The 53,857-nt window shown below is 62.2% G+C and carries 62 protein-coding genes (2 of these 62 running past the window's edge); 31 read left to right on the top strand and 31 right to left on the bottom strand.

Features of this window, described 5'->3' with window-relative positions; all coding sequences use genetic code 11:
• The 3 genes from R1T40_RS18810 to R1T40_RS18800 all read right to left on the bottom strand — a co-directional run.
• Window positions 1–682 carry the 5' portion of a F0F1 ATP synthase subunit A gene (locus R1T40_RS18810; protein ID WP_106164233.1) on the bottom strand. The gene continues 122 nt to the left of window position 1, outside the view, so only the first 682 of its 804 coding nucleotides appear in the window; it begins with the start codon at window positions 680–682; its stop codon lies beyond the left edge, outside the window.
• 38 nt (window positions 683–720) lie between these two features.
• Window positions 721–1,062, bottom strand: coding sequence for an AtpZ/AtpI family protein (locus R1T40_RS18805; protein WP_106164232.1), 342 nt, complete (start codon window positions 1,060–1,062; stop codon window positions 721–723).
• A gap of 208 nt (window positions 1,063–1,270) precedes the next feature.
• Window positions 1,271–2,158, bottom strand: a complete 888-nt coding sequence (locus R1T40_RS18800) for a DMT family transporter (RefSeq protein WP_317385226.1) — start codon at window positions 2,156–2,158, stop codon at window positions 1,271–1,273.
• 87 nt (window positions 2,159–2,245) lie between these two features.
• Between R1T40_RS18800 and R1T40_RS18795 the strand changes: the two genes are divergently transcribed.
• Window positions 2,246–2,587, top strand: a complete 342-nt coding sequence (locus tag R1T40_RS18795) for an ArsR/SmtB family transcription factor (protein WP_106164230.1) — start codon at window positions 2,246–2,248, stop codon at window positions 2,585–2,587.
• 43 nt (window positions 2,588–2,630) lie between these two features.
• Here R1T40_RS18795 and R1T40_RS18790 read toward each other — a convergent pair whose 3' ends face one another.
• Window positions 2,631–3,557 (bottom strand): DMT family transporter, encoded by a 927-nt coding sequence (locus R1T40_RS18790; RefSeq protein ID WP_317385225.1) that lies wholly within the window; start codon window positions 3,555–3,557, stop codon window positions 2,631–2,633.
• The gene (locus R1T40_RS18785) at window positions 3,557–4,435 is read right to left on the bottom strand and encodes a LysR family transcriptional regulator (protein ID WP_317385224.1); all 879 of its coding nucleotides are present in this window, start codon (window positions 4,433–4,435) and stop codon (window positions 3,557–3,559) included. Before R1T40_RS18785 ends, R1T40_RS18790 begins: the two co-directional genes overlap by 1 nt.
• 147 nt (window positions 4,436–4,582) lie before the next feature.
• Here R1T40_RS18785 and R1T40_RS18780 point away from each other — a divergent pair, with 147 nt between their 5' ends.
• Window positions 4,583–5,164, top strand: a complete 582-nt coding sequence (locus R1T40_RS18780) for an FMN-dependent NADH-azoreductase (protein ID WP_317385223.1) — start codon at window positions 4,583–4,585, stop codon at window positions 5,162–5,164.
• Between the two features lie 253 nt (window positions 5,165–5,417).
• On the opposite strand, the gene R1T40_RS18775 is transcribed toward R1T40_RS18780, so the two are convergent.
• On the bottom strand, window positions 5,418–5,945 hold the full coding sequence (locus R1T40_RS18775) for a prolyl-tRNA synthetase associated domain-containing protein (protein ID WP_317385222.1): 528 nt from the start codon (window positions 5,943–5,945) through the stop codon (window positions 5,418–5,420).
• Window positions 5,946–6,421: 476 nt separating this feature from the next.
• On the opposite strand from R1T40_RS18775, the gene ffh reads away from it, so the two are divergent.
• Genes ffh through rimM form a run of 8 tightly spaced genes read left to right on the top strand, consistent with a single transcriptional unit; the run spans window position 6,422 to window position 11,162 of the window.
• Window positions 6,422–7,960 (top strand): signal recognition particle protein, encoded by a 1,539-nt coding sequence (gene ffh, locus R1T40_RS18770; RefSeq protein ID WP_317385221.1) that lies wholly within the window; start codon window positions 6,422–6,424, stop codon window positions 7,958–7,960.
• Between the two features lie 9 nt (window positions 7,961–7,969).
• Window positions 7,970–8,500 (top strand): GNAT family N-acetyltransferase, encoded by a 531-nt coding sequence (locus R1T40_RS18765; RefSeq protein WP_317385220.1) that lies wholly within the window; start codon window positions 7,970–7,972, stop codon window positions 8,498–8,500.
• Entirely contained in the window at window positions 8,497–9,102 is a 606-nt protein-coding gene (locus R1T40_RS18760; RefSeq protein ID WP_317385219.1) for a GNAT family N-acetyltransferase, read from the top strand. The genes R1T40_RS18765 and R1T40_RS18760 overlap by 4 nt, the downstream gene beginning before the upstream one ends.
• Entirely contained in the window at window positions 9,095–9,403 is a 309-nt protein-coding gene (locus R1T40_RS18755) for a chorismate mutase (protein ID WP_106164225.1), read from the top strand. Before R1T40_RS18760 ends, R1T40_RS18755 begins: the two co-directional genes overlap by 8 nt.
• A 59-nt stretch (window positions 9,404–9,462) precedes the next feature.
• Window positions 9,463–9,831 (top strand): 30S ribosomal protein S16, encoded by a 369-nt coding sequence (gene rpsP / locus R1T40_RS18750; RefSeq protein WP_106164224.1) that lies wholly within the window; start codon window positions 9,463–9,465, stop codon window positions 9,829–9,831.
• 4 nt (window positions 9,832–9,835) lie between these two features.
• Window positions 9,836–10,489, top strand: a complete 654-nt coding sequence (bluB, locus tag R1T40_RS18745; protein ID WP_317385218.1) for a 5,6-dimethylbenzimidazole synthase — start codon at window positions 9,836–9,838, stop codon at window positions 10,487–10,489.
• A gap of 21 nt (window positions 10,490–10,510) precedes the next feature.
• Entirely contained in the window at window positions 10,511–10,645 is a 135-nt protein-coding gene (locus R1T40_RS18740; protein WP_279327912.1) for a hypothetical protein, read from the top strand.
• Window position 10,646: 1 nt separating this feature from the next.
• Entirely contained in the window at window positions 10,647–11,162 is a 516-nt protein-coding gene (gene rimM, locus R1T40_RS18735; RefSeq protein WP_317385217.1) for a ribosome maturation factor RimM, read from the top strand.
• Window positions 11,163–11,164: 2 nt separating this feature from the next.
• Here the strand turns inward: rimM and R1T40_RS18730 are convergent, their stop codons facing one another.
• A complete protein-coding gene (locus R1T40_RS18730) occupies window positions 11,165–12,154 on the bottom strand; it encodes a phosphotransferase (protein WP_317385216.1) in 990 nt (329 codons plus the stop codon).
• 85 nt (window positions 12,155–12,239) lie between these two features.
• Here R1T40_RS18730 and trmD point away from each other — a divergent pair, with 85 nt between their 5' ends.
• The gene (trmD, locus tag R1T40_RS18725) at window positions 12,240–13,055 is read left to right on the top strand and encodes a tRNA (guanosine(37)-N1)-methyltransferase TrmD (protein ID WP_317385215.1); all 816 of its coding nucleotides are present in this window, start codon (window positions 12,240–12,242) and stop codon (window positions 13,053–13,055) included.
• An 8-nt stretch (window positions 13,056–13,063) separates the two neighbouring features.
• Here trmD and R1T40_RS18720 read toward each other — a convergent pair whose 3' ends face one another.
• The gene (locus R1T40_RS18720) at window positions 13,064–13,456 is read right to left on the bottom strand and encodes a hypothetical protein (protein WP_106164220.1); all 393 of its coding nucleotides are present in this window, start codon (window positions 13,454–13,456) and stop codon (window positions 13,064–13,066) included.
• A 227-nt stretch (window positions 13,457–13,683) separates the two neighbouring features.
• On the opposite strand from R1T40_RS18720, the gene R1T40_RS18715 reads away from it, so the two are divergent.
• Window positions 13,684–14,016 carry a YegP family protein gene (locus R1T40_RS18715; RefSeq protein WP_317385214.1) on the top strand — a complete coding sequence of 111 codons (333 nt, stop codon included), beginning with the start codon at window positions 13,684–13,686 and terminating at the stop codon, window positions 14,014–14,016.
• Between the two features lie 55 nt (window positions 14,017–14,071).
• Here R1T40_RS18715 and R1T40_RS18710 read toward each other — a convergent pair whose 3' ends face one another.
• Window positions 14,072–14,491, bottom strand: a complete 420-nt coding sequence (locus R1T40_RS18710; RefSeq protein ID WP_106164218.1) for a helix-turn-helix domain-containing protein — start codon at window positions 14,489–14,491, stop codon at window positions 14,072–14,074.
• Between the two features lie 67 nt (window positions 14,492–14,558).
• On the opposite strand from R1T40_RS18710, the gene R1T40_RS18705 reads away from it, so the two are divergent.
• From R1T40_RS18705 to R1T40_RS18690, 4 genes are all read left to right on the top strand, one after another.
• Window positions 14,559–15,770, top strand: a complete 1,212-nt coding sequence (locus R1T40_RS18705) for an MFS transporter (RefSeq protein WP_317385213.1) — start codon at window positions 14,559–14,561, stop codon at window positions 15,768–15,770.
• Between the two features lie 273 nt (window positions 15,771–16,043).
• Window positions 16,044–16,415 (top strand): 50S ribosomal protein L19, encoded by a 372-nt coding sequence (gene rplS / locus R1T40_RS18700; protein ID WP_106164216.1) that lies wholly within the window; start codon window positions 16,044–16,046, stop codon window positions 16,413–16,415.
• 11 nt (window positions 16,416–16,426) lie between these two features.
• The gene (gene rpmE / locus R1T40_RS18695) at window positions 16,427–16,648 is read left to right on the top strand and encodes a 50S ribosomal protein L31 (protein ID WP_106164215.1); all 222 of its coding nucleotides are present in this window, start codon (window positions 16,427–16,429) and stop codon (window positions 16,646–16,648) included.
• Window positions 16,649–16,886: 238 nt separating this feature from the next.
• A complete protein-coding gene (locus tag R1T40_RS18690) occupies window positions 16,887–17,696 on the top strand; it encodes a division plane positioning ATPase MipZ (RefSeq protein WP_106164214.1) in 810 nt (269 codons plus the stop codon).
• Window positions 17,697–17,792: 96 nt separating this feature from the next.
• On the opposite strand, the gene R1T40_RS18685 is transcribed toward R1T40_RS18690, so the two are convergent.
• Together R1T40_RS18685 and R1T40_RS18680 are read right to left on the bottom strand one after the other, a co-directional pair.
• Window positions 17,793–18,989, bottom strand: a complete 1,197-nt coding sequence (locus R1T40_RS18685; RefSeq protein WP_317385212.1) for an adenylate/guanylate cyclase domain-containing protein — start codon at window positions 18,987–18,989, stop codon at window positions 17,793–17,795.
• Between the two features lie 105 nt (window positions 18,990–19,094).
• Window positions 19,095–19,550: a MarR family winged helix-turn-helix transcriptional regulator gene (locus R1T40_RS18680; RefSeq protein WP_317385211.1), complete on the bottom strand. Its 456-nt coding sequence runs from the start codon at window positions 19,548–19,550 to the stop codon at window positions 19,095–19,097.
• A gap of 76 nt (window positions 19,551–19,626) precedes the next feature.
• On the opposite strand from R1T40_RS18680, the gene hmgA reads away from it, so the two are divergent.
• The 6 genes from hmgA (at window position 19,627) to maiA (ending at window position 25,951) form a co-directional block, all read left to right on the top strand.
• Window positions 19,627–20,982 (top strand): homogentisate 1,2-dioxygenase, encoded by a 1,356-nt coding sequence (gene hmgA, locus R1T40_RS18675; protein ID WP_317385210.1) that lies wholly within the window; start codon window positions 19,627–19,629, stop codon window positions 20,980–20,982.
• 106 nt (window positions 20,983–21,088) lie between these two features.
• Entirely contained in the window at window positions 21,089–22,345 is a 1,257-nt protein-coding gene (gene fahA / locus R1T40_RS18670; protein ID WP_317385209.1) for a fumarylacetoacetase, read from the top strand.
• Window positions 22,346–22,427: 82 nt separating this feature from the next.
• Window positions 22,428–23,378 carry an MBL fold metallo-hydrolase gene (locus tag R1T40_RS18665; RefSeq protein WP_106164210.1) on the top strand — a complete coding sequence of 317 codons (951 nt, stop codon included), beginning with the start codon at window positions 22,428–22,430 and terminating at the stop codon, window positions 23,376–23,378.
• Window positions 23,379–23,498: 120 nt separating this feature from the next.
• A complete protein-coding gene (locus tag R1T40_RS18660) occupies window positions 23,499–25,112 on the top strand; it encodes an FAD-dependent oxidoreductase (RefSeq protein ID WP_317385208.1) in 1,614 nt (537 codons plus the stop codon).
• A gap of 4 nt (window positions 25,113–25,116) precedes the next feature.
• Window positions 25,117–25,323: a DUF2783 domain-containing protein gene (locus tag R1T40_RS18655; RefSeq protein ID WP_317385207.1), complete on the top strand. Its 207-nt coding sequence runs from the start codon at window positions 25,117–25,119 to the stop codon at window positions 25,321–25,323.
• The gene (gene maiA, locus R1T40_RS18650; RefSeq protein WP_317385206.1) at window positions 25,316–25,951 is read left to right on the top strand and encodes a maleylacetoacetate isomerase; all 636 of its coding nucleotides are present in this window, start codon (window positions 25,316–25,318) and stop codon (window positions 25,949–25,951) included. Before R1T40_RS18655 ends, maiA begins: the two co-directional genes overlap by 8 nt.
• Before the next feature lie 202 nt (window positions 25,952–26,153).
• Here the strand turns inward: maiA and R1T40_RS18645 are convergent, their stop codons facing one another.
• From R1T40_RS18645 to R1T40_RS18615, 7 genes are read right to left on the bottom strand one after another with little or no spacing between them, the layout of a single operon-like run.
• Window positions 26,154–26,447 carry an amphi-Trp domain-containing protein gene (locus R1T40_RS18645; RefSeq protein ID WP_317385205.1) on the bottom strand — a complete coding sequence of 98 codons (294 nt, stop codon included), beginning with the start codon at window positions 26,445–26,447 and terminating at the stop codon, window positions 26,154–26,156.
• Window positions 26,448–26,484: 37 nt separating this feature from the next.
• Window positions 26,485–27,825, bottom strand: a complete 1,341-nt coding sequence (locus R1T40_RS18640; protein ID WP_317385204.1) for a metallophosphoesterase — start codon at window positions 27,823–27,825, stop codon at window positions 26,485–26,487.
• Window positions 27,826–27,836: 11 nt separating this feature from the next.
• On the bottom strand, window positions 27,837–28,535 hold the full coding sequence (locus tag R1T40_RS18635; protein WP_317385203.1) for a histidine phosphatase family protein: 699 nt from the start codon (window positions 28,533–28,535) through the stop codon (window positions 27,837–27,839).
• Window positions 28,528–29,616, bottom strand: coding sequence for an HprK-related kinase B (locus tag R1T40_RS18630; protein ID WP_317385202.1), 1,089 nt, complete (start codon window positions 29,614–29,616; stop codon window positions 28,528–28,530). The genes R1T40_RS18635 and R1T40_RS18630 overlap by 8 nt, the downstream gene beginning before the upstream one ends.
• Window positions 29,613–30,500 (bottom strand): GAK system ATP-grasp enzyme, encoded by an 888-nt coding sequence (locus R1T40_RS18625; protein ID WP_317385201.1) that lies wholly within the window; start codon window positions 30,498–30,500, stop codon window positions 29,613–29,615. The genes R1T40_RS18630 and R1T40_RS18625 overlap by 4 nt, the downstream gene beginning before the upstream one ends.
• Window positions 30,493–32,127, bottom strand: a complete 1,635-nt coding sequence (locus R1T40_RS18620; RefSeq protein ID WP_317385200.1) for an aminoglycoside phosphotransferase family protein — start codon at window positions 32,125–32,127, stop codon at window positions 30,493–30,495. Before R1T40_RS18620 ends, R1T40_RS18625 begins: the two co-directional genes overlap by 8 nt.
• A complete protein-coding gene (locus tag R1T40_RS18615) occupies window positions 32,114–32,584 on the bottom strand; it encodes an NUDIX domain-containing protein (protein WP_317385199.1) in 471 nt (156 codons plus the stop codon). The genes R1T40_RS18620 and R1T40_RS18615 overlap by 14 nt, the downstream gene beginning before the upstream one ends.
• Here R1T40_RS18615 and R1T40_RS18610 point away from each other — a divergent pair.
• Window positions 32,570–33,835 carry a GAK system CofD-like protein gene (locus tag R1T40_RS18610; protein ID WP_317385198.1) on the top strand — a complete coding sequence of 422 codons (1,266 nt, stop codon included), beginning with the start codon at window positions 32,570–32,572 and terminating at the stop codon, window positions 33,833–33,835. The genes R1T40_RS18615 and R1T40_RS18610 overlap by 15 nt on opposite strands.
• A gap of 718 nt (window positions 33,836–34,553) precedes the next feature.
• Here R1T40_RS18610 and R1T40_RS18605 read toward each other — a convergent pair.
• Window positions 34,554–36,767, bottom strand: coding sequence for a transglycosylase domain-containing protein (locus R1T40_RS18605; RefSeq protein ID WP_317385197.1), 2,214 nt, complete (start codon window positions 36,765–36,767; stop codon window positions 34,554–34,556).
• A gap of 289 nt (window positions 36,768–37,056) precedes the next feature.
• On the opposite strand from R1T40_RS18605, the gene R1T40_RS18600 reads away from it, so the two are divergent.
• Both R1T40_RS18600 and R1T40_RS18595 read left to right on the top strand, forming a co-directional pair.
• The gene (locus tag R1T40_RS18600; protein ID WP_106164198.1) at window positions 37,057–37,395 is read left to right on the top strand and encodes a P-II family nitrogen regulator; all 339 of its coding nucleotides are present in this window, start codon (window positions 37,057–37,059) and stop codon (window positions 37,393–37,395) included.
• 30 nt (window positions 37,396–37,425) lie between these two features.
• Window positions 37,426–38,751, top strand: a complete 1,326-nt coding sequence (locus R1T40_RS18595; RefSeq protein WP_317385196.1) for an ammonium transporter — start codon at window positions 37,426–37,428, stop codon at window positions 38,749–38,751.
• Window positions 38,752–39,198: 447 nt separating this feature from the next.
• On the opposite strand, the gene R1T40_RS18590 is transcribed toward R1T40_RS18595, so the two are convergent.
• The 4 genes from R1T40_RS18590 to R1T40_RS18575 form a co-directional block, all read right to left on the bottom strand.
• Window positions 39,199–40,383 (bottom strand): amino acid aminotransferase, encoded by a 1,185-nt coding sequence (locus R1T40_RS18590; protein ID WP_106164196.1) that lies wholly within the window; start codon window positions 40,381–40,383, stop codon window positions 39,199–39,201.
• Window positions 40,384–40,386: 3 nt separating this feature from the next.
• Window positions 40,387–41,238: a 3-mercaptopyruvate sulfurtransferase gene (gene sseA, locus R1T40_RS18585; protein ID WP_106164195.1), complete on the bottom strand. Its 852-nt coding sequence runs from the start codon at window positions 41,236–41,238 to the stop codon at window positions 40,387–40,389.
• Between the two features lie 136 nt (window positions 41,239–41,374).
• Complete coding sequence (locus tag R1T40_RS18580; RefSeq protein WP_106164194.1) at window positions 41,375–41,875, bottom strand: hypothetical protein; 501 nt, start codon at window positions 41,873–41,875, stop codon at window positions 41,375–41,377.
• A gap of 246 nt (window positions 41,876–42,121) precedes the next feature.
• A complete protein-coding gene (locus tag R1T40_RS18575) occupies window positions 42,122–42,886 on the bottom strand; it encodes a DUF1013 domain-containing protein (protein ID WP_106164193.1) in 765 nt (254 codons plus the stop codon).
• Window positions 42,887–43,048: 162 nt separating this feature from the next.
• Here R1T40_RS18575 and R1T40_RS18570 point away from each other — a divergent pair, with 162 nt between their 5' ends.
• Both R1T40_RS18570 and R1T40_RS18565 read left to right on the top strand, forming a co-directional pair.
• Window positions 43,049–43,693: a ribonuclease T2 gene (locus R1T40_RS18570; RefSeq protein ID WP_317385195.1), complete on the top strand. Its 645-nt coding sequence runs from the start codon at window positions 43,049–43,051 to the stop codon at window positions 43,691–43,693.
• Between the two features lie 222 nt (window positions 43,694–43,915).
• On the top strand, window positions 43,916–44,782 hold the full coding sequence (locus R1T40_RS18565; protein ID WP_317385194.1) for a DUF2189 domain-containing protein: 867 nt from the start codon (window positions 43,916–43,918) through the stop codon (window positions 44,780–44,782).
• Window positions 44,783–44,840: 58 nt separating this feature from the next.
• On the opposite strand, the gene R1T40_RS18560 is transcribed toward R1T40_RS18565, so the two are convergent.
• Window positions 44,841–45,845, bottom strand: a complete 1,005-nt coding sequence (locus R1T40_RS18560) for an NAD(P)H-quinone oxidoreductase (protein WP_317385193.1) — start codon at window positions 45,843–45,845, stop codon at window positions 44,841–44,843.
• A gap of 109 nt (window positions 45,846–45,954) precedes the next feature.
• Window positions 45,955–46,671, bottom strand: a complete 717-nt coding sequence (locus tag R1T40_RS18555; protein ID WP_317385192.1) for a COQ9 family protein — start codon at window positions 46,669–46,671, stop codon at window positions 45,955–45,957.
• A gap of 117 nt (window positions 46,672–46,788) precedes the next feature.
• On the opposite strand from R1T40_RS18555, the gene rpsU reads away from it, so the two are divergent.
• Window positions 46,789–46,995: a 30S ribosomal protein S21 gene (rpsU, locus tag R1T40_RS18550; protein WP_005614280.1), complete on the top strand. Its 207-nt coding sequence runs from the start codon at window positions 46,789–46,791 to the stop codon at window positions 46,993–46,995.
• A gap of 203 nt (window positions 46,996–47,198) precedes the next feature.
• Here the strand turns inward: rpsU and ppk2 are convergent, their stop codons facing one another.
• Both ppk2 and R1T40_RS18540 read right to left on the bottom strand, forming a co-directional pair.
• Window positions 47,199–48,116 (bottom strand): polyphosphate kinase 2, encoded by a 918-nt coding sequence (gene ppk2, locus R1T40_RS18545; protein WP_106164189.1) that lies wholly within the window; start codon window positions 48,114–48,116, stop codon window positions 47,199–47,201.
• A gap of 228 nt (window positions 48,117–48,344) precedes the next feature.
• The gene (locus R1T40_RS18540; protein ID WP_106164188.1) at window positions 48,345–48,806 is read right to left on the bottom strand and encodes an Lrp/AsnC family transcriptional regulator; all 462 of its coding nucleotides are present in this window, start codon (window positions 48,804–48,806) and stop codon (window positions 48,345–48,347) included.
• A gap of 138 nt (window positions 48,807–48,944) precedes the next feature.
• Between R1T40_RS18540 and ald the strand changes: the two genes are divergently transcribed.
• Both ald and R1T40_RS18530 read left to right on the top strand, forming a co-directional pair.
• Window positions 48,945–50,069: an alanine dehydrogenase gene (ald, locus tag R1T40_RS18535; protein WP_317385191.1), complete on the top strand. Its 1,125-nt coding sequence runs from the start codon at window positions 48,945–48,947 to the stop codon at window positions 50,067–50,069.
• A gap of 248 nt (window positions 50,070–50,317) precedes the next feature.
• Window positions 50,318–51,124: a mechanosensitive ion channel family protein gene (locus tag R1T40_RS18530; RefSeq protein ID WP_317385190.1), complete on the top strand. Its 807-nt coding sequence runs from the start codon at window positions 50,318–50,320 to the stop codon at window positions 51,122–51,124.
• A 12-nt stretch (window positions 51,125–51,136) separates the two neighbouring features.
• On the opposite strand, the gene R1T40_RS18525 is transcribed toward R1T40_RS18530, so the two are convergent.
• The 4 genes from R1T40_RS18525 to R1T40_RS18510 form a co-directional block, all read right to left on the bottom strand.
• A complete protein-coding gene (locus R1T40_RS18525) occupies window positions 51,137–51,709 on the bottom strand; it encodes a hypothetical protein (RefSeq protein WP_317385189.1) in 573 nt (190 codons plus the stop codon).
• 165 nt (window positions 51,710–51,874) lie between these two features.
• Window positions 51,875–52,405, bottom strand: coding sequence for a GNAT family N-acetyltransferase (locus R1T40_RS18520; RefSeq protein ID WP_317385188.1), 531 nt, complete (start codon window positions 52,403–52,405; stop codon window positions 51,875–51,877).
• Window positions 52,402–52,851, bottom strand: a complete 450-nt coding sequence (locus tag R1T40_RS18515; protein ID WP_317385187.1) for a YtoQ family protein — start codon at window positions 52,849–52,851, stop codon at window positions 52,402–52,404. Before R1T40_RS18515 ends, R1T40_RS18520 begins: the two co-directional genes overlap by 4 nt.
• A gap of 83 nt (window positions 52,852–52,934) precedes the next feature.
• Complete coding sequence (locus tag R1T40_RS18510) at window positions 52,935–53,570, bottom strand: class I SAM-dependent methyltransferase (protein ID WP_317385186.1); 636 nt, start codon at window positions 53,568–53,570, stop codon at window positions 52,935–52,937.
• 88 nt (window positions 53,571–53,658) lie between these two features.
• Between R1T40_RS18510 and R1T40_RS18505 the strand changes: the two genes are divergently transcribed.
• A protein-coding gene (locus tag R1T40_RS18505) for a LysR family transcriptional regulator (RefSeq protein ID WP_106164182.1) crosses the window boundary here: on the top strand, window positions 53,659–53,857 show its beginning. It continues 692 nt past the right edge of the window; only the first 199 of its 891 coding nucleotides appear in the window; the start codon lies at window positions 53,659–53,661; the stop codon falls past the right edge of the window.

Raw genomic sequence — 53,857 nt, 5'->3', positions numbered from 1 at the left:
GGAAGGAGGCCGCGCCCAACGCGCCGGCAAATCCTGCGAACACCTTCAGAACCGCGTGTCCCGCCATCACGTTGCCTGCAAGACGAATGCAGAGGCTGACGGGGCGCACGAAGTAGGAAATCACTTCGATCAGGGCGAGGACCGGACGCAGCGCCAGCGGAGCGGAGCTGACCCAGAACAGGCCGAGAAACTTGACACCATGCAGCACGAAGCCGGTGATGGTGATCGCTACGAAGACCACAACCGCCAGCAGGCCGGTGACGGCGAAATGCGACGTTGTGGTAAAGGACATCGGGATCAGGCCAAGGAAGTTGGCGGTCACGATGAACATGAACAATGTGATGATGTAGGGGAAGAACTTCACCGCGTCCTTGCCGGCGACATCTTCGACCATCTTGTAGATGAAGCCGTAAGCCAGTTCAGCAACCGATTGAGCGCGCGACGGCACGATGCCACGGTTGGCAGAGCCGAACACCAGCAGTGCGAAGACTGCAACCACGGCGAAGAACATCCACAGGGTCACGTTGGTCGGCGTGTACCACGCGATGTGGTCGCCGCCAAACAGCGGCGTCACGGTGAACTGATCCATCGGGTGGATGGCCAGGCCCGCGGTTTCAGGTGCAAACAACACACCCGATACGAGCACCAGAGCCAAAGCTACGTAAAAGAACAGTTTGCCCATCGTTCCGCTTCTCCTGTCGCCGGACTGGCGCCCGACATTCATACGTCTTTATCAGCGTCGGCGTGTTTCTCCGCCTCGGCCATTTGCTTGTCCTGGATCTCGCGTGCGCTGCGGAGCATTACCTTCACCCCGGCGGCCAGACCCAACATTATAAACAGCACCATGAAGAGGGGCATGGTTCCAAACAGAACGTCCAACCCGTATCCGATGCCGAGGCCGATCACGAGACCGGCCACCAATTCCGTCACCATCCGCCAGGCCTGATTGGCCATGGAATAGTGTTCATCCGCACGGGGCTCTGGCTCTTCATGCGCCTGTTTGGCAGCGGCCAGTTTTGCCTCCAGCTGCGCCATGCGCTGCTTTTGGTCATCGTCAATCAACAGACGGTTCCTCACGCGAAATCTGATGTGTTGCTAAGCGGTCCCCCGCTCAGAGTCAATTGCACAATGCGCGTCACATCCTCCATATATTTCCATTAATAATCAGTATCTTATACAAACCACATCAAGACCCGCATCGCCTCAGAGGCAGCCGATTGGCGTCAAATGGCGCAGAACGCCATATTCAACCAAACGGTTGATCTTGGGATCAGGCGGGCAACGGACGGCGCCGGAACAATCGCCCGTCGATCAAAAGCAGCCCGAAGAGGATCGCCGCCAGCCCCATCAGATGGCTGAGCGCCAGCGGCTCTCCCAACACCAGGACCCCCAGCGTCAACGCGGAGGTCGGAGCGATCAACGTTGGCAGCGTGATGTTGGTTGGCCCCACGCGTGGCAGCACCCAGTACATCGCGATAAAGGCCGCAGAGGTAAGCGCAAATCCGATGATGGCCAGCGCGCCCCATGCCTGAGCGCTGAGGGCACCTGGCAGGCCTTCGCTCCAGATCGCAAGCGGCAGAATGAAGACTGTCGCCCCGGACAGGGCCCAGGCAACCAGCACCACTGCTTCCATGTCGCGAAACTGGCGGGCGACATTGACAGAAAAGGCATAGCACAGCGGTGCACCCAGCGTCACCAGAACCGCCCAGATGGCCGATGGCTCACCGCTTTGCAGGATGGGGAGCGACAGTATCACGATCCCGGCAAGCCCCGCCCCAACGCCAAGGCTCTTGCGCCAGCTGGCGCGCTCGCCGCCCGGCCAGAAATGGGTCACAACGACCGCCAGCGCCGGCGTGCTCGCATTGACAATACCGGCAACGCCGCTGGCGATATGCTGCTGTCCGATGGCATAGAATGAGAACGGGATCGCATAGCTCAGCGCGCCAAACCCCGCGAGCGCCAGCGCCCGCGACATCGGGATGCGCCAGCGACGACCACGCGCCAGAAGGAAGATCCAGCACCCAAGCGCCCCGAGGCCAACCCGCCCGGTCGAGATCCACAGCGGATCCAATTCACGCAGAAGCACGGCGTTGAACATGAAGGACATGCCCCAGCCGATGCCGAGAATGACAATAATCGCCCAATCGCGCAGCGCCATGGTGGTCTCCCTGTGTTTCTGTGCGAGAGTTCTGCGCGCACGCTTCGGGATTGTCGACCCGCATCCTGCACTTTAGGAGGTATCTGCATGAGCGACACCCTTGATACAGTCTTTGCGGCCCTCGCAGATCCGACCCGACGGGCGATCCTGTCGATGCTGCTGGAGGACGACATGGCCGTCACCGATGTAGCGGAACCGTTCGAGATGTCGCTGGCAGCGATTTCCAAGCATCTCACCATCCTCACCCGCGCCGGTCTGATCGCGCAGGAGAAACGCGGGCGGGTGAAATGGTGTAAGCTGCAGCCCGACGCCCTGCGCAACGCCTCCGTATGGATGCAGGGGTTTGGTCAGTTCGAGCCGGTGAACCTTGATGCCTTTGAACGGTTTCTGGAGACCGAACTGGCACCGCCGCAGTCCGACGAGGCCTGACCCCCTGCAGGACATACGAGCAGATACGGCGCCGCAATGACGCCTAGTGACGCCCCTCATCCTTGAGCAACAGCCAGAGCGCCACCATGGTCAGCGCGATGCCCACGAGGATGAACCCCGAGGGCCAGCCCTTGCCCAGCGCCATTTCCCACAGGATCACCCATGTGGGCACCAGATAGGTATAGGCCATGACCTTGGCCGAGGGCAGCCGCAGAGTGGAGAACTGCAGCAGCACAAACGTCAGCGCCGAGGCGCAGAACGACAGGTAGAAGAGACCGATCCAGACGATGGGTTTCAGCCCAGCCCAATCCGTGGCCCGCAGGTCGCGCCAGCCAAAGATGATCAGCACCAGTGCGCCCGCCACCAGCATGCCAAAAGTGAAGACCAGCGCCGGTTCGCCCCGGTTCAGCTTGCGTACCAGCGGCGTGTATAGCGCGTGCGCCATACAGCCCCAGAAATAGACCATCTCTCCCTGGCCGATCTCAAACGCCATGAGGGCCGACAGATCCGCGCGAAAGATCACCCAGAGCGCCCCTGCCCCACCAATGGCCAATGCCAGGGCCATCCGTGGCGTCGTGACCTGCCGCAGCAACAGCCAGCCAAAGACGCCGCTCATCGCGGGTGTGAGCGTGAAAACCGCCGCCGCGCTGACCGGTGCTGCGGTCTTCAGCCCGTAGAACATCAGCACGAAGTAGATCGCGAACACCCCACCCAGCAGCAAATAGCGCCAGGGCGCCTCAAAATGCGCACGTCGCAACCCCGGCCCCAACGCTGCAGCCGCACCGATCAGTGTGCCTGCCAGTACAAACCGAACTGCGTTGATTGCTGCCGGGGTGATTTCATTCGCCACCATTGCCCCCAGCGAGAAGGACCCCGCCACCAGCGCCGAGAAGGCAAGCATCGCCAAATGGCCCTTGTGCCCGTCGCTCAACGCCGGGCGTTCTGGCAGCGAGTTGCTGTTCATGCTCATTACTGCGGCCAGCCCTTGGCGTGTTCCTTCAAGAAGCGCACGAAGCTCTGCACCTTGTTGGTGCGGTGCAGATCCACATGGGTCACCAGCCAGATCTTGCCCGACCAGTCATCGCGCGGATCCATCATCATCACCAGGTCGGGGCTGTTGGCCGCTTCCCACAGCGAGATGAACCCGATGCCTGCCCCAGCGCGGATCGCCTTATGCCCCGCCACAGCGTCGGAGCAGCGGAACACGATGTTCTCGGCCGGAATGGTGGCGCGCAGCCAGCGCTCAAACGGCGCGCGGGTGTTTTCATTGTCACTGGCGACAAAGCGGTGGTTCACCATGTCATCCTGCCCCTGCAACATGCCGTGGCGCTCCACGTAGTCGCGTGAGGCATAGAGCGCGAGGCGCTGACCGACAAAGGGCTGCACCACATTGTCTGGCTGCTCCGGCGCGGCACCGGCGCGCAGGGCCACATGGGCCTCGCCATACTCCAGACGGAACAAGCGGTCGCCGGTCAGGTAGCGGATCACCAGATCCGGATGCATTTGTTGGAATTCCGTCAGCGCCGGGGCCAGCATCGGCGCCATCGACGACAGGGAGGTCACCACCAACTCGCCCGAAACCTCGTCACCCTGCCCTTTCAGGCGTCCGACCAACTGGCTGAACTGGTCATCGGTGGTCTGCGCCACCCGCAACAGATCCAACCCCGCTTCGGTCGGCGTGTAACCACGCGCATGGCGCTGAAACAGTTTCACCCCCAGCCGCGCCTCGATCGCATCGATATGACGGATCACCGTCGCATGATGCACCCCCAGAACCTCGGCCGCGCCACTCACGGTTCCCAGCCGCGCAACCTGATAGGCGGTGCGCACTTCATCCCAATTTTCCAACCTGCTCCCCAGTTCAGAAACATGCCTCTGAAAGCCTGCGCAAATGCGCACAGATCATGTTGAATATCTCAAATTGTGTTCGCATTTGTAAATACCCATTCTCCGGTTCAGTAGATTGACATCGCCCCCTACGAGGACCCAAAGACAATGACCCAGACCGTTCTTCATATCGACAGCTCCGCCCGCCTTTCCGGCTCCGTTTCCCGCGACCTGACAGCTCAGGTCGTCGAGCGTCTCGGCGCAAAAGAGGTGATCCGTCGCGACCTGGCCACGCCGCTGCCCCTGCTGGATGAGGCCTGGATCGGTGCAAACTTCACACCCGCAGACCAGCGATCCGACGATCAGAAGGCGACGCTGGCGCTGTCTGACGCGTTGGTCGCCGAACTGGAGCGCGTTGACACCGTGGTGATTGGCGCGCCGGTCTACAATTTCACCGTGCCCACCACGCTAAAGGCCTGGATTGATCTGGTCGCACGTGTGGGCAAGACCTTCCAATACACCGAGGCCGGCCCCGAAGGACTGCTAAAAGACAAGCGCGCCATCGTCGTGATCGCTTCCGGTGGCACTGAGGCAGGGTCGGACATCGACTACGCGAGCCGCTACCTGCAGCACATGTTGGGGTTCATCGGCATCACCGACATCGAACTCGTGGCGGCCGACCAGCAGGCGCTGGACGCAGAAGGCTCTGTTCAAAAGGCAAAGGACGCCATCGCCCAACTGGCGGCCTGACGTTTGACCTGATTGGTGTCCAGAGACCGCCCCCTTCCATTCAGTACGGGCGGGGGCTCTCCCGCCCGGTCATCGGTCAGCCACAAGCTGCCCAAGACCCGTTGGGCCCGGCAGGCCGCGCCAAAGGCGCGGCCTGCCCCCGGCGATCCGCAAGGCGGAGCGCAATCCCTCGACCTAGTTTCAGCTGTATCGCGCGCCACAAGTTTGGGGTGCCACACCGTCAGACCGGGTCCGGATACCCTTTAGATCCAGTCTAGATCCAGTCCGGAGTGACGTTGATCTTTTCGAAAAAGGTCATCATGTCCGCGCGCGGCATCGCCACGGTGCGATCATTGACCAGTGGATGCATATAGATCACTTCCGCATCCCGCGCCTGTGCATCCATGAAAAAGCGCACCTCCTGCTCCGCCCCATTGATCATCGCCAGCGGGCTGACCGCGCCGGGACGGATGCCGAGAAACTGCATCAGCCGATCAGCCGAGCCAAAAGACAACCCGCCCACACCAAGCTCAGCGCCAAGCGCCTTGAGGTCGATCTCGCGGTCCTGCTGCAACGATATCAGATAGTTCCGCTTCTTGCGATCGCGCAGATAGAGGTTCTTCAGGCGCAGCGCATTCTCCCCCGGCACCATGAGGTCATCCTCAACCGCCTTCGACTCCTCGACGGTGCGCAGCGGCACATGCTCATGCAGGACATAGGAGATCCCCCAGCGGTCCAGTTGCGCCAGCAACATGTCGGAGGAGAGCGGCAAGCTGTCCTGATAAAGGGATGACGCGTCCATGATATAGCCCCACTTGAACTGGAATTGAATCGGCCGCAGTCTGCAGATCGAACCTGCGCCTTTCAACGCAGTTTTGCGCATCCGTCTCGGGCAACTGCGCCATTAATCGACGCACCGCAACGCGCTTGCGTCAAATCCGCAACGTCCGGTCGCTTCTCGCCAACGGCATCCCTGCCTGCATCCGCCACTGTTGTCTGCTTTGCCTTGACTCTCCTGCGCGCCAGCGGTAGGCCCTGCCTCAACCCCGGGAGCACTGTGTCTTCCGGTCCTCGGCGCGTGTCGGGGATCGCCCTCCACCAGCGCGTTGCGCCCGTGGGGGCAAATCTGTTTTGGTTTGCTCGCATTGTGCTGACACGGCGCGGGCAAACTGTTTGAATTGGCCCCGCACCGCAGCCGAAGGTGGGGACGATTGTGTAAAGGTCCACCGCTCCTTACATCAGGGGCACATCTCGTAACCGGCAATGGAGGCCGAAGGCATGTTTGAAAATCTATCCGAACGCCTGTCTGGCGTCTTTGACCGGCTGACCAAACAGGGTGCGCTGTCCGAAGACGACGTCAAGACCGCCCTGCGCGAAGTGCGCGTGGCGCTGCTGGAGGCGGATGTCTCGCTGCCCGTGGCCCGCGATTTCGTCAAGAAGGTACAGGACCAGGCCACCGGTCAGGCAGTCACCAAATCCGTCACCCCCGGCCAGCAGGTGGTCAAGATCGTGCATGACGCGCTGGTCGACACCCTGCGCGGCGAAGACGATCCCGGCGCGCTGAAAATCGACAGCCCGCCTGCACCGATCCTGATGGTCGGTCTGCAAGGCTCCGGTAAGACCACCACCACTGGTAAACTCGCCAAGCGCCTCAAGGAAAAAGAGGGCAAGAAAGTCCTCCTTGCCTCGCTCGACGTCTATCGCCCGGCAGCGATGGATCAGCTGGCCGTGCTCGGCAGCCAGATCGGCGTCGACACCCTGCCGATCGTCAAAGGTCAGACCCCGGTCGACATCGCGCGCCGTGCCAAACAGCAGGCCGCGCTGGGGGGCTATGACGTCTATATGCTCGATACCGCAGGCCGTCTGCAGATCGACGAAGTCCTGATGAAAGAGGTCGAGGACGTCCGCGATGTGGTCAGCCCGCGCGAGACCCTGCTGGTGGTCGATGGCCTGACCGGTCAGGTCGCCGTTGAGGTGGCCGAAGAATTCGACAGCAAGATCGGCATCTCCGGCGTGGTGCTGACCCGCATGGATGGCGACGGTCGCGGCGGTGCGGCGCTCTCGATGCGTGCAGTGACCGGCAAGCCGATCCGCTTCGTCGGCCTTGGCGAGAAGATGGACGCCATCGAGACCTTCGAGCCGGACCGGATCGCGGGCCGTATCCTCGGCATGGGCGACATCGTCGCGCTGGTCGAGAAGGCGCAGGACACCATCGAGGCCGAACAGGCCGAGCGCATGATGAAGCGCATGATGAAAGGTCAGTTCAACATGAACGACCTGCGCATGCAGCTGGAACAGATGCAGCAGATGGGCGGCATGCAGGGCATGATGCAGATGATGCCCGGCATGAACAAGATGGCCAAACAGGTCGAGGATTCGGGCTTTGACGACAAGGCCATCACGCGCCAGATCGCCATGATCCAGTCGATGACCAAGAAAGAGCGCGCCAACCCCGCGCTGCTGCAGGCCAGCCGCAAGAAACGCATCGCGGCGGGCTCCGGCATGGCGGTTTCCGATCTCAACAAGCTTCTGAAAATGCACCGCCAGATGGGCGACATGATGAAGAAGATGGGCAAGATGGGCAAAGGCAAGATGCTGAAAGAGGCCATGAAGGGCATGCTCGGCAAGGGCGGCGGCATGCCGGATATGCAAGGCGGTATGCCCGGTGGCATGGACCCCAGCCAGATGGACCCCAAGGCACTGGAAGCAGCAGCCAAGGCGATGGGTGGCAAGGGCGGATTGCCCGGCGGCCTCGGTGGGCTTGGCGGTGGCATGGGCCTGCCCGGTGGCCTGTCCGGTTTTGGCAAGAAGAAGTAGGCAAGACAGATGACCGCCGCCCCCATCATAGAAACCGACCGCCTGATCCTGCGCCCGCATGAGGCTGGGGATCTGGATAAATTCTGGAACTTTTTCCAGAGTGACCGGTCGAAGTATATGGACGCGCCGGACAGCCGCTCGCAGCTCTGGACAGGACTGATGGCCGAGGTCGGCTCCTGGGAGGTCTACGGCTGGGGTGGCCTTGCGATCGAAACCAAGGACGGCGAGCTGGCCGGTCAGATCTGCATCAGCCAACCACCGCATTTCCCGGAACTGGAACTGGGCTGGATCGCATTCGAAGGGTTCGAGGGCGCGGGCTTTGCCTTTGAGGCCGCCTCCGCCATGCGGGATTTCGCGTTTGAGATCCTCGAAGTACCAACGCTGGTGAGCTACATCGACCAGAAGAACCGCCGGTCCATCGCGCTGGCGGACCGCATGGGCGCGGTGCTGGACCCCGATGCGCAGAGCTATGATCCGGCGGATCTGGTCTATCGCCACACGCCGGACAGCTCCGGCCCCGGACTGGAGGCCTACGCATGAACGCCGCATCCATTCCGGTGATCGAAACCAAACGCCTGGTCCTGCGCGGCCCGGAGGCGGAGGACTATCCGAACTTCAAGGCGACCTTCACGTCCTATCGCGCACGTTTCATGGGCGGGCCGCTCAACACCTACGAGGCCTGGATGCTCTATGCCGCCGAGATCGGTCACTGGCAGATCCGCGGCTTTGGCATGTGGATGATCCACGACAAGGACACGGACGAGACCTATGGCATGGCCGGAGGCTGGCAACCCGCGGGTTGGCCCGAACCCGAGATCGCCTGGATCATCTGGCCGGAAAAGGCTGGCAAGGGCTATGCGCTGGAAGCGACCCATGCAGCGCGGCAGTATCTCTATACCCAAGGCGGCTGGGACGGCGCGGTCAGCTATATCGACCCCAAGAACCTCGATTCGATCCGCCTTGCGGAGCGGCTCGGAGCCCAAAAGGATCACGACGCGCAGACCATCGACGGCAATGATGCAGTCTACCGTCACCCCTCGCCCGCGGCGCTGTGCGACAGCCAGCTGACGCATGGTATCGAGATGGAAATCGGCCATTACGCCGACCCGCTGTTCAAACCAAAAGGATGGGCCATTGACTGACACAACGACCGATCCCGTTGCCCGTGCAGCCGCCCTCCTGAAAGGGCACCGCGAGAGCATCGACCGCCTTGACGCGATCCTTGTCTACACCCTGGGAGAGCGGTTCAAGCACACCCAGGCGGTGGGCCAGCTCAAGGCGACACACGACCTTCCCCCGTCCGATCCCACGCGTGAAGCCACGCAGATCGCTCGGCTCGAAGAATTGGCGAAAGAGGCCGATCTGGACCCCGAATTTGCCAAGGCGTTCTTGAACTTCATCATCGATGAGGTCATCCGCCACCACAAGAAGCACAAGGAATAAGCGGGGGTCGACCTGATCTCAGGACACCTCGTTCAACGCCATCAAAGGAGAATGACACCATGGCTATGAAAATTCGTCTCGCCCGCGGCGGTTCTAAAAAGCGCCCCTTCTATCGCATCGTGGCCTCCGACAGCCGCATGCCGCGCGACGGCCGCTTCATCGAGAAGCTGGGCACCTACAACCCGCTGCTGCCGAAAGACAGCGAAGAGCGCGTGAAAATGGACATCGAAAAAATCCAGGCATGGCTCGACAAGGGCGCACAGCCCACCGACCGTGTGGCCCGCATGCTGGAAGCTGCCGGCGTTCGCGACAAAGCAACCCGCAACAACCCCAACAAGGGCACCCCGGGCAAGAAAGCCCAGGATCGCGCTGAAGAGAAAGCCGCCAAAGCTGCTGAAGCGGCCGAAGCTCCCGCAGACGCGGAATAATCACATGACGGGTTCGGCGCAGGATGCGATGGGATGTTTCCCGCAGGCGTTCCGCGCCGAGCTCGATCTGTTGATGAAGCTGCGCCGCGACGTGCGGCGCTTTCGCACCGATCCGGTGGATGAGGCAGTGCTGACGCGCTGCCTCTCTGCCGTTTCACTGGCGCCCTCTGTCGGCCTTAGTGAACCCTGGCGCATTATCCGCGTCGAGAGCGAGGCCGCCCGCGCGGCAGCTCTGAAGAATTTCGAAGCTGCCAATGCAGAGGCCTTGGCGGACTATAGCGATGATCGTGCCGCCAGCTATGCGCGCCTGAAGCTTTCGGGCATGCGCGAGGCGCCGGTGCAGATCGCCTTTTACTGTGATGACGAGACCGACAAGGGCCACGGGCTTGGTGCCCGCACCATGCCGGAAATGCGCCGCTACTCTGTGGTGACCGCGATCACCCTGTTCTGGCTTGCCCTGCGCGCCGAAGGGCTGGGTCTGGGCTGGGTGTCGGTGCTCGATCCCGAGCAGATGGCCCGCGATCTGAATGTGACTGCAGGATGGCGCCTGATCGGCTATTTCTGCATCGGCCATCCGGAACATCTGTCGGACACGCCGGAACTGGAGCAGGAAGGCTGGGAACAGCGTTTTGCCGCGCTGCCGGTCGAGACGCGGTAGCCATCCATGGGGCTGATCCGCATGCTGATCTTCACCCTTGTCGCCTTTGGCGCCGGGGTCCTTTATGAACGCAGCGGCGCCCGCGAGCGCTGCGCCGCCACGGGCGGCGACTGGACACGAACTGAAACGGGGACCGGCATGATCTGCCGGATGTGACATGACAGACGCAAATGACGATCTGATCTGTGTGGGCGCGCTTTCCGGCTCCTTCGGGGTGCGCGGCGAAGTGAGACTGAAGAGCTTTTGCGCCGACCCCGCAGAAATCGAGGACTACTCCCCCCTGCTCAGCGCGGATGGCAAGACAAGCTATGCGCTGGCCATCGCCCGCACGGTAAAGAACGGTTTTGCCGTGCGCATCGTGGGCGTCGACACCAAGGAAGAGGCAGACGCACTCAAAGGCGTTCAACTTTTTGCGCCGCGCGACCGCCTGCCCTCTCTGCCCGATGATGAATTCTACCACGCCGACCTCATGGGTCTGGAGGTCTATGACACCGGTGGAACCCTGTTGGGGCGCGTGAAATCCGTTCAGAACCACGGCGCTGCCGACCTGCTGGAAATTCAGGCGCCGGGGCAATCGGCAACGGTGCTGCTGCCCTTTACCATGGCAGCGGTGCCCACGGTCGACCTCGACAAGGGACGCATTATCGCCGACCCGCCAGAGGGTCTGTTCTGAGGTCAGTCACACTGTTCACGCAGCAGCTGAAACATCATCACCAGCCGCGACAGCCGATGCTGTTGTGACGAGGTGCGCTGCTCCCGCGCGTCTGGCATCTGAACCCAGTCATTCAAGAGCTGTAGCCCAAGGAAGACGGTCAGTACCGGATCATCTTCCCAAGGGTGCTCATATCCGGTCGCCAGCGCCTGCCAGTCCGCCCGCGCCAATCCGGCATGCCCCGCGCCCTCTTCTGCTACGCCAAAGGAATACGCCAGACGTGTCATGTAGCGTGCAATGTCCAACGCAACCGGCCCCGCGCCGCGCGGCGTCGGGTCCACGGCAAGCAGCGCCTCTGCCCCGAATATGAAGTTGCGTGAATGGGCATCTCCGTGGCGCAGCGCGTGTTGCGTGGGCGCCCCCTCGGCCCCCCGCACCGCCTTGTGCATGAAGGCGCAAAGCCCGAGAAACCTCTTGGGATAGGCCACGGGGCGAACACCCTCGCGCACGTCACGGGCAAGCTTTCGCACCCGGTGCAACACATCACCTCCCTCAAACGCGGTCACTCCGACGCTGCTGGCCCGATGCAGCTGACCAAGCCAGGCTGCGCAGCTCTCGATCACCTCCGCACGCTGATCCAGCCCGATTTCGGCCGCCTCCAACCGTGCATGGGCAGTGAGGCCGGGCACATGCGCCAGAACGACCAGCCGGTCCTCAGGACGCGCAAGGATCACAGGCACCATACGAAACGCCCCGTCACCACCCAGCGCCCGGCCCAGCGTGCCGTAGCTTTCGAGCAAGCTGTCGAAACGGCGCGCGGACAGGCTCGGCTCCTGTTTCACCACCAGCTTCGCGTCATCGTCATGCTCCAGCAGAAGCACCTGACGATCCTCGCGCTCCGTCTTGACCGATTTGATCTGCCGCCACTGCACACGCGCGGGCGCCAGCCCCAGATCGTGCGCCAGCGCATCGAGGCTCAGGCCCTGCAACAGGACGGGCGAGGTTTGGGGCATTCGGCCTCCGACGTCTGGGTTTCAGGCCATAGTAGGCGTAAAAACACTATTGCAAACCCTTCTGATCGGCGGCATGCACGCCTGCATGACCCAAACGCCGTCCAAATCCCACGGGCGCCTCTCTATTGGCGCCACCCTGAAGCCGCGTGAGCTGATGAGCGACACGCCGGACCTGGCAGGTGTGTGGAAAGCAAAGATCCTGACATTGTTCCCCGAGGCCTTTCCGGGCGTATTGGGAGAGAGCCTGACCGGCAAGGCCCTGCAACAGGGCCTATGGCAGCTGGAGACTGTGGATCTGCGCCCCTTCGGTATCGGCAAGCACAAGAACGTCGATGATACGCCAGCAGGCGGCGGCGCTGGAATGGTCTTGCGTGCTGACGTTCTGGGAGAGGCCATAGACCATGCCATGGCCGGCACCACTGCGCCCAAGGGCGGTAACTGGCCGCTGATCTACCTCTCGCCACGCGGGCGTCGCATGGATCAGAAGATGATGCAGACCTTCGCCCGCTGCGATGGCCTGACGCTGCTGTGTGGTCGCTTCGAAGGTGTGGATGAACGGGTGCTGGAACACTACGGCATCATGGAGGTCTCACTGGGGGACTTCGTGATGACCGGAGGCGAATTGGCCGCGCAGGCGCTGATTGATGCGACCGTGCGGTTGATCCCGGGCGTTCTGGGCAATCATGCCTCAACGGAGGAGGAGAGCTTCTCTTCCGGCCTGCTGGAGCATCCGCAATACACCCGCCCGGCCGAGTGGAGGGGACATCAGATCCCGGAGGTTCTGATGTCGGGCCACCATGGCAAGATCGCCGAATGGCGCCAGCAGATGAGCGAGACGATTACCCAAGAGCGCCGCCCCGACCTCTGGGCGGCACATCAAGCGCGCGCGTCTGACGACTGAGGAAACGCTCAGCAGTCGAGATTGATCTGCCAGCGCCTGAAGTTCTCCATACCTTCTTGTGTTCCACGCAGATTGGTTCCCGGCGTGTAACCATCCAGGAGGTCGAGAAACCCACCCTGGAACAGCGCCTGACACCCGGTTTGCGCGGTCGAGATCCGCTCCAGATCCGACGCCGTATAGGAGAATCCGCCCGCAGCAGGTGCAATTAGGGCAATCTCGCGCGTGGTATCCGCACTAAAAGCATAAGCCTTCCCGCTGTCTGTTACCGTCTGGCGCTGCGACCAGAGCGCATCATTCTGTGCGCGCTTTGCTGCCATCTCGCTTGAATTCGGCCCTGTGACATCGCAACCGGCCGCAACCAGTGTCGCGAAAATCAATGCAGAACAATATCTTATATTCATCAAACCGCCTCCAGAAGGGTGCTCTTATAGTGGCGTCCCCCCGCCCCGCCGTCAATCGAAGTTCGGCACCCTCACCGTGCCGTCTGGCGGCTGTTTGCCCAGTGTAAATACTGCCCGTTCCATGCTGGGCGACGGGTTGGATCAGCATCACTCGGACCGTTGCCGGTTTTCCCACGACATGCTTTAGTCGATCAGTAAGTGTACGGAACAACAAGGAGACACTGCTGATGGCTGGAAAATTCGAACTCTACACCGACACTGCCGGGGAGTACCGGTTCCGCCTCAAGGCGGGCAATGGCGAGAACATTCTGGCCAGCGAGGGCTACAAACAAAAGTCCAGTGCAGAGAACGGTATTGAGTCCGTCAAGAAGAACGCCGGAGACGACGCGCGCTATGAGCGCAAAGAGACCGCAGCGGGGAAACATATGTTCAACCTCAAGGCCACGAACGGTCAGGTGATCGGCACCTCGCAAAGCTACGCCAGCGCGTCTGGGCGCGACAATGGCATCGCTTCGGTGCAATCCAATGCACCGGACGCCAGGGTCGAAGACCTGAGCTGATACTGCCAGACGCCGCATCGCCCGTCCGCGCGCGGCGTCGCCCTACCCTATCGGGCTATCTGTGCTTTGAACCGCCCCGTTGCTGCGCCCGGACCGCCACACGGAGCAACTGTTGAAAACGGTCACAGTCCAGATGGTTTGGCGCCGGGCATTCCGCCACATGCAGCATCATCTGCGCCAGAGCTTCCATCTGGCGGGCTTGTCGTCGCATCGCGTCGGCACGGGCCTGCAAATCGTCACGTGGCAGATCCGGTTTTCCGCCGGAGCCGAACATTGCCGCGATCTCGTCCAGCGTGAAGCCACCCTGTTTGCCCAGCGCAACAAGCGAGAGCTGTTGCAGGACCTCATGCCCATACTGTCGCCGCAACCCGTGACGTGACAGCGACTGGATCAGACCCTTCTCCTCGTAATAACGCAGCGCCGACGGTTTCACCCCGCTGCGCTCAGAGACTTCGCCGATATCGAGCAGCTTCATGCTTGACCTCAAGTTGACTTGAATTCGCATCCTGTGCCTCGAATCGAATATTGGCAAGGGAAACAACATGTCATCGTCCTCTTCATTTTCGCCATTCAGGGACCAGCGAGCGGTGGCGCTCCTGCTCGCGGCAACCCTGACCACCATGGCGAACGCCGCCATCAGCCCAGCCCTGCCGGGACTGGAGGCCCGTTTTGCCGATCACCCGCAGGCCGCATTGCTGACCCGCTTTCTGGTGCCTGCACCATCCGTGGCGGTGGTGCTGATCGCGGGCTGGTCCGGCGTGCTCGCCGACCGTGTCGGCAAGCGCATTCTGTTGCTGGGCGGCGTGATCCTGTTTGCGATCGCCGGGAGCCTGGGCATGGTGCTCGACAGTCTAGAAGCCATTCTGGCCAGTCGTCTTGCACTCGGCGTCGCCGTGGCGCTGATCATGACCGCACAAACCGCACTGATCGGAGATTACTTCCAGGATGAGGCCCGCAGTCGCCTCCTTGGCCTGCAGATTTCGGCGCGCAACATCGGTGGGTTGGTGTCCATCACCCTGGCCGGCTTTCTGGCGCTCCTGTCGCCGATGCATGTCTTTGCCATTCACGGGCTGGCGCTCCTGATCCTGCCCCTCCTGTGGACCGCCATCCGAGAGCCCAAGCCCGCAGAAAAGCCAACCGCTATACCCGGGGCAACTGTCGACACAGCCCCCTCGCCAGACGGCCTTGGTCTGGGTCTGTGGTCCATGGCAGCGCTGCAAATGCTGACCGTCATTTGCTTCTTCACGATGCCCACCCAAGTGCCATTTTTTGTTGCCAGCCACGGCGTCACAAATACGGCAGTCATAGGAGGCGTCATGGGCGCGCTCACCCTCGCAGGCGCGCTGGCGGCGACACGCTATGCCACGCTCAAGCCGAGGTACGGGCACACCGGCCTGTTCACCATCGGCTTTGGATTGATGGGCAGCGGCATGCTCACACTTGCACTGGCCCCGAACCTCGGTGTGATCTTCGTTGGCGCGACATTGGTGGGTCTGGGCTTTGCCACGGTCTCCCCCAACTTCAACGAGATCGCGCTGAAATCCGCCCCCGCCAACCGGCGCGGACGCGCAGCAGGGGTCATGACCACATCCGTCTTTCTCGGTCAGATCGTGTCGCCCTTGCTGACACTGCCTCTGGTACAGGCGACGGGCTATCGCGGCACCTTCATCACATTGGCAACCGTACTGCTGATCTGTGCCGCTGTGGCCTTGGTTCGGCACAGTCTGCGTAAGCCGATAGCAAACCGGATCTAAAGGCCCGACGGCCGCGTATCAGGCTTGCAAACAGGGGAGATCTGGCCTAAGAACCGCGCGTCCGGGGCTCTGTTTGAGTCGTCCGGACCCGCTTTGTATTGCCTGTGCCAGTCTTCTTCGGCGGTATCGCAAATCAGCAGCGGCGACGACAAGCAACGAGACCGTATCTCTGGCGGGCGTATGGGGCACTCCCTGCGGACCCGGTGAAGACCAGCAGCTCTGGGGATCATACGAACTTCGTGGATATAACCACGAGCAGCAAAGGAGACGATCATGGATCTGATCGCACAACTCGAAGCGGAGCAAGTTGCTGCGCTGGGGAAAACCATCCCCGACTTCAAGGCCGGTGACACCATCCGCGTCGGCTACAAGGTGACTGAAGGCACGCGCACCCGTGTGCAGGCCTACGAAGGCGTTTGCATCAGCCGCAAGAACGGCGACGGCATTGCCGGGTCTTTCACCGTTCGTAAGATTTCCTTCGGCGAAGGTGTGGAACGTGTATTCCCGCTGTTCTCCACCAACATCGAGTACATCGAAGTCGTGCGCCGCGGTCGCGTGCGTCGCGCCAAGCTGTACTATCTGCGTTCGCGTCGCGGCAAATCTGCCCGTATCGCTGAAGACGCAAACTACAAAGCGAAAGCGTAAGGAGCGGTATCATGAAAAAAGACACCCATCCCGAATACCACACGATCAACGTCAAGTTGACCGACGGTACCGTCATCCAGATGCGCTCCACTTGGGGCAACGAAGGCGACCAGCTGGCGCTGGACATCGACCCCTCCGTGCACCCCGCATGGACCGGCGGCACGTCCCGCCTGATGGACACCGGTGGCCGCGTATCCAAGTTCAAAAAGAAATACGAAGGTCTCGGCTTCTGAGCCATTCCCTCCACGGACTTATCCACATGGATATTCCAGAAAACGCCGTCCTTCTGGGCGGCGTTTTACGTTTGGAACCGTTCGCATTGTCTGCATTTTCCACGAAGCGTCACATTGCGACAATAGGCTCTAAATAGGGTGTTTTGGCCGCTTTCCATTGATTCTCTTGGACTCTATAGTCACCTCAAAGACAAAAGGTGCCGCGCAAAAGCGGCGCAGCTTTGAAGGGATCCGGTAGATGGCGCATATCATTGTCGTCGGAAACGAAAAGGGCGGCGCGGGGAAATCCACCGTCTCCATGCATGTGGCCACCACGCTTGGCCGCATGGGGTACAAGGTGGCGGGCCTGGACCTCGACCTGCGACAGAGGTCGTTGGGTCGGTACCTCGAAAACCGCCTCGCGTTTATCGCGGCCACCGATCTCAATCTGCCAATGGTGGCGCTGCACGAGCTGCCAGAGATCAACCCGGACACGGTGCAACCGGGCGAGAACATCTACGACCTGCGGCTCTCGGAGGCGATCTCCGAGCTGGAGCCCGAGTATGACTTCATCCTGATCGACTGCCCCGGCTCCCACACCCGTTTGAGCCAAGTGGCCCACTCCCTCGCCGACACCCTGATCACCCCCCTGAACGACAGTTTTGTGGACTTCGATCTGCTCGCCCACACAGATGAGCATGGCGAGAAGATCAAAGGCCCGTCGGTCTATTCCGAGATGGTCTGGAATGCCCGACAGCTGCGCGCTCAGGCCGGGCTGCCGCCAATCGACTGGATCGTGATCCGCAACCGTGTCGGCACCCAGCGCATGGTCAACAAGGAAAAGATGGAACGCGCGATCAAGATGCTGTCCAAGCGGATCGGCTTTCGTGTTGCACCGGGCTTCTCCGAGCGGGTGATCTTCCGCGAGTTGTTCCCGCGCGGCCTGACCCTGCTGGATCTGAAGGATGTGGGCGTTAAGCAGCTCAACATTTCAAACATCGCCGCACGGCAGGAGCTGCGCGACATGATGAAGGCGCTGGAGCTGCCAGACGTCGACATCGACATCTAACAGCACGGGGCGGGGAGACCCGCCACACTCTCAGCGCGACGACCCCTCCAGACCAATGAATGCACCGGGCAAACCGCTCGGTGCAGGCGGCCCCAGCTAAGCTTTGCGCCCCTCCGGGGGTTCGATGTCGGTCGCGATCACCGCACCTGCATCCGGGTCGTAGAGAGTGAACAGCTCGATCGGGGTTGCCACCCCGCGCAACATGTAACGTCCCACCGACACCAGACAGTCCCCCTCGGCTCCGGCGGCTTTGCGCACGTCCTCGGACAGGATGATCGACCGCTCCACCGTGCGATGCATGTCGGCAATCCGCGCAGTCAGGTTCACCGCCGGCCCAATCACCGTGAAGTCCAGACGATTGGGCGCGCCAATATTGCCGTAGAGGATCTCGCCCGCATGCAGCGCCATGGTATACCCCGCCAACGGCAGGCCCTGCGCGGCGCGCACGGCATTGACCCGCTCCATCCGCGGCCCCAGCTCTCGTATGGCCCGCATCGCTGCCTGCGCATCCTCGCAAAGCGAGCCCACATTGAACATCGCCATAACGCCATCGCCCATGAACTTGAGAATGTTGCCGCCGTGGGCCTGGATGACCTGCACCACATGTCCGAAATAATCGTTCAGGAGATCGACCAGATCCTCGCCCGGCAAACGTTCGGACAGTTCGGTAAACCCACGCAGATCAAATAGATAGATGACCGCATCGATCCGCTCGGAAGAGCCGCGTGCGATCTCTCCCGAAAGCACCCGGGCCCCGGCGTCGCGCCCCAGATAGACCTGCAGGAGCGACCGGCCCATCTCTCGGTTGCTGGCGGCAGACAAAACCAGCGCGAGCGTTTCAAACACCTCTCGGATCAGCGCGTGATAGGCCTTCGCTGCCGCAGGCTCTCCGTCAAAGCTCCATGAACCGACGACCCCTTCGGCCTTTTGGCTGGTGGCATCATAGTCCGCATGGGTGACTTCACCGACGGGCTGCCAATGGGCGAAGTAGCTCGTCGCCCCCATGGCGCGCAACCGCTCAAAGATGGGAAAACGCGCCGCATCCGGCCCGGTCAGATCGGCATATATTTCGTCTTCTCCCCCCTCGATCAACGCGAAGAACGGGCTCTGCAACCATTCGACAGGTGCCTCGGTGTGGTCGGTGCGGGCGAAATACTCGGCGTTCATTCCATCCGCGCGGGTCCAGGTGAACCCGATGCCGCCGAATTCCGGGTGCAACGCGCGCTGCGCCAACTGCATCCGAAGCAAAGGCACCCCGTGATTGACCAATTGCTCGCAAAAACTTCGCAGCATCTCTTCGCGACTGCGGGCCTTCAGCCCCTGCCGTGTGAGCCAGGTCTTCAGTTCTTCAATCGCCGCATGAATTTCCGCGCCCTCCTCATGCCTGACCGCACGCCCTCAATCTGGATCGACCGAGGCCTCCATGTTGGCCAACTGTCGCAACATACGGCGCAATAGCGCAACGTCGCCAGCGGAAAACTCCTGCGTGAGGCGCCGGTCATAGATCTTGGCCTGTTCGCGCAGATCCTCGTAGACGCTGCGTCCGGCAGGTGTCAGCTCCAGATGCTCCGAGCGACGGTCGGCTTCATCGCGATTGCGAATGACCCAGCGCCGCGCCGAAAGCTTCGCCACAGCGCGGCTGATCTTGGTTTTGTGGATCTTGGCGCGGGTGCTGATGTCGCGCGCCGTCATGCGATGATACATCCCAAGGTGAAACAGCACCCGCCATTCCGTCCGGAGCATCCCGTAGCGCCCCTTGTAAAGCGTCTGAAACGCCAGAGAGGAGTCCTCCGCCGCCCTGTTCAGCAGATAGGGCAAGAAATCCTGCACTACAAAATCATCATTTTCGTCCATTCGTGCACTCCGCATCCCTTGTTAGTTACAAAACCAACTATTACCGAGAAGGAAATGCAAGAGGAGGTTGGCCGCAATGACCCGTCACGCACTGCCGGACCAGATGATTCAGGCCCCGTCGAACCAGGGCACCACAGAGGGCTACATGCCCGGATTTGGCAATGATTTTGAAACAGAGGCCCTGCCCGGCGCGCTGCCGCAGGGGATGAACAGCCCGCAGAAATGCGAATACGGGCTTTATGGCGAGCAGCTCTCCGGCACCGCCTTCACCGCCGAGCGCCCGGAGCGCACCTGGTGCTACCGCATTCGTCCAAGCGTCAAGCATTCGCACCGCTACAGCAAGATCGACCTGCCCTACTGGAAAAGCGCGCCGCATATTCCCGAGGATGTGATCTCGCTTGGTCAATACCGCTGGGATCCGGTGCCGCATACGGACGAGGGGCTGACCTGGCTCACCGGCATGCGCAGCATGACCACGGCGGGGGATGTGAACACCCAGGTCGGCATGGCCACCCATGTCTATCTGGTCACCGAATCGATGCAGGACGCCTATTTCTTCTCCGCCGATTCCGAGCTGCTGGTGGTGCCACAAGAGGGCCGGCTGCGCTTTGCCACCGAACTGGGTATCATCGATGTGGAGCCCAAGGAGATCGCCATCATCCCGCGCGGTCTGGTCTATCGGGTCGAGGTGCTGGAGGGGCCGGCGCGCGGATTCGTCTGCGAAAACTACGGCCAAAAGTTCGACCTGCCGGGCCGTGGCCCGATCGGTGCCAACTGCATGGCCAACCCGCGCGACTTCAAGGCGCCGGTGGCGGCCTATGAGGACCGCGAGGTGCCCTCGACCCTAACTGTGAAATGGTGTGGCCAGTTCCATGAGACCCAGATCGACCAGAGCCCGCTGGATGTGGTGGCCTGGCACGGCAACTACGCGCCTTACAAATACGACCTGCGGACCTACTGCCCGGTCGGCGCCATCCTATTCGACCATCCGGACCCGTCGATCTTTACCGTGCTGACCGCGCCGTCGGGCCAGCCGGGCACCGCGAATATCGACTTTGTGCTGTTCCGCGAACGCTGGATGGTGGCCGAGAACACCTTCCGCCCGCCGTGGTATCACAAGAACATCATGTCGGAGCTGATGGGCAATATCTACGGCCAGTATGATGCCAAACCACAGGGGTTTGTGCCGGGTGGCGTGAGCCTCCACAACATGATGCTGCCGCATGGGCCGGACAAAGATGCATTTGAAGGCGCGTCGAATTCCAACCTCGGACCGGAGAAGTTGGAAAACACCATGTCCTTCATGTTCGAGACCCGCTTCCCGCAGCATCTGACGGAGTTTGCCGCCAAGGAAGCACCGTTGCAGGATGAATATATCGACTGCTGGACCTCGCTGGAGAAGAAATTCGACGGCACCCCGGGCAAGAAGTGACGGGGCGCTGCCCCCTCTGCGGCCCGACGGGCCGCATTCACCCCCGAGATATTTGTGAAAAGATGAAGCAGGGCCGACAGAGCCCTCACCGCCACAAGGAACGCGCATGCCTTTGAAAAAATCCTGGGTCACCTCGGCCAATTCCGCCGATCACCCCTTCCCGCTCAACAACTTGCCTTACGGCGTCTTTTCCACCGCAGGCACCGATCCGCGCTGCGGCGTGGCCATCGGCGACATGATCCTTGATTTGCAAGCGGCCGAGGCCGCAGGGCTGGTGGATCTGGGTGACGAACCGATGTTCGAGATGCCGTTCTGGAACGAGATCATGGAAGAAGGCCCGGCACTCTGGACCGCCCTGCGCAATCGCCTGATCGCTTTGCTGCAGGATGGTGCCGAAGAGCAGAAGACGGTGGAGCCCTGCCTTGTTCCCATGGCTGACGCAGAGTTGCACATGCCGGTGATCGTGTCGGAATACACCGATTTCTATGCTGGCCGTCACCACGCCACCAATGTGGGCACCATGTTCCGCGGCGCCGAGAATGCGTTGCCGCCGAACTGGCTGCATATCCCGATCGGCTACAACGGCCGTGCCTCGTCGGTCGTGGTCTCCGGCACCGATGTGCGCCGTCCCTGGGGGCAGCTGAAGGGGCCGAATGATGCAGCCCCTCGCTGGGCACCCTGTGCGCGCTTCGACATCGAACTGGAGATGGGCGCGCTTGTCGGCACCCCCTCCGAGGGTCCGATCACGGTACAGGAAGCCGATGACAACATCTTTGGCTATGTGTTGCTGAACGATTGGTCGGCCCGCGATATCCAGGCCTGGGAATACCAGCCGCTGGGCCCGTTCCAAGCCAAGGCGACCGCCACCTCCATCAGCCCCTGGATCGTCACCAAGGCGGCGCTCGAACCGTTCCGCTGCGACACGCCCTCCCGCGAGGTAGAGCTTCTGGACCATCTGAAAGACTGCGGCCCGATGCTGTATGACATCGACCTGGAGGTCACCCTGCGGCCCGAAGGCGGCGAGGGCGCCACCATCGCGCGCACCAACTACAAGGAAATGTACTATTCCGCCGCGCAGCAACTGGCGCATCACACCACCTCCGGCTGCCCGATGACCCCGGGCGACCTCCTCGGCTCCGGAACCATTTCAGGCCCTGAAAAGGACCAACGCGGCTCGCTCTTGGAGCTCAGCTGGGGCGGCAAGGAGCCGTTGACCCTGCCCACGGGCGAGAGCCGCAGCTTCATCGAGGATGGCGATACGCTGACCCTGAAGGGCGCGGCGAAGGGCGATGGCTATACCATCGGTTTCGGCGACTGCACCGGCACTGTAGTGCCCGCGCTCAGCGATCCTTACGCACGCTAGGATCTTCATCTTTTCTCAAATACCTCCGCCGGAGGCACCCCAACCTGACCTTCGGCGGAACAGACAAAAAGGACACGACCCTATGGCCAAAGCCTTCGCATCCCAGGGCGACATGAGCGAAAAGAACATCTCCTTCACCGAGGTGGGCGAAGGCCTTTATGCCTTCACCGCCGAAGGAGATCCAAATTCCGGCGTCATCATTGGCGACGACAGCGTCATGATCGTCGAGGCGCAGGCGACCCCGCGCCTTGCCAACAAGGTCATCGACTGCGTGCGCTCGGTCACAGACAAGCCGATCTCTCATGTGGTGCTGACCCACTATCACGCAGTGCGCGTACTGGGGGCCTCGGCCTTTGGCGCCGAGAACATCATCATGTCCGACACCGCCCGCGCCATGGTGGTCGAACGCGGACAGGAAGACTGGGACAGCGAATTCCAGCGCTTCCCGCGCCTGTTTGAGGGCCACGAGAGCATTCCAGGCCTCACCTGGCCCACGACCACTTTCTCCGACAGCATGACGGTTTACCTCGGCAATCGCCGCGTCGACATCAAACATCTGGGGCGCGCCCATACCGCCGGTGATGCGGTGATCCATGTGCCGGATCAAAACGTCATGTTCACCGGCGACATCGTCGAATACCACTCCGCCTGCTATTGCGGTGACGGGCATTTTGGCGATTGGGGCAACACGCTCGACAACATCAAATCCTATGATGTGGACGCCATCGCCCCCGGTCGCGGCGACGCTCTCGTGGGCAAGGAGATGGTCAACGCTGCCATCGAGAACACCCGCGACTTTGTCGACAGCACCTATCGCCCGGCGGCAAAGGTCGCGGCGCGTGGCGGGTCGCTGAAAGAGGCCTGGGACGCGGTACGCGAAGCCTGTGATCCGAAGTTCAAGGACTACGCGATCTACGAACATTGCCTGCCCTTCAACGTCGCCCGCGCCTATGACGAGGCCCGCGGCATCGACACACCCCGGATCTGGACCGCACAGCGCGATCTGGAGATGTGGGAAGCCCTGCAGGCCTGAATTCGGCTCTAAGCCAGCCTTTAGAGCCTATCTTAGATGCAATGGCGATTGTCCGTCCTTGCCACCGATCCCGCCACGCGGGGTCGGACCAGAAGCTGCTTGCCGGAGGGAGGAAACCGGATGAACAAGATTTTTGAGGTGCCGCTGTACCCCTATGCACGCCATGCGGATCAGGATGCGACCCCGCCCGCACGCCACAGGGTCGTCGTGGTCGGCGCAGGGCCGGTCGGCCTTGCTGCGGCCATCGACCTTGCGCAGTCCGGCGTGCCGGTTCTGGTCTTGGATGACAACGACAAGGTCAGCTCCGGCTCCCGCGCCATCTGCTTTGCCAAACGCACATTGGAGATCGCGGATCGGCTTGGCGTCGGGCACGCCATGGCCGACAAGGGCGTCGAATGGAACATGGGCAAAGTCTTCTTCGGGGATCGCAAGGTCTATGACTTCAACCTGCTGCCCGAGGACGGTCACCAGTTCCCCGCCTTCGTGAACCTGCAGCAATACTATATCGAGGACTACCTCGTGGACCGTGTGCGCAGCCTGCAGGCCGCCGGCGCGCCCATCGAGATCCGCGGCAAGAACAGGGTCGCGGGTGTGACGGATCACGGCAGCCACGCCAGGCTCACCGTCGACACCCCGGATGGAGGCTACACACTTGAGGCCGAATGGCTGATCGCTTGCGACGGCGCCGGCTCTCCGATCCGCGCACAAATGGGGCTCGATTTTGTCGGCCGGGTGTTTGAGGACAATTTCCTGATCGCCGATGTCACAATGGAGGCTGATTTTCCGACCGAACGCTGGTTCTGGTTCGACCCGCCCTTCAACAAGGGGCAATCGGCACTTCTGCACAAACAGCCCGATGGGGTCTGGCGCATCGACCTGCAGCTCGGCTGGGACATCGACAAGGCGGAGGAGAAGAAGCCCGAGAATGTCATCCCCCGGCTCAAAGCGATGCTGGGCGACGACGTGCAGTTCGAGTTGGAGTGGGTCTCCATCTACACATTCCAATGCCGCCGCATGGAAAGGTTCCGTCACGGTCGGGTGATCTTTGCCGGGGACAGCGCCCATCAGGTCTCACCCTTTGGGGCACGCGGGGCGAACTCCGGCTTGCAGGACACCGACAATCTGATGTGGAAATTGAAACTGGTGCTGGAGGGCCTGGCGGACGACAGCCTGCTGGACAGTTACGACACGGAACGGATTGCGGCGGCAGAGGAAAACATCCTGAACTCCTCGCGCTCAACTGATTTCATCACGCCAAAATCGGAGATGTCGCGCATCTTCCGCGACGCGGTGCTGGACCTGTCGGAGCATCACGGGTTCGCGCGCCCGCTGGTGAATTCCGGACGCCTGTCGCTGCCCTCGATCTATGATGGCTCGCCGCTCAACTCCGGCGATCACCTGCCTGGCGGCCCAGCCCGCACACGCCCCGGCGCGCCCTGCCCGGATGCCCCGATCAAGGACTGCTTCCTGCTGCCGCAGCTTGGCAACACCTTCACCCTGCTGGCGATCAACGCAGAGGCGCCAGAGACGCTGGAAGAGGCGGGCGTGACGATCTCCAGACTCTCGATCTCAACCGATGATGCAACAACCACCGCGCTGCGTGATCGCTATCTGGGCACGGAAGCCTCTGCGGTCTACCTGATCCGGCCCGACCAACACGTGGCAACCCGCATGCCCGCGTTTGACGATGCCAAGATCCGCGCCGCCATGCGCCGCACCATCGGCAAGGAGTAACCCGATGCCCGAGACACTGACGCTGACCGCAAACCTTGCGACCCCGGATGACACTTACGCAATGCTGCTGTCTGCGCATGAGGGGCTGAGCAAGGCCCATAGCGACGCCCTCAATGCGCGCCTGATCCTGATCCTGGCCAACCACATAGGGGAGGCGGAAATCCTGAAACAGGCTCTAAGACAGGCCAAAGCGGGTCTGATCGATGGCTGACACCGTACTCTGGGACTATTGGCGCTCCTCCGCGAGCTACCGGTTGCGCATCGCGCTCAACCTCGCAGGCATCTCCTATGAGAGCCGCTCCGTCGACCTGGTAGCGGGTGACCATCGCACGGCAGATCATCTGGCGCGCAACCCGCAGGGGCTGGTGCCGGTGCTCGATATCGACGGGCAGCGGTTCACGCAGTCGCTGGCCTGCCTCACCTATCTGGACGCCACGCGGGGGCTTGGGTTGATGCCGCAGGATCCCGTCGCCCGCGCCCATGTGGAGGCCCTGGCGCAGAGCATTGCAGTGGATCTGCATCCGGTCTGCAACCTCTCGGTCGCCCGCTTCGGCGTCTCGCAAAGTGGCGGCGCCCTCGACATGGCGGGCTGGATGCACCAGTTCATCGGCCCCGGGCTGCAGGCCTTCGCGGCGCTGCTGGAACGATGGGAGGATGCGCCTTTCTGTACCGGTGCGACACCAGGCCTTGCCGATATCTGCCTGATGCCGCAGCTCTACAATGCGCGCCGCTGGGAGGTGGATCTCACGCCCTTCCCGCGCCTGTTGCGCATTGAGCAGAGCTGCGCCGCGCATCCGGCCTTTGACGCCGCGCACCCAGATCGGCACAGGCCGGGCTGACATTTAACTGCACATCACGTTTGAGGAGTTTCGCTTCGGGCTTTGCCCGAAGCGATCGGCGCCGCGCGCCCCTGCGGGGCGCGCGGCGCCGGGCCCAACTGTTTCGACAAGCCGACAGGCGCTGAGAAACAGGCGGGAGCCTCCCACTTGTCCTGTTCGAAGCCTTTAAGCAGGTATTCTCGAAGAGCAGGCTTAATCGCCCCTAGCCGCGCGCTTTGACCTTTGGCGCAGCTTTCTGCTGCAGATCATCGTCACGCTCGGTCCAGCTGACGCGAAAATCGACCTTGCATTGGCCGTCGTTGCGCTCGGCCCGGATGCGCAGGGTCAGCAACCCTTCGGGGTTCAGCACGATCTCGCCCTCGTCATCGCTCAGGCTCAGCTCGCCCTTGGCCAGCCCTTTGCCGATGGCATCCACCAACCCCTTGATCGTCTTGCGATCCTGCAGGGAGTCGTGACGAAATCGCGCGTCGTCGCCTGTCTTGTCGTCCTTGGCCATCACTGCCCGTCCTGATCTCAGCTGCGTGAGTGCGGCTCTAACGCGGAAGGAATTGCCGCTCCGGCGCGAAATGCTTGGCGCGCGGGTAATCTGTGCTCAAACCGATGACATCCCCGCTGGGAAAGATCAAGGTGGCCCCGGCGCCGATGCCGGAGAGCCCTTCCAACCGACGCGACGCCCGGTCCAGCGTCACATCCCCTTCAAGGTGCAACAGCCCCTGTTTGGCCAACAACCGCTGGCCGCTTTGATTGTTCACATGCCCCTGCACCACCATATGGATGCCAAGCCCATGCAGCACGGCGACGCCCTGCTGTGTCAGCGCCGCATCAGAGGCGCGATATTTTGTCCGCACCAGATTGGCCAATGGTCCGAAATAGAAGGCAAAGGGGTGCGCGCCCTGCTCCGCCCTGTAGCGGGCGTTGATGCCAGCAGCGCCTGCCTCGGACAGCAACTCGCACATGCTGTCGTCGATCCCGGCGTGCACAAACAGCAGCGAGCCCAGCTGGCAGACCACATCCATCGACTCGTAGAACCAGGCGTAGTCGCCCCCGGACGTGAAAAACACCTCGCGGCATTTGAGCGCTGCGGCCAGCACCATCCGCGAGGTCAGCCCCGCGCGGGCAAGCTCCGCATCAAATTGTGCGGCCTTCTTTGCCAGCTTCTCCACTTCGGACGCGACGGCGGCTGCATTCAGGTGACGCGCGGCGGCAACCGAGAACCGTTCGGCCCAGTCGCGACCGGGGTGCAGACGCGCGCGGCAGCTGGCCTCATCCGGCAGGTCGGCCAGATCCGCATCGCACACGTAGCGGTCATGAACCTCGCGCAGCAGCGGGATGATCTTGCGCCCCATGCGCACCAGAAGATGTTCGGTCAGCGCCGTGGGGGTCTCGTGCAGGGCGGCGACAGCCAGCCGCAGGCGCAGGTCGTGGTTGCCCGCCAGAATGCGCAGATCCGGCCCCTTGGCCATTAGCGTGCCCAGCGCATCCAGCATGTCCAGATCGCTCGGCCCCTTGTCGAGACAATCACCGCCGATCAGGATGGTGGCACTCTGGCCAAATTCGGTCAGGCTGAACCCGCCCGGCTCCGCTCGTCCACGCCGGATCAGACCGGCGGCCACAAGCGAGCGCAAGAACCCCTCGGCATCGGCATGGGTGTCGGAAAGAAACACCACCGGCTTGGCAGGCCAGCGCCAGCCGCCATGGGCCTCAGCGCGTTCCAGACAGGCCTGCAGGTGATTGGCGCTTTCGGGACGGGCACAGCCGGAATGCGCCGCGGTCACGCACCAGCGTTCCAGCTCCTGCGGCAGGTCGGACAATTCGCCAACGGGGTCATGAATGGGCGGCAAAAGCGGGGAACGGGCGGTGTGGCAGCTCTGCAAGGCGTCTGTCCCTAGTCCAGATGGGTCTCCTGTCTCTGCCGCTGCTTCCAGGCACCGCCAAAGTGCGACCATCTACCATCCCCCATGTAACAGAGCAGTAACGGCTGCGCGTGATGCATCGAGAGTTGCGGAATATCGCCCAAGGTCAGCAGACCGAGGTGATGTGCAGCATAGCGAAAGGACGCCCCGTGCCCAACACAGAGCGTCAGGCTCTCCGCCGCGGCGGCCTCGGCCACATCGGTCAGATGGCTGGCCACACGCGCGCCCGCCTCCAGCAGCGACTCGGCGGCCTGAAATGGCAAACGGTAGTGGCTGTCGGACTTCCATCCCTCCGGGGGGGTATCATAGCGGGGGTCCAGCTGCAGCAGGGTCTCGATCTCTGTAGTCGTCAGATTGGCCACCGCACCGACGCTGCGCTCTGCCAGACGGGAGGTCTCGGCGATGTCTGACACGGCGTGCCCCGCCTGGCGCAAGACGCCAGCAATCCCCTCCGCCGTCTGCCACGCGCGGAGCTGATGCGAGGCATGGATCACCGGCGAAAGGGTCCAGTTCTCCCGTATCAGAGCCGCGTTCAGCGCTTCGCCGCAGGCCTTCGCCTGCGCCAACCCGTCTTCGGTCAGGGGAAAGGGCTGCAACGCGGAGGGCGCGCCGGGTTTCTGGTGATAGGCCCCGTGGCGGATCAATGCGATGTAGCGTGCGCCGTCAGGCATCAAACAGCTCGCGCCCAAGATAGGCGATGGCATCGAAATCCAGCCGTCCCGTCACCTCCTGCACCCGCACATTGCGCAATGCCGCAAGATAGCCCTCCGGATCGGGGGCCGCCGTGTCACGCAGGAAGCTGCCATCGGGGAACTGATAGAACGGGCCTGCACTCTTCATGATCGCGGCCAGCAAGTCCGGGCGCGCCGCTAGATCGACCTCCTCGATCATGGTCACCTGTTCCTCGTCGCGCTGCCAGTTCAACACCCAGAAATCCGTCAGCGGCGCGGCATATTCGATCCGCCCCGCGCCATATATGTCGGAAATGAACAGGTCGTATTTTTCCTCCAGCTGCCACAGGTCATCCGCTGGCATGGCCCGAAGCTCCGCCTTGCGCTGCGCGCTGAGCATGTCGTGCAGACGATCATTGCCAAGAATGGTGCCCGGGTTGATGCGCGGATGTTTCGGAATGCCGAGCCCCTGCGCCCCCAGGCCGTCGGCCTGCACCAACAGCCGGTCATTGGTCATGAACGACATGCCGGGGATATCCATCATGCGCAGGATCGAGGTGGATTTGCCGCCGCCCGACAATCCCGCAATGGCCAATGTGCGCCCGCCCTTGCTGACGGCGGCGGCGTGGCAGATCTCCCAACCGGCACGCTGACGGTTGTTCAGCACCTGCGTATTGACGAAATTCACCACCTGATTGGCGTTTTCCGTCACCGGGCCAAAGGCCACCAGAAGGTCAGTGGACTGCAGGAAGGTCACGCCGGTGCGGCGCTTGTGGATCAGCCGCCCGTCGGTCAGATCGTGGATCGCATCCTTGCGCCCGGTCTTGCCCGGCTCGCGCGCCCAATCCTGCCAGGCCGGGGCGGGATCAAGGGCCTGCCCTTCGACCACATGCACGGTGATGTCCGGGTCTGCGACCACATCCGTGGCTTCCTTGAAGTAGTCGGCCAACACGTCGCGCAGCGGGCCTTCGCAGAGAATGCAGACCGAGACCGGCCCGACGCGCAACCCCAGCGGCTCTGCGGCCTGCGCGCCGCTGAGCTCCAGTTGCGCCGCGATATCGGAGACCGTTGTCAGGCTCATGCAGATACTCCCGCCACCACGTGATCGGCCACCCGCGCCGCCGCATCAATGCCGCAGCCTTCCTTTACGCCGCGATAGCCGCCAAAAGCGGAGACTTCGAAGACGATCGGGCCGCTGTCGGTCAGGGCCACATCCACGGTGGTGAAGGTCAGGCCAAAGGGTGCCTGCGCCCGTCGACCAAGGTCGATCAGCGCGGCATCAGGCTCAAACGCCTCATATTTGCCGCCCGACAGAATTGTGGTGTTCCAGCTGGTCTCGTCCTGTTTCACCCGCGCATAGGTGCAGACATAGTCGCCGCCCAGAAAAACCATGCCAAGATCCTGGCCCGACAGCTCTCGCTTGGCCTGAACATACATCACCGGGTTGTCCGCCTTGAAGGCAGCGATCTGCCCTGCCGCATCCGCATCGCTGGCGGAAATCAGGCACATGCCGCGCGCCTTGGTGGAGAACAGCGGCTTGAACACCGCACTGCCATAGGCCTGAACCGCCTGCAGCGCAGCCGTTTCATCTTCGGTGATGGTGGTCGGCGGCATCGGGATCGCGGCATTGGCCAGCGTCACCGTGCAGGCCAACCGGTCCATCAGCCGCAGGATCGCCTCGGGACGGCTGTAGATTTTCACGCCCTTGGCCTCGGCCACGCGCAGCATCTCCAGCCGATCCAGCGCGTGGTAGCTGTAGACCTCCGAGATCTTCTTGATCACCAGCCCGTCAAGCTGGCACAGATCCTGCCCGCGATAGACCAGCGCGCCGGTGCCGAGATCCAGCGAAACTTCGGCCATGTCGATCACCAGGCGAAACCCGGTCCGCGCCTCCAGGGCGTCGGCGATGGCCTCCGTCGACCATTTTCCCGGGATGCCAATCACCCCGATTTTCAGTTCAGTCACCAAACAGCTCCTTGATCGGCAATTTCAGTCGGGCTTCGCGCCCGTCGGGCACGGCGAGGGCCAGATCCAGCAGGTAGCGGGCGCGCAGGAACATGCGCCGGGCGTGCTCCTTGTCGAACACAAACCGGGTAGACGAGGCAAAGCTGCGCGCAAGCCCCAGCGCCAACCGGTATTCAAACGTGGTGTCCTTGCGCGCCCGGGCGAATCTGGCCGCCATCCGATGCAGCCCCAGCGCAGTGTCGCCGATGCGGGCCCGCACCGGGCCGTCCTGCACCTGCAGACGGTAGTTCGACACCATGAAGACAGAGACATCCTGCACATAGTCCATGTAGCGCGAGCGATGCAGATCAATAAACCGGATCTTTCGCTCTGCGGGATCATAGATCACATTGTCGAGGTTGAAATCCCCGTGGATATAGACCGAGAAAGGTGCCGCGACCTGCGTTTCGCGCTTCTCCGCCGCCTTCAGCAATTCCGCAAAGGCGGGCTGTTTTACACCCTGAATGCGGGCCGCGCCGGTGTCAAACTCCGGGTGGACACGGTAGACGTCCTTCATCCGGGCCGAGAGCTGCTTCATCGCCTGCATCTCTGCCGGATCATCGGACTGGGTCCGGGTCCAGATATCGGTGAGTGTCTTGTGCAGCGCGCTCTGCGCCGCCGCCAGAGTTGCGTCGCCTTCGTTCAACAGAGCATGTTCAAACGTGTAGCCCGACAGATGCTCGATCAACAGCGCCGCCGACTGGCCGCGTTTTTCATAGGACAGGATGCGCGGCGCAAGACCGGGATAGATCGCGTGCCAGCTTTTGACCCCGGCGCGCTCTTCCTTGACCTTGCTTTTTTCGCCGTCCTTGAACACCGCGTCGATCAGATCGCCCGCCTTGTCGCGGGTGCTGACCGAGGAGATGGCGCTGCCGGACCGGGTTTCGGCCAGCGGCTTCAACGTCAGGTCGTCATCAGCCACCTTGCTGCCGGACAACACGCTGCGCAGGGTGAAATAGCGTTCGAACTGCACATTCTGCCCGATCGAGATCGACAGCAGCGCTTCCGAGATGCCCTGCAGGCTTTCGCCCATGCGGCGCACCTCGTTAAGCACCAAGAGCGCATTGGCCAGATCCTCGGTATGGCGGGTGTCGCGCATGTCGCGAGTATAAGTGCGAAACATCCGGTCGTAGAAGTCATCGACCTCGGCCTTGTTCTGACCGATGGCAATGGCGCTCTTGCCGTCTGTGGCCTCCAGCGCCGGCAGCACCTCGTGCAACGCACAGGCCACCTGTCTCAGCACCTTGCGATAGGCCTCGGGGCGCAGGAGCTTCACGCGCTGCACGTCCTCGGCATGCAACAGCGCCATACGGGACAGGCGCGACAGCTGGTCAAGGTTGCGGGCAATGGTGTCGACATTCTGCAGCAGCAAGCGCCTGGACTGCGAAGTCTTACCACGGGTCGTGGCGCTGCGACAGGCGGCTTGCACCCGCGACCAAAGGTTATGGGCATAGCCCGCCCGCAGCACCACCTTCTGCGCGCCATCGGCCGAAGGCTCCTTGAAGTAAGCCAGCAGGTTGGACATCTGACCGTCCAGCTCCGCCAGCAGAAACGCCAGGTTTTCCTGTGCTGCCTCAGGCAGTTTCATCTTGCACGACCCCTTGGTACGTCTCTGCGGTCTTGTCCGTTAGCAGCGCACCATAGGGCGGGTCAAACAGCGCGGCTTCGACAACTGGGTCGGCCCACCGCACCGCGATCTGCTTTGAATCCGGATGCTGACCCATCTGGGGGACATATGTGTCATCCACATGACAGACGAACAGATGTTCCACCTGATGGCGCAGCCCCTCGGGGCGTTTCCTGTAGGTTTCCAGCACTTGCAGCAGCGGCCCCACCTGCACCTCGGCGCCGACTTCTTCCAGCGCCTCGCGCCGGGTCGCCTCGGCGAGGGTCTCGCCAGGCTCCATCCGGCCACCGGGCAGGCCGAGGTAGATGCGCCCGTCGGCGGCCTGTTTCACCTGCACCAGAACGCGCCCCTCACGCCAGATCACTGCCCTTGCGGCGATGCGGATGACCTCTAGGAACTCTGGTTGGCGAGTGGGCATGGCAAGCCTGTGGTGTTTTGGCAAAAGGAATGGCATGGTCGCCGCGAGCTGCACGAACGGGTGACCATGTCCGATATCTCGATTCTACGCCACGCCTCGGTTCCCGACAACCTGCGCATCGCGCGCTCTCTTGCCGCCCCCAACCTAGGGCCGCGTCTGCTGTTCTTTTCCGGCGGCAGTGCGCTCAACGAAATTTCCCGCAAGCTCAAGCTCTACACGCATAATTCGGCGCATCTGATCACGCCGTTCGACAGTGGTGGCTCCTCTCAGGTGCTGCGCGAGGCCTTTGGCATGCCCGCCGTCGGCGATCTGCGCAGTCGGCTGATGGCGCTGGCGGATGAAACGGAACTGGGCCAGCCCGACATCTACCGGTTGTTTTCGCACCGGTTGCCCAAGGACGTCAGCGACAAGGAGTTGGCCCGCGAGGTGGCCAGCCTGTTCGATGGCGCGCACCCGCTGCTGAAGGCCCTGTCGAAACCGATGCGGCAGCTGATCGTTGGCTATCTGCGCCATTTTGAGGACGCCGCGCCCAAAGGGCTGGATTACCGCAATGCCAGCATCGGCAACCTGATCCTGGCGGGGGGCTACCTCGACAATGACCGGGTGTTGGAGCCGGTGCTGTTCCTTATGTCGAAGATGGTCGATGTGCGCGGCATCGTACGCCCGATTGCCGATGTGAACCTGCAGATCGGCGCCGAGCTTGAGGACGGGCGGCGCGTCATCGGTCAGCGCCAGATGACCGGTAAGGAAAGCGCGCCACTGGGCACCCGGATCACGCGCCTGTTTCTCTCCGATGGGTCTAGCGAACTGCCCGCCGAAACGGCGCGCCTGCCCAAGCGGAACCAGAAGCTGATCGCCGCCAGTGACCTGATCTGCTACCCGCCCGGCAGTCTCTATTCCAGCGTGATCTCAAACCTGCTGCCGGCTGGTGTCGGTCGCGCCATTGCAGCGCGCAACGTGCCCAAGGTTTACATCCCCAGCCTCGGCGATGACCCGGAGTGTCACGGCATGCGCCTGACGGATCAGATCTCCGCGCTGCTGACTGCCATGCGCCGGGACGTCGGGGACGATATCCCCACTGCAGCCCTGCTCAGCCATGTCATCTGCGATGCAAAGACTCCTGCCAAAGAATGCGACCGCGTCGTCGCAGATCACGATGTCGCATGCCACAGACTGCCACTGTCGCGCGGGGACCGCCCCGACCGCTATGACCCGGAAGCGGTTTGCAGCCTGCTGATCTCACTCGCGTGAACCCGCCCCTCCTTCGGGCTATCGACAAATCGTCCTAAACTGAACCGAAGCTCCGCAATTTCGACACAGGACCATCGCGCGGTCTGACAAGCCGCAGGATATCTCCCTCCACAACAGAGTGATGCTTCAGGAGGTTCAGATTGATGGCATACCCAATGGCAATGTCCACCGGCGCAAAGACCAAGGCCCCTTCGCGCGCAAGCTCGGCCGGAAAATTCGCAAGCGTATGCGTCGCGGTCACGGCGCTGATCGTGGCGACCTCGTCTGTGCATGCGTCAGACAGACCGATGTCTCACGCCATCACCTCAGCCCCGGCGCAGCCTTTGCTACAGCGATTGCGTGACCTCAGTGCCCCAAACGGCAATGCCATGCGCGCGACGCAGGCTGCAGGCTTGCCTGTCTCTCATCCGATACAGACTTCCGCATCGACGGCGGGGTGATGGGGCGGTCGCATCTGCCTCACATGCCGCCTCAAGTGTCACCACATCCCCCGGACGGCGGCCCTTGGGCAGACGAGCCCTGACCTGGCGCGGGATGTTGCGCGCGCCCCCTATTCTCGTGGGATCACACAGTCAGAGCCAACACAGCAGAGGCAACGCAGCAGGGCCAACGCAGCAGGGCCAACGCAGCAGGGCCATCCGCCGGATGCCCCGCGGATGGCCCTGTATCGCTTTCGTTGCCCGCAGGGCTGCATTGACTGAGTCCCTGCGCAGGGCGCTTAGTTGCCGAAGATATCCCGCAGCACGCCATTCAACGTGCGTTCGATCTCACGTCCCAGACCGCCGCCATTGTTGCGACGCTGTTGCTGGGGCTGCGGCTCGGGCACGGCGATAGGCTCCGGCGCTTTCATCGGCAGCGGCTGCGGTTCAAGCCCCTCATGCACGCGGACCATGGTCTCGCGCCAGATATCCGCCGGAAGCCCCCCACCGGTCACGCCGGTCAGGGGCGTATTATCGTCATAGCCCATCCAGACCCCGGCCACGTAATCCGCCGTGAAACCGACAAACCAGGCATCCTTTGCCGCCGAGGTGGTGCCGGATTTACCAGCCGCCTGCCAGCCCGGTATCTGCGCCCTGCGCCCGGTGCCTTCTGCGATGACCTTCTCCATCATCCAGATCAACTCCTGCGCGGCGGCGGGGCGTATCACCCGTTCGCCCATGCCGCCAGAGGCACCCATCAGCGGTTCGGAATCGCCCACCAACGTCAGCGCATCCACGCCGTAGGGTGTCACGGAAGAGCCGCCGTTCAGGATCCCCGCGTAAGCGCCAGTCATCTCCAGCAGCGTGCTCTCGGACGCACCAAGCGCCAGAGACGGGCCATCGGCCAGGTCGCTCTCGATGCCGAACTCGCCCGCCACATGACGTACATTGTCCCGGCCAACGGCTTCGGACACTTTTACCGCCGGGACGTTCAGGGAATCACGCAAGGCCCGGGTCAAAGTGATCTCACCATAATGCTTGCGGGTGTAGTTCTGCGGGCACCACGGACCGGAGCCGGGGATATCAAGGCAATACTCCGCATCCAGCACCCGGTCATAGGGCGAATATCCAAGCTCCAAAGCCGCCGCATAGACAAACGGCTTGAAGGCGGACCCGGTCTGCCGCTTGGCCTGTGTCACCCGGTTGAACACGCCCGATGCCCGCACCTTACGCCCGCCGACCATGGCGCGCACGGCGCCATCGGCGCTCATTACCACCACGGCAGCCTGCGCCTTGGACCCTTCGCGAACCTTGTTCTCAAACACATAGTTCACGGCATCTTCCGCCGCCTGCTGCAGACGCTGGTCGAGCGTGGTGCGGATCACCACATCCTCGGTGGTCTGATCGCCAAGGAATCCTGGCACCGTGTCCATGATCCAATCGGCGAAATAGCCCCCGGCGCGTGCCGCGGCGGCCTCACTCAATTCCGCCGGATTGGCCGCGGCCCGCTGACGCTCCTGTTCGGTCAGATACCCCTGTTCTTCCATCAACCGCAGGACCGTCGCAGCGCGATTGCGCGAGCGTTCGATATTGCTGGTGGGCGCCAGCGTCGAAGGGGCCGTCAGAAGTCCTGCCAGCATCGCCGCTTCAGGCGGGTTGACCTGATTGGCCGACTTGCCAAAGAACCGCTGCGCTGCGGCTTCGGCACCATAGGCACCGCCACCCATATAGGCACGGTTCATATAGATGGAGAGGATCTCGTTCTTGGAGTATTTCGCCTCCATCGCCATCGAGAAGATCGCTTCCTTGGCCTTGCGCCACAGCGACGACTGACGACAGTCGGACTCATAGGCCGCTTCGCTCTCCCACATGGTCGGATCAAATTGCACGCCCAGACACATCAGCTTGGCGGTCTGCTGGGTAATGGTAGAGCCCCCGTGCCCAGACAGCGGCCCACGTCCCTCGCTCAGATTGATGCGCACCGCGCCGGCGATACCGCGCGGCGAGACGCCAAAGTGGCGATAGAAGCGTTTGTCCTCGGTGGCGACAATGGCGTTCTTCAAATGCGGCGACACCGTATCCGCGGTCACCACACCGCCAAACTGATCCCCGCGCCAGGCAAAGGTCTTGCCCGCGCGATCCAGCAATGTGACTGAGCCCTGGTTCCGACCATCCAGCAGCGCCTGATACTCCGGCAGCTTGGAATAATGATAGGCCACCGCCCCGGCAAGAAAGAGCCCGACCAGAACTCCGATGCGCCAGCTCACGGCCCAGACGGCCCGGAGCACGATTTGGAACGGCATCAACAACCACCCCAACACGCCGCGCTTGCGCGGGGCACGTGCCTTGCGACGCCCAAACAGGCTCCAGCCCTTCTTGGCGCGTGTCGCGGGTTTGCGACGCGGCGCCTTGGCCGGTTTGCGTTTGGGTCCGCCCGCTTGACGCTTCTCCGCGACCAGCGGACCACGTCCTCGCCCAGATGTACCGCGCCCGGAATTGCGCCCCTGCGTCATGCTGAAAATCCTGTTCTGACTGCTCGTATTTTGGGTCTCGTGGGGCTTACGCCCAGCCTCTTTGGCACAGAATAGCGGCTCCTTCTCAGAATGTAGAGAGGCGGTTTTTCGCCAAATGCCATCCAAATTACGCCCAATAAACGAGCAAAGCCCCTTTTTTAAGCGAAATTATTCAGCCGACGCCCGGAAAGCAGGCGCATCAGCCCCCCTAAAACGTTCCCCCGACTCGAGCGGGGCGATCTTCTGCAACTGCAAACAGCGGGCGCAGGGCCCGGGAAAGGGTGTCGAGATGAAATTGATCATTGCTGCCATCAAACCCTTCAAACTGGAGGAGGTCCGCGAGGCGCTGACCACCCTCGGTGTCTCAGGTTTGATGGTAACCGAAATCAAGGGCTTTGGCGCGCAGGCGGGTCACACGGAGATCTACCGCGGCGCTGAGTACGAAGTGAACTTCGTACCGAAAGTGAAGCTGGAAATCGTAGTGCCGTCTGATCTGGCGGATCAGGTGGTTGAGACCATCACCCAGACCGCCCGCACCGGCAAGATCGGCGATGGCAAGATTTTCGTGCTGGACGTGGCCCAGGCCGTGCGCGTGCGCACCGGCGAAACCAATCAGGAAGCGCTCTAACGCGCCCTTCGCAAAGGAAAGCCAAAGACAATGAAGAAACTGACAGTGACACTTGCCGCCACCACGGCGCTGGCGGCCCTGCCGGGTCTGGCCTTCGCCCAGGAGACAGCGGCCGAGACACCGGACATCACCCCCTACATCTTTACGACACTCCTGTTCCTGATCGGCGGGTTCCTGGTGTTCTGGATGGCCGCCGGCTTTGCCATGCTCGAAGCAGGCCTGGTGCGCTCCAAAAACGTGACCATGCAGCTGACCAAGAACGTGGCCTTGTTCTCTATCGCCGCGATCATGTACTGGCTGATCGGCTTCAATCTGATGTACCCGGGCGACGGCTGGCTGATTACCGGCGTCATGGGCCCGCTGTTCGCGGTCACCTCGCTGGAGCCGGTTGGCCTCGGAGCGGATGCGGCAGCGCTTGATTATGCCTCCGCAGGCTCGGATTTCTTCTTCCAGCTGATGTTCTGCGCCACCACCGCATCCATCGTGTCGGGCACATTGGCGGAGCGCATCAAGCTCTGGCCCTTCCTGATCTTTGTCGCGATCCTGACCGGCGTGATCTATCCGATCGAGGCGTCCTGGCAGTGGGGCGGCGGCTTCCTGTCCGAGATGGGATTCTCTGACTTTGCCGGCTCCACCCTGGTGCACGCCGCCGGTGGCTTTGCGGCCCTTGCCGGGGCGCTGATCCTCGGCCCGCGTATTGGCAAGTACAAAGAGGGCCGCGTCATCCCGATGCCCGGCTCCAACCTTGCACTGGCGACCCTGGGTACATTCATCCTGTGGCTCGGTTGGTTCGGCTTCAACGGTGGCTCGCAGCTGGCAGCAGGCACCGTGGGCGACGTGACCGATGTGTCTCGCATCTTTGCCAACACCAACATGGCCGCTGCCGCCGGTGCCGTCACAGCGCTGATCCTGACCCAGCTTCTGTTCAAGAAGCCCGACCTCACCATGGTGCTGAACGGCGCGCTGGCCGGTCTGGTGTCGATCACCGCAGGCCCGCTTGACCCGACCCTGTTCGGCGCGCTCTGGATTGGTGCTGTCGGTGGCGTGATCGTGGTCTTCACCGTGCCGATGCTCGACAAGATGAAGATCGACGACGTGGTCGGCGCAATCCCGGTGCACCTGCTGGCGGGTCTCTGGGGCACCTTTGCGGTTCCCTTCTACACCGCAGATACGTCCTTTGTGACCCAGATCATCGGCTTTGCCATCATCGGCGCTTTCACCTTCATCGTGTCCGGCATCGTCTGGCTGATCCTGAAGGCCACCATGGGCATCCGCGTCACCGAAGAGGATGAAATCAACGGCCTCGACATGGCGGAACTGGGCATGGAAGCCTACCCGGAGTTCAAGGCCGGCTAACCCACGCCCCCTGCTCTTCTAGAACACTGAAACGCGGCTCTTTCGGGGGCCGCGTTTTGCATCTGAACGGGGTGAGGCTCCCGCCCCCTGCGCAGGCCCTGTCTGACGACAGCCCCCTTCAGGCGTTGGGCCGCGCACCGCTCACGCGGTGCACCCCAGGTGCAGCCGCGGGTCAAGGGCGGCCCCGCCGCCGCGCGGCACGCGCGGTTTACCCTTGAGGCGCGGATGGGCCGCCCCACACTCGACAAGGCGCGTTCAGGGCAGATCTGCCCCTGAACCGCTTCTCAGCAGATCCTTTTCTTTCCTTTGCGCCGCGCAGCGGCGCCCGGCCCAACGGGCGCGCCTGCATTTTCAATGCAGGCGGGACGGGCGGGAGGTCCCCCGTCGCAAAAAGAAAACGCGCCCCAATCGGGACGCGCTCTCCATACACAGTCGTAAGGGTCAGGTTCAGACGCCTGCGTCAATGATTGCCTTGGCCAGCACCGGAACCGATTGCGCGTTCAAACCAGCGATGTTCAACCGGCTGTCGCCCACCATGTAAATGCCCGCATCCACGCGCATCTTTTCCACCAGCTCGGGCGTGGTGCCCAACAGCGAGAACATGCCACGGTGCTCGGCGATAAAGCCAAACCGGTCGGATCCGGACAGGCGCTGCAGCTCATCCGCCAATTGCTGACGCAGGGCCAGCATGCCCAGACGGGTTTCCTCCAGCTCCTGTTTCCAGTCCGCGCGCAGCTCTGGATCATTCAGGATCGTGGTCACCACACGAGCGCCGTGATCGGGCGGGAAGGAGTAGTTCTGGCGGTTCAGATAGGCCAGTGTCTTCTGGTTCAGACCTTCCGCATCCCCCTGCTGGCTGATCGCCATCAACAGGCCCGTGCGTTCACGATAGATGCCGAAGTTCTTCGAACAGCTCGCCGCAATCAGGCACTCCGGCACAGAGGACGCCACCAGACGCACGCCTGCAGCGTCTTCTTCCAGACCATCGCCAAAGCCCTGATAGGCGATGTCGACCATTGGGATCAGGCCCCGTTCGTTGAGCAATTCGACCACAGCCTGCCACTGCGTGCTGTTCAGATTGGCGCCCGTCGGGTTGTGGCAGCAACCGTGCAGCAGCACCACATCGCCTTCCTTGGCCCCCTTCAGGTCTTCCAACATGCCATCAAAGTTCACCGCGCCAGTGCTGGCATCAAAATAGCGGTAAACCACGGCCTCGATGCCAACGTATTTCAGGATCGACACGTGGTTCGGCCAAGTCGGATCAGACACGAAAACTCGCGCACCGGGGTTGGCCATCTTGATCAGCTCAAACGCCTGACGTACGGCGCCGGTCCCGCCTGGGGTGGCAGCGGCGGCAATCTTGTCGCGCTCCACTGCGTTGCCGAGGATCAGATCGATCATCGCATCTGCATAGGCAGGATCCCCGGCCAGACCCGTGTAGGCCTTGGTGGCCTGCTCGTCGATGATCCGTTGTTCGGCGACTTTGACCGCGCGCATCACCGGGGTCACGCCCTCGGCGTTCTTGTAGACCCCCACACCCAGATCGACCTTCTGTTCCCGCGGGTCATCACGGTACATCTGCATCAGCGCCAGAATTTTGTCGGCAGGCTGGGGTTTCAGGTTCTCGAACATGTCTTAGTTGTCTCCGGTTGCAACGGGAAGGGTCGGAAAGGCGCCCCATTCGGACCAGGATCCGTCATAGAGCGCGTGGTCGTGCTTGCCCATGCGCTCCATGGCGAGGCTCAGCACGGCAGCAGTGACCCCCGATCCGCAAGAGGTGATGGCAGGTTTGCCAAGGTCGACACCGGCGCCCTCAAAGATCGCGCGCAGCGCGTCCGGGGCCTTCATGGTGCCATTGTCGTTCAAAAGCGTGGTGAAGGGCACGTTCTTCGAGCCGGGAATATGACCCGCTCGCATGCCCGGACGGGGCTCTGGTGCGTCGCCGCGGAACCGGTCGGCTGCGCGGGCGTCGATGATCTCGTGATCGCCCAGCTTAGCGGCAGAGGACACCTGTGTGACGTCACGCACCAGCTGGTTCTGCACCCGCACCGTCATGTGGCGGTCGCGGATCACCGGCGGCAGGTCTTCCAACGGACGCTCTTCGGCCTTCCATTTCGGCAGACCGCCATCCAGCACCGCAACATTCAGCTGCCCCATAAGGCGGAACAGCCACCAAACGCGCGCCGCCGAAAACAGGCCCGCGCCGTCATAAATCACCACCTGGTGCCCATCGCCGACACCCAAGGCGCGCAGGCGCGACATGAATTTCTCCACGGGCGGAGCCATGTGCGGCAGGTCCGACCGATGGTCGGAAATGTCATCTATGTCGAAGAAGCGTGCGCCAGGAATATGTCCGGCCTCATACTCGGCCTTGGCATCACGTTCCATCTGCGGCAGGTACCAGGATGCATCCAGAATCCGAAGATCGGGATCCTTCAGATGCGCGGCCAGCCAGTCGGTGGAAACCAGGGTTTTTGGATCGTCCATTCTCAACGCCTCCCGGGACTTGCGTTGGCGAAATGCCTACTACCCGCGCCCCGGTCGTGCAAGGCTGCTGAGGCCGCTTTCATGCCCGCCCGCCGCAAATCCACCAATGTCATGCGCTATCAGCGAGCAGACGTCTCTATTGCACCACACGCAGACTTGGCGTTCCGCGCAAACGATGCCGCGCGCCGGAGGGGAACCGATCGGCAAAGGACAGCCCGGCGCGGATCAGCTCCGGGTCCATCTGCCCTCGCGTCAGCGCATCAACCGCATCGCGTGCCTTGCCGGTCTCATCGCGGCGCATATGATGCAGCATCGCAATGAACTGCGCCTCATCCGCAGTCAGCAAATCCCGCGTGTCGAGGTCCAGCGGATCGTTAAAGGCAAAATCCCCCTGCCGCAGCGCCAGCACCTCGCGCACCACGGGCCAGAGCGCATGCGCCACCGCCAGCCCATGTGTCTCGCCCCAGTTTTCCGCCGCGATGACAAAGCCGCGATGCCACGCCTGGCTGCCGGGTGCATTTGCGGCGGTCACGAAGTGGCGCATCACCGACACCAGCCGCACCTCAAAGCTGTCAAAACCAAATGTCACCAAAGGCGCTTGCGCCAGCTCGGGGGTGATCGAAACCTGCAGTGTCATAGCTGTGCCCTCTGTCTGCCTGCCCCGCCCGCAATGCGTATCTGGCACGGGCAGAGTGTTCACATCAAAACCGGGCAGATCCGTCGCTGCATGGCGCCGGGGAGGCTGGGTGCCTTTTCCTACTTATTCAGTCAGGAATTGGCAAGAGCCAAAAAAACGCCGCAGGCCCGGAGGCTCTGCGGCGCTTCACATCAAGTTTTGACTGGCCCGGCCCCACTTGGGGCGAGGCCTGACGCATGCGGTCTTTTAGTAGCGCGGATCGTCGCTATCGTCGTCCTCGTCATCCTCATCCCCACCGGAGGGCAGGTTGAAGAAGCTGTCCGCATCCGGGATCGGCTCTTCCTTCTTCTCCTCGGACGAGCCGAGGGTAAAGGTCTCCAGACCTTCGATCGCGGTGGGCATCTTCGGCTCTGCGTCCATCTCCAGCGACTGCTCGGTAGACACCAGCTTGCGACGCTCGTCATCGCTCATCACGCCACCTTCGGCCGCGCGTTTCTGGGCGGCCTTCTGCACGGCGGCATCCAGCTCGGACTGCTTGCACAGGCCCAGCGCGACCGGATCGATCGGCTCCATGTTGGAGATGTTCCAGTGCGTGCGCTCACGAATCGACTGGATCGTCGGCTTGGTGGTGCCCACCAGCTTTGCAATCTGCGCATCGGCCAGTTCCGGGTGGAACTTCACCAGCCACAGGATCGAGTTCGGGCGGTCTTGGCGCTTGGACAGCGGCGTATAGCGCGGTCCGCGGCGCTTTTCCTCGCCTGCGGCGGCGGCGTTGAACTTCAGCTTCAGCTTGTGCAGCGGATTGTTCTCGGCGGTCGCGATCTCGTCCTGCGTCAGCTGGCTGTTGGCAACCGGGTCAAACCCCTTCACACCAGAGGCCACATCGCCATCCGCGATGCCCTGAATTTCCAGCTCATGCATGCCAACAAAATCGGCGATCTGCTTGAAGCTGATCGTGGTATTGTCCACCAGCCACACGGCGGTCGCCTTGGCCATCAACGGTTTTGCCATGTGCTCTACTCCTTTAAACACGTCTGTCCCCAAACCGGACATCTCGCGGATAAACCTCTCCCGTCGCCTTAAATCGGCTTCCCCGGATCTTCGGGGCGGGTTTCCGTTGTCGGGGAACTTCAGGTCTATATAGTCGCCTTGAAACCATAAGGAAAGAGGCGAATGCGCGGGCATTTCTTCACTATTTTGGCAGCTTTTGCCCTGTTGACCACGCCTGCGCAGGCCGATGGCGAGCGAGCGGGCGTCTTTGACTACTATGTCATGGCACTCAGCTGGTCGCCCAACTGGTGTGCAACCGAGGGCGATGCAAAGGGCTCCAAGCAATGCGATTCACGGCATGATTACGGCTGGACCCTGCACGGGCTCTGGCCCCAGTTTCACCAGGGCTGGCCCAGCTACTGCCGCACCACCGAAACGCCGCCGACCCGTCGCCAGACCAGCAAGATGGGCGATATCATGGGCACCTCCGGCCTCGCCTGGCATCAGTGGAAAAAGCACGGCACCTGTACCGGCCTGTCGGCCCGCAGCTACTACGACCTCTCGCGCACCGCCTATCAAAGCATCACCCGGCCAGAGATTTTCCGCCGTCTGGACAAGCCGGTAAAACTCCCGGCCTCCGTTGTGGAAGAGGCTTTCCTGAAAGCCAACCCGCAGCTCTCTCGCGACAGCCTGACCATCACCTGCCGTGACGGCTTCATTCAGGAGGCGCGTGTCTGCCTGTCCCGCGACCTGACCCCGGTGCCCTGTGGTCGCGATACCATCCGCGATTGCGCACTCAAGGATGCGGTCTTCGAGCCGGTGCGCTAGGCCTCCCGTTCACCCGCGCTCCCGCAACTGTGACAGACAAACACGTCCGGGCGTGTTACGCTGATCGCACGACATGCCGCGCGAAGGCCCAATCGTGGGGACCCCCACCGGGACCGACCGAGACCCGATGCGCCATGTCCGCAAGCTCTTGGCCACCGGTCCCGGCTTTGACCCTGCTGTTCCGCGCGGCACGCCCCGGCGAGCCACAGGAGGAGCCAAGCCATGTCAGAAGTCGCCCCAAAGACCATCGGAAACCCGGCAAGCTGGGTGTTTCAGTCGCTGCGATCCGCCAGCCACGGCACAGCCGATGCCATTGACGAGATACGCAGCGAGGACAGCGCAACACCACAGGTCCGCACACTTGACCTCAGCGACATTTCCGCAGCCCTGCGCGATGGCTGGCAGGATTTCAAGGCGGCGCGGTCGGATGCGATGTTCCTTGTCTTTATCTACCCGCTGATTGGCATCGCCATGATCATGAGCGGGTTTCACCTTGCGGTGCTGCCACTACTGCTGCCCATGGTGATGGGCTTTGCGATCGTCGGCCCTGCCGCCGCCATCGGCCTTTATGAAATGTCCCGCCGCCGCGAAGCGGGCGAGAGCGCGAGCTGGATGTCGGCCTTTGCCGTCCTGCGCTCTCCAGCCTTTGCATCCATCCTGATGCTGGCCTTCTACCTCGCGGCGCTCTTCGTCATCTGGATCATGGTGGCACAGGCCATCTTTGCCGCCACGCTGGGCCCCGACGCCCCATCATCTCTCAGTAGCTTTGCGACCGACGTGTTCACCACCGGGCCGGGCTGGACGATGATGATCATCGGCACCACAACCGGTGCGATCCTGGCCTATGCAGCGCTTGCGATCAGCATCGTGTCTTTTCCGCTGCTGCTGGATCGTCACGTTGGCCTGCCGGTCGCCGTGGCCACCTCTCTGGAAGTGATGCGCAAGAACCGCTTTGTCTGCCTGTGCTGGGGGCTGCTGGTCGGGGCGGCGCTGCTCATCGGCTCTGTGCCGCTGTTCGCCGGGCTGATCTTTGTGGTGCCCTTGCTCGGCCACGCCACTTGGCATTTCTATCGCCGCGCGGTGACATAAACCCGCAAGACAGCCCCGACGCCAGAATGCGGCGCTGGGACTGCCCCCGGACGGGTGGTCAGCTCTCGCCGCCCACTTCCAGCACGATCTTCCCGATATGGGTGGAGCCTTCCATCCGCGCATGCGCCGCCGCCGCCTCCGCCAGCGGGAAGGTCGAATCCATCACGGGCCGCAGCTTGCCCGCCTCGATCAGCGGCCAGACCGCCTCCGCCAGATCCCGCGCAATCCGCGCCTTGGCCAGATCGCTTTGCGGTCGCAGGGTAGAGCCCGTCACCGTCAGTCGGCGCGCCATGATCTGGGCAAAGTTCAGCTCCGCCTTCGGACCTTGCAAGAAGGCGATGTGTACCAATCGCCCATCATCCGCCAATGCCCTGATGTTGCGGGGAATATAGTCTCCACCCACCATGTCCAGAATCAGATTGGCACCGCCATCCGCCTTCAGGATTTCAACGAAATCCTCGTCGCGATAATTGATCGCCACCTCCGCGCCGAGCCCCACGCAGGCGGCGCATTTGTCGTCCGAGCCTGCGGTTGCATAGACCCGCGCCCCGAGCGCCGAGGCCAGCTGGATCGCGGTGGTGCCAATCCCGGAGGAGCCACCATGCACCAGGAACCGCTCTCCCGCCGTCAGCCCGCCGCGTGTCACCACATTGGACCAGACGGTGAAACAGGTCTCCGGCAGGCAGGCGGCCTCTTTCAGGCCGAGCCCTTTGGGGATCGGCAGGCAATGGGCGGCCGGCGTGGCGACATAGTCGGCGTAGCCACCACCCGGCAGAAGGGCACAGACGCGGTCGCCAAGACTCACGCCGGTAACGCCCGCACCGATGGCGACGATCTCGCCAGAGGCTTCCAGCCCCGGCAGATCACTTGCCCCCTTGGGCGGCGCATAGGCCCCCGCGCGCTGCAGCGCATCGGGGCGGTTGACGCCGGCATAGGCCACCCGGATCACCACCTCGCCATGCCGGGCCTCGGGCAACGGGCGCTCCACCGGTTTCAGGACATCCGGCGCGCCATGTTCGGAAATCTCGACGGCGCGCATGGTCTCGGGAAGGGCTGTGGGCATCGGGTCTATCCTTTCGTCGCAGTTGTCACGACAGCTAACACCCGGGCGTCCATTGGCCAAGCAGCACCACATCCGCAACGCCCCGCGAATGCGACGTCCGCCGGGCTGCTCAACGGTCGGCGCGGGGCGACCAGCGACCGGGAAGATCCTCACGGCTCTTGGGGGCGCGAATGTGGCTCATCAGCCAGTTCGGCCCCGCCATCAGCGGTTTCAGCAGCGGGTTCTTGTTGACGCTGGCCTTCAAGGTCTCAACCTGCATCACATTGTCGATGCGTCGGTCGAGGAAGTCCCAGGTTGCCTGATGCTCCGGGCTGTCATCGCCAAGCCAGAACAGCACGGTGGAGGAATAGACGCCCGACAGGGTTGCCCGTTTGGTGTACCAGTTCACATCCTCGGAGGTATCGCCCAGCGCGGTCCAGATCGCATCCGCCGTGCCCCATATCAGCCGGGTGCCCTCGGCAGCATGCTGCGGCATGGCAAACAGCGTCGCGCCGCGGCGCACCGCCTCCATGTCGCCAACCACCTCCAGCCGGTAGCGCACTGCGGCGGCCACCTTGTCGCGAAAGCGAAAACTGCCAAGGTCCGCCTCTGCAAGCCGCTGCAGCATCTGCGCGTCACCGCGCTTGTGATAGGCCACCGCAAGATCCAGCGCCCGACGCGGGAACAGCGCCTCCGCCAACGTCCGGTCGACGCCCGAATCAGCCAGGGCCGCCTCCCAGGTCGCCGCGCTCCAGCCGTCAAACACCACATGCATCAAGGCTGCATCCAGCAGGCTATCCTGTAATTCGGCCCCTTGATCCGTAGATTCTCTTGGGTTTTCCGCCATATCGCCCATGCTCCTCTGTCTTGTTGGCTCCAGTACTAGACAATTTAGTTCCGCCTTGCTATACGGCCAGCTCCTGCAAATCCTTGCAACTCAACTTAGAAAGGTGGTGAAAACCACATGCAGGTTAGTGTTCGCGACAACAACGTCGACCAGGCGCTCCGTGCCCTGAAGAAGAAGCTGCAGCGCGAAGGCGTCTTCCGCGAAATGAAGCTCAAGCAACATTTCGAGAAGCCCTCCGAGAAAAAAGCGCGCGAGAAAGCTGAAGCTATCCGCCGTGCCCGCAAGCTGGCACGCAAGAAAGCACAGCGCGAAGGTCTCCTCTAAGACCCCTCGCCCGTCTCCAGTCGCTTCTGGATACTGTTTAAGAATAAAACCCCCGTGGCTTCCGCTCCGGGGGTTTCATTTTGTCCGGACCTGTCATGTCTGCCAGAACATGATGTTTGCCGCTGGCCGCCTTGCGAGGGGCCCTGCCCCTCGCGCTCCCCGAGGTATTTGGAAAAAGATGAAGGCGACTGCGGTCGCTCCGGTCAGTAGATCTTCGGCACGTAAAGCTCGTCCGGCAGCACCCGGCGTTCATAGCTTGGGTTATATTCCCGGTCCGGCAGGGTGACCTTCTCGCTCGGTACGTCGTGATAGGGGATCCGTGTCAGCAAATGCTCGATACAGTTCAGGCGTTCGCGCTTTTTGTCGTTGCCCTCGACGATATACCAGGGTGCTTCATCGATATTGGTGCGGAAGAACATGTCTTCCTTGGCCTTGGTATATTGCTCCCAGCGGATGCGGCTTTCGAGATCCATCGGCGACAGTTTCCACTGTTTCATCGGATCGTGGATGCGCATGAGGAATCGCAACTGCTGCTCTTCGTCGGTGATCGAGAACCAGTATTTCAGCAGGATGACGCCGGAACGGACCAGCATGCGTTCAAATTCCGGAACGTCCTGAAAGAACTGTTCGACCTGATCGTCATCGGCAAAACCCATCACCCGCTCGACACCCGCACGGTTGTACCAGGACCGGTCGAACAACACGATCTCGCCCGCCGCCGGCAGATGCGGCACGTAGCGCTGGAAATACCACTGGCTCTGCTCGCGGCGGCTTGGTGCAGGCAGCGCCACGACCCGGGCCACCCGCGGGTTCAGCCGCTGGGTGATGCGTTTGATGACACCGCCCTTGCCGGCACTGTCGCGGCCCTCGAACAGGATGCAGACCTTGGCACCGGTGTGCTGCACCCAGTCCTGCACCTTGATCAACTCTGCCTGCAACCGCAGCAGGTTGCGGAAGTAGACCTTGCGGTCGAGCATCTCGGGATGTTGGGCGCGGTAGATCTTGCGCAGCTCCATGGACAGCATGGGCTCGGCAAATTCGATTTCGAAGTCCTCGTCCAGCGTGTCCTGCAGCTCGGCTTCCAGCCACTCGAAGGATGTATTTTCCTGATCGCTGCTCACACTGTGTCTCCTTATTCATGCAACAGGGTTATGTCACCGCATAATGGCGGCATGTAATCCTTTGGTGTCAGATGGCGTCGTGATGGTCGAAAAACGCCGATCAGGGCCGAGGAATTTCTCTCCTCCCTGACAATTCGACGCCAAAACGAGCGTCGGACAGAAAATAGGCGGGCTCAGCCGCAGTCTCTTAGCCAAAAATTGTAGCCAACCACCGCTCCACCGGCAAGGTCAGGTGACCGGCAGTGCGGTGGTCTTGAACACGGTGCGCAGGGCAAAGCTCGACTGCATCTGTGCAACACCCGGCAGGCGGGTCAGGTGCTGGCGATGGATGCGGGCAAAGTCATCGGTATTCTCTGCCACCACCTTCAGGATGTAATCCGCAGTTCCGGCCATCAGGTGGCATTCCAGCACATCCGGGATGCGTGCGACCGCCTTTTCAAACGCGTCCAGCACCTCATCAGCCTGGGTCTGCAGGGTGATCTCCACAAAAACCGTTGTCGGCACGCCCAGCTTGCGCGCATCCAGCAACGCCACGTAGTTGCGAATATAGCCGTCACTCTCCAGACGCTGAACACGCCGGTGGCAGGCAGAGGCCGAGAGGTTCACGGTCTCGCTCAGCTCGGCGTTGGACATCCTGCCCTGCTTCTGCAGGACCGCCATGATTCGACGATCCAATTGATCTAGCGCCAAATGACCTACCTTTTCTTGCGTAAGCGTCACTCATATTCGAAGATACTTCGAATGTCACCTTTTCAAAGCGCTCAAAAAAGTAGCACCTTTGAACCGCACACTGCGACACTTTGCCCCAAAGGGAACGGAGGAGACCCCATGAAAATCGGATGCCCCACGGAGATCAAACCCCAAGAATTTCGCGTTGGCATGACGCCCGATGCCGCGCGGGAAGCCTGCGCCCACGGCCATCAGGTGTTGATCCAGAAGGGAGCAGGCCTTGGCGCCGGTTTCCCGGACGATGATTACACCGCTGCCGGTGCCGTCATCATCGACACCGCCGAGGAGATCTTCGCCAGCGCCGACATGATCGTGAAGGTAAAGGAGCCGCAGTCCGGTGAACGCAAGATGCTGCGCGAGGGGCAGCTTCTGTTCACCTATCTGCACCTCGCGCCCGACCCGGATCAGACCCACGACCTGCTGGCTTCGGGATGCACAGCGATTGCCTATGAAACCGTGACCGATGATCGCGGCGGCCTGCCGCTGCTGTCGCCGATGTCCGAAGTCGCGGGCCGTCTGGCCCCGCAGGTCGGTGCCTGGACGCTGCAGAAGGCCAATGGAGGCCGCGGTGTGCTGATGGGCGGCGTGCCCGGCGTGGCCCCGGCCAAAGTCGTCGTTGTGGGCGGTGGCGTCGTTGGCACCCATGCCGCCAAGATTGCCGCCGGAATGGGTGCGAATGTGACCGTTCTCGACCGCTCCCTGCCCCGGCTCAAGTATCTTGATGACGTTTTTGGCGGCACGTTCAAGAACCGCTACTCCACTGCCGGCGCCACCGCAGAGCTGATCCAGGAAGCCGACATGGTGATCGGGGCGGTGCTGATCCCCGGTGCGGCTGCGCCCAAACTGATTTCCCGCGCAGATCTTGCCGCGATGAAACCGGGTGCGGCGCTTGTGGATGTGGCCATCGACCAGGGCGGCTGTTTCGAGACCTCCCGCGCGACCACCCATGCCGACCCGATCTACGAGGTCGACGGCATCATGCACTATTGCGTGGCGAATATGCCGGGTGCCGTGGCGCGCACGTCGACGCAGGCGCTTGGCAATGCGACGTTGCCGTTCCTGCTCGCCTTGGCGGACAAGGGGTGGAAACAGGCCTGCGCGGATGATCCGCACCTGCTCAACGGGCTCAACGTGCATGCGGGCAAGCTGACCTACTACGCCGTTGGCAAGGCACTGGGCCTCGATGTGTTGTCGCCGACACTTGCCCTTCGCGACGCCGCCTAAGGTCCGATCTTTCAGCGCGGCCCTCGACATGGGGGCCGCGTTTTGCGCCCTACACCGCTGTTTGGCGGTCACGTTCGATAAATTCCCCTATGTTTTCGTTAAAAACCTCTCGATTCCGCGCGGCAGACTGACGCACTAAGGAGAGGCAAAACGGGCAGAGCCTCTGCCCACCAAGACGAACACTCCCCGTGCCTTGCCGGAGCATTCCCCGGCCTGCACGGCGATCTACGAGAAACGTGGGGACTGACATGGAAAATGTAATCGAACAGGCTGGCGCATATTGGCCACTGGTCGTCAGCGGCACAAAGGCGCTGATCGTTCTGGTGCTCGGCTGGATCGCCGCAGGCCTGATTTCAAGCGCGGTGCGCACCCGCATCAACAAGACACCGCAGATCGACGAAACACTGGGCAACTTTGTTGCAAGCCTGGTGCGCTGGGTCCTGCTGGCAATCGTTCTGGTCGCCGTACTTGGCATCTTTGGCATTGAGGCCACGAGCCTCGTCGCAATGCTCGGCGCTGCGACCCTCGCCATTGGCCTGGCGTTGCAGGGCACCCTCAGCGACATCGCTGCCGGTTTCATGCTGATCCTGTTCCGCCCCTACAAGCTCGGCCAGTTTGTCGACATCGGTGGCACCTCCGGCACGGTCAAGGACCTGAACCTCTTCGTCACCGAACTGGTGACCCCGGACAATGTGCAGATCATTGTTCCCAACGGTCAGGCCTGGGGCACCATCATCACCAACTACTCGGCGCATGATACCCGGCGGCTCGATATCACCTATGGCATCGACTATGGCGACGACATTGAGAAGGCCAAGGCGATCATCCTGCGGCTGGCCGAGGCCGATGGCCGCGTGCTGTCGAACCCCGAACCCTGGGTGCGGGTGACCAACCTTGGCGACAGTTCAGTCGATATTTCGACCCGCCTGTGGTGCACTGCCGGTGACTACTGGGAGCTGAAATGGGCGATGATCCAGGGCGTAAAAGAAGCGTTCGACGCCGAAGGCATCTCCATCCCCTATCCGCATAGCGTGGAAATCCAGAAAGAAGGCTGAGCCGACCGGGTCTCAGCGTCCAAACACGGTCCCCTGCCTGCCGGCGGGGGACACATCGGAATAGGACAATGGCCTGTCGCGTTTCGCCTCGGCCGTGCCCTGCGGCTTGCTGCTCAACAACGGAGCTGTGCCGAATTTCAGCGTCTGGCCATCATGCGCCTGGAAGGCCCAGCGGGCTACCATGAAATGCAGACTGCGCTGCTCTTGCCCCTGCTCGTCCTGCTGCCGTTGCGCGCGCCATGATCCCTCACATTGCACCGGCAGCTGGATCGAATTGATATCGCGCATTTTCACCCCCAGGAGCACATCCTTGTGCTGTGCCTGCGCGTACATGTAGCGCAGCTGTGTATAGAGCGCCTGGAAGTGGGGCCGACGACGACCGGCAAAGACGACCGTCACCTCCGTACCGTCCGCGTTGAACCCGCGCGCGGAGCAATCCCCACGTGAGGTGGTCCCAAACACCGGCACAAGCGCCAACTGCACCTGAATCACACCGCCCTTGAAAAGGCCGCTGTCCTCATATTCCGGGGCAACTGCACCGCGCGCGCGGCGATCTATTCTAGGGATATCTGGCGGCATTGGCATACGTTAATGTTCAGGAAAAAGACATCACACTCAAGGTGCGATCCAAGCATCAACTATCCGTTTGATTTATTAAGAAAGCGTGGCTGCAGACCTCGGCGCCCCCCCTTTCTGCGCCGGAATAGATGTGCGGGAAACTGTCGAAAAAGTCCCCCGCCATCCCTTCGTTCAGCGCTTTATATCGCGATACATGATCCGGGTCGGCATGTCGTTATAGAGACCAAGCGCCTCTTCTGGACGATACCCCAACCGCAGCGCCACCTTCTGTGACACGTGATGTTCAGGATCAAAGATACAACATGTGCGGTGCCACGTCGGATGCTCATCCGCCCAGGCATGTATGCGGGCAACCGCCTCGGTGGCGACACCGCGGCCATGCACCTCCGGTGACAACACCCAGCCGGCCTCGGGCACGCCATCGAGGCCGGGCTTTAGCGCACGTTTGTAGTCGGCAAACCCGACATCGCCGGCATATGCGCCAGTGTCGCGCAGGATCACCGCCCAATAGCCAAAGCCGAGCATCTGCCAATGACCGATATATTTCATCAGGCGTGCCCAGCTGGCCTCCTCGGTCGATGGGGTGCCCGTGATGTAGCGCACCACTTTCGGTTCCGCCCACATGCGCGCGAGATCGTCGAAATCCTGCACCTCATGCGGGCGCAGGATCAGACGGTCGCTCTCCAGCACAACCGGCGTCATGCAGGCAGCTTGCCCGTCAGCACATAGGTCAGGATTTCCACCACCTGACGCGGCTCTTCAGCCACCGCCAGTGCCGCTGCGTGAACCTCTTTCAGCGCGTGTTGGTGCTCTGGCGGGTTCAGCACGATGATCGACTTGCCCAGCGCAGCGGCATAGCCCGCATCAAAGGCCGCGTTCCACTGTTTGTATTTCTCACCAAAACGCACCACCACCACATCGGCGTCCTCGATGCCCTTGCGGGTGCGGATGGCGTTCAGCTTGGCGCCCTTGTGGTCGTGCCAGAACTTGTTGTCCTCGGCCCCGAGGATCGTCACGCCGCAATCGTCAGAGGAATCGTGATCGGTCACCGGACTATCAAAGCGCAGATTGAGATCGCGCGCGCCTTCGATGATCTGCTCGCGCCAGTCTGTGTGGATCTCGCCGGAAAGATAAACGGATAGGGTCATGCTTGGTCCTCCTGCCTTGCCCCCTGCGGGAGCCATGGGTTCGGGCCAAGACCTAGCCGCTTGCGCAACCGGGGCCAACCCCGTCAGCGCTTGCGCGCCACAACAAAACGATTGGGCAGATCAACCGGATAGCTGCCTGTTTCGATGATCTCAAAGCCCGCGGCCTCGATCCGGGCCTGCCAATCGGCCACCGACATGAAATGCACCACGTCCGGTGCTTTGCCCACAAGACGCATCAATGGGATCATACCGCGGATCAGCAGGCGCTTCAGGGGGCTGCGGATATCCTGCATGCAGACCGTCTTGGAAATGAACAGCCCACCGGGACGTAGCCGCATTGCAGCCGCATGCAGGTTGGCGTCCAGGTCTCCCAGCAGGTGAAACAGATTGAACGCCAGCACCACGTCAAACGGCCCCTCCGGCGCCGTCATTGGCTCTGCCTGCACCAGCTCTAGATTGGTGACCCCGGCCTCTCGCGCCCGCCGGGCGCCGAAGTCGAGCATCTTCTGCGACAGATCGGTTGCCACCAACCGACCCAGATGCGGCGCCAATTTCACTGCCGTGTTGCCGGTGCCACAGCCCAACTCCAGCGCCTCCTGATCCGGTTGCAGATAGCTGGCCGTGCGCTCCAGCGTGATCTGATAGGCTGCCTCATCCTTGATCGGGCTGGCGGCATATTTGGCGGCGATCTTGTCCCAGAACTGGGCCTCATTGGTCATGGCATCTCTCCTGCGGCTGCCGCCAAAATACACATGCGGGAATGCCATAAGAATTGCGGAAATACGCAAGGATTATATACATATTTGCATGGATAGCCCGCCCTCACCCGATTGGAATCACATCCGCGCCTTCCTCGCCACCGCCGAAGAGGGGTCTCTTTCCGCCGCCGCCCGCAGTCTCGGCCTCACCCAACCCACCCTGTCACGGCAGGTCGCGGCGCTGGAGACAGAGCTGGGCGTGATGCTGTTCGAACGGGTGGGCCGCGCGCTGGTGCTTACCCAGGCGG

Origin of the sequence: Tritonibacter scottomollicae (genome assembly GCF_032924845.1) — a bacterium.
Lineage (GTDB): Bacteria > Pseudomonadota > Alphaproteobacteria > Rhodobacterales > Rhodobacteraceae > Epibacterium > Epibacterium scottomollicae.
This window is presented reverse-complemented; position numbering and strand designations above follow the sequence as displayed.

What these genes read in the sequence shown, in the direction of transcription:
- R1T40_RS18800 (WP_317385226.1), bottom strand. Translation starts at nt 2,158, where the DNA reads ATGGCGCTGCGCGATTGGGCGATTATTGTCATTCTCGGCATCGGCTGG.
- R1T40_RS18795 (WP_106164230.1), top strand. Translation starts at nt 2,246, where the DNA reads ATGAGCGACACCCTTGATACAGTCTTTGCGGCCCTCGCAGATCCGACC.
- R1T40_RS18790 (WP_317385225.1), bottom strand. Translation starts at nt 3,557, where the DNA reads ATGAGCATGAACAGCAACTCGCTGCCAGAACGCCCGGCGTTGAGCGAC.
- R1T40_RS18780 (WP_317385223.1), top strand. Translation starts at nt 4,583, where the DNA reads ATGACCCAGACCGTTCTTCATATCGACAGCTCCGCCCGCCTTTCCGGC.
- R1T40_RS18775 (WP_317385222.1), bottom strand. Translation starts at nt 5,945, where the DNA reads ATGGACGCGTCATCCCTTTATCAGGACAGCTTGCCGCTCTCCTCCGAC.
- ffh (WP_317385221.1), top strand. Translation starts at nt 6,422, where the DNA reads ATGTTTGAAAATCTATCCGAACGCCTGTCTGGCGTCTTTGACCGGCTG.
- R1T40_RS18765 (WP_317385220.1), top strand. Translation starts at nt 7,970, where the DNA reads ATGACCGCCGCCCCCATCATAGAAACCGACCGCCTGATCCTGCGCCCG.
- R1T40_RS18760 (WP_317385219.1), top strand. Translation starts at nt 8,497, where the DNA reads ATGAACGCCGCATCCATTCCGGTGATCGAAACCAAACGCCTGGTCCTG.
- rpsP (WP_106164224.1), top strand. Translation starts at nt 9,463, where the DNA reads ATGGCTATGAAAATTCGTCTCGCCCGCGGCGGTTCTAAAAAGCGCCCC.
- bluB (WP_317385218.1), top strand. Translation starts at nt 9,836, where the DNA reads ATGACGGGTTCGGCGCAGGATGCGATGGGATGTTTCCCGCAGGCGTTC.
- R1T40_RS18740 (WP_279327912.1), top strand. Translation starts at nt 10,511, where the DNA reads ATGCTGATCTTCACCCTTGTCGCCTTTGGCGCCGGGGTCCTTTATGAA.
- rimM (WP_317385217.1), top strand. Translation starts at nt 10,647, where the DNA reads ATGACAGACGCAAATGACGATCTGATCTGTGTGGGCGCGCTTTCCGGC.
- R1T40_RS18730 (WP_317385216.1), bottom strand. Translation starts at nt 12,154, where the DNA reads ATGCCCCAAACCTCGCCCGTCCTGTTGCAGGGCCTGAGCCTCGATGCG.
- trmD (WP_317385215.1), top strand. Translation starts at nt 12,240, where the DNA reads ATGACCCAAACGCCGTCCAAATCCCACGGGCGCCTCTCTATTGGCGCC.
- R1T40_RS18720 (WP_106164220.1), bottom strand. Translation starts at nt 13,456, where the DNA reads ATGAATATAAGATATTGTTCTGCATTGATTTTCGCGACACTGGTTGCG.
- R1T40_RS18715 (WP_317385214.1), top strand. Translation starts at nt 13,684, where the DNA reads ATGGCTGGAAAATTCGAACTCTACACCGACACTGCCGGGGAGTACCGG.
- R1T40_RS18710 (WP_106164218.1), bottom strand. Translation starts at nt 14,491, where the DNA reads ATGAAGCTGCTCGATATCGGCGAAGTCTCTGAGCGCAGCGGGGTGAAA.
- R1T40_RS18705 (WP_317385213.1), top strand. Translation starts at nt 14,559, where the DNA reads ATGTCATCGTCCTCTTCATTTTCGCCATTCAGGGACCAGCGAGCGGTG.
- rplS (WP_106164216.1), top strand. Translation starts at nt 16,044, where the DNA reads ATGGATCTGATCGCACAACTCGAAGCGGAGCAAGTTGCTGCGCTGGGG.
- rpmE (WP_106164215.1), top strand. Translation starts at nt 16,427, where the DNA reads ATGAAAAAAGACACCCATCCCGAATACCACACGATCAACGTCAAGTTG.
- R1T40_RS18690 (WP_106164214.1), top strand. Translation starts at nt 16,887, where the DNA reads ATGGCGCATATCATTGTCGTCGGAAACGAAAAGGGCGGCGCGGGGAAA.
- R1T40_RS18685 (WP_317385212.1), bottom strand. Translation starts at nt 18,989, where the DNA reads ATGCTGCGAAGTTTTTGCGAGCAATTGGTCAATCACGGGGTGCCTTTG.
- R1T40_RS18680 (WP_317385211.1), bottom strand. Translation starts at nt 19,550, where the DNA reads ATGGACGAAAATGATGATTTTGTAGTGCAGGATTTCTTGCCCTATCTG.
- hmgA (WP_317385210.1), top strand. Translation starts at nt 19,627, where the DNA reads ATGACCCGTCACGCACTGCCGGACCAGATGATTCAGGCCCCGTCGAAC.
- fahA (WP_317385209.1), top strand. Translation starts at nt 21,089, where the DNA reads ATGCCTTTGAAAAAATCCTGGGTCACCTCGGCCAATTCCGCCGATCAC.
- R1T40_RS18665 (WP_106164210.1), top strand. Translation starts at nt 22,428, where the DNA reads ATGGCCAAAGCCTTCGCATCCCAGGGCGACATGAGCGAAAAGAACATC.
- R1T40_RS18660 (WP_317385208.1), top strand. Translation starts at nt 23,499, where the DNA reads ATGAACAAGATTTTTGAGGTGCCGCTGTACCCCTATGCACGCCATGCG.
- R1T40_RS18655 (WP_317385207.1), top strand. Translation starts at nt 25,117, where the DNA reads ATGCCCGAGACACTGACGCTGACCGCAAACCTTGCGACCCCGGATGAC.
- maiA (WP_317385206.1), top strand. Translation starts at nt 25,316, where the DNA reads ATGGCTGACACCGTACTCTGGGACTATTGGCGCTCCTCCGCGAGCTAC.
- R1T40_RS18645 (WP_317385205.1), bottom strand. Translation starts at nt 26,447, where the DNA reads ATGGCCAAGGACGACAAGACAGGCGACGACGCGCGATTTCGTCACGAC.
- R1T40_RS18635 (WP_317385203.1), bottom strand. Translation starts at nt 28,535, where the DNA reads ATGCCTGACGGCGCACGCTACATCGCATTGATCCGCCACGGGGCCTAT.
- R1T40_RS18630 (WP_317385202.1), bottom strand. Translation starts at nt 29,616, where the DNA reads ATGAGCCTGACAACGGTCTCCGATATCGCGGCGCAACTGGAGCTCAGC.
- R1T40_RS18620 (WP_317385200.1), bottom strand. Translation starts at nt 32,127, where the DNA reads ATGAAACTGCCTGAGGCAGCACAGGAAAACCTGGCGTTTCTGCTGGCG.
- R1T40_RS18615 (WP_317385199.1), bottom strand. Translation starts at nt 32,584, where the DNA reads ATGCCCACTCGCCAACCAGAGTTCCTAGAGGTCATCCGCATCGCCGCA.
- R1T40_RS18605 (WP_317385197.1), bottom strand. Translation starts at nt 36,767, where the DNA reads ATGACGCAGGGGCGCAATTCCGGGCGCGGTACATCTGGGCGAGGACGT.
- R1T40_RS18600 (WP_106164198.1), top strand. Translation starts at nt 37,057, where the DNA reads ATGAAATTGATCATTGCTGCCATCAAACCCTTCAAACTGGAGGAGGTC.
- R1T40_RS18595 (WP_317385196.1), top strand. Translation starts at nt 37,426, where the DNA reads ATGAAGAAACTGACAGTGACACTTGCCGCCACCACGGCGCTGGCGGCC.
- R1T40_RS18590 (WP_106164196.1), bottom strand. Translation starts at nt 40,383, where the DNA reads ATGTTCGAGAACCTGAAACCCCAGCCTGCCGACAAAATTCTGGCGCTG.
- sseA (WP_106164195.1), bottom strand. Translation starts at nt 41,238, where the DNA reads ATGGACGATCCAAAAACCCTGGTTTCCACCGACTGGCTGGCCGCGCAT.
- R1T40_RS18580 (WP_106164194.1), bottom strand. Translation starts at nt 41,875, where the DNA reads ATGACACTGCAGGTTTCGATCACCCCCGAGCTGGCGCAAGCGCCTTTG.
- R1T40_RS18575 (WP_106164193.1), bottom strand. Translation starts at nt 42,886, where the DNA reads ATGGCAAAACCGTTGATGGCCAAGGCGACCGCCGTGTGGCTGGTGGAC.
- R1T40_RS18570 (WP_317385195.1), top strand. Translation starts at nt 43,049, where the DNA reads ATGCGCGGGCATTTCTTCACTATTTTGGCAGCTTTTGCCCTGTTGACC.
- R1T40_RS18565 (WP_317385194.1), top strand. Translation starts at nt 43,916, where the DNA reads ATGTCAGAAGTCGCCCCAAAGACCATCGGAAACCCGGCAAGCTGGGTG.
- R1T40_RS18560 (WP_317385193.1), bottom strand. Translation starts at nt 45,845, where the DNA reads ATGCCCACAGCCCTTCCCGAGACCATGCGCGCCGTCGAGATTTCCGAA.
- R1T40_RS18555 (WP_317385192.1), bottom strand. Translation starts at nt 46,671, where the DNA reads ATGGCGGAAAACCCAAGAGAATCTACGGATCAAGGGGCCGAATTACAG.
- rpsU (WP_005614280.1), top strand. Translation starts at nt 46,789, where the DNA reads ATGCAGGTTAGTGTTCGCGACAACAACGTCGACCAGGCGCTCCGTGCC.
- ald (WP_317385191.1), top strand. Translation starts at nt 48,945, where the DNA reads ATGAAAATCGGATGCCCCACGGAGATCAAACCCCAAGAATTTCGCGTT.
- R1T40_RS18530 (WP_317385190.1), top strand. Translation starts at nt 50,318, where the DNA reads ATGGAAAATGTAATCGAACAGGCTGGCGCATATTGGCCACTGGTCGTC.
- R1T40_RS18525 (WP_317385189.1), bottom strand. Translation starts at nt 51,709, where the DNA reads ATGCCAATGCCGCCAGATATCCCTAGAATAGATCGCCGCGCGCGCGGT.
- R1T40_RS18520 (WP_317385188.1), bottom strand. Translation starts at nt 52,405, where the DNA reads ATGACGCCGGTTGTGCTGGAGAGCGACCGTCTGATCCTGCGCCCGCAT.
- R1T40_RS18515 (WP_317385187.1), bottom strand. Translation starts at nt 52,851, where the DNA reads ATGACCCTATCCGTTTATCTTTCCGGCGAGATCCACACAGACTGGCGC.
- R1T40_RS18510 (WP_317385186.1), bottom strand. Translation starts at nt 53,570, where the DNA reads ATGACCAATGAGGCCCAGTTCTGGGACAAGATCGCCGCCAAATATGCC.